Annotated in this window: 45 protein-coding genes and 2 rRNA genes (1 of these 47 cut by a window edge); 29 read left to right on the top strand and 18 right to left on the bottom strand. The window is 52.1% G+C overall.

What is annotated here, in order from left to right; translation table 11 throughout:
• Positions 1 to 247, top strand: a 23S ribosomal RNA gene (locus D467_RS0112345); the annotation flags it as partial.
• A gap of 123 nt (positions 248 to 370) precedes the next feature.
• Positions 371 to 486: ribosomal RNA gene (gene rrf / locus D467_RS0112340) — 5S ribosomal RNA — on the top strand.
• Between the two features lie 70 nt (positions 487 to 556).
• On the opposite strand, the gene D467_RS0112335 is transcribed toward rrf, so the two are convergent.
• From D467_RS0112335 to flgA, 4 genes are all read right to left on the bottom strand, one after another.
• On the bottom strand, positions 557 to 1,297 hold the full coding sequence (locus D467_RS0112335; protein ID WP_018917829.1) for an SDR family NAD(P)-dependent oxidoreductase: 741 nt from the start codon (positions 1,295 to 1,297) through the stop codon (positions 557 to 559).
• Between the two features lie 99 nt (positions 1,298 to 1,396).
• Positions 1,397 to 1,846 carry a flagella synthesis protein FlgN gene (locus D467_RS0112330; RefSeq protein ID WP_018917828.1) on the bottom strand — a complete coding sequence of 150 codons (450 nt, stop codon included), beginning with the start codon at positions 1,844 to 1,846 and terminating at the stop codon, positions 1,397 to 1,399.
• Positions 1,847 to 1,857: 11 nt separating this feature from the next.
• Positions 1,858 to 2,124: a flagellar biosynthesis anti-sigma factor FlgM gene (flgM, locus tag D467_RS0112325; protein WP_018917827.1), complete on the bottom strand. Its 267-nt coding sequence runs from the start codon at positions 2,122 to 2,124 to the stop codon at positions 1,858 to 1,860.
• Positions 2,125 to 2,211: 87 nt separating this feature from the next.
• Positions 2,212 to 2,850, bottom strand: a complete 639-nt coding sequence (flgA, locus tag D467_RS0112320) for a flagellar basal body P-ring formation chaperone FlgA (RefSeq protein WP_018917826.1) — start codon at positions 2,848 to 2,850, stop codon at positions 2,212 to 2,214.
• A 264-nt stretch (positions 2,851 to 3,114) separates the two neighbouring features.
• Between flgA and flgB the strand changes: the two genes are divergently transcribed.
• The 11 genes from flgB to flgL all read left to right on the top strand — a co-directional run bounded on the left by flgB (position 3,115) and on the right by flgL (position 13,726).
• Complete coding sequence (gene flgB / locus D467_RS0112315; RefSeq protein WP_018917825.1) at positions 3,115 to 3,546, top strand: flagellar basal body rod protein FlgB; 432 nt, start codon at positions 3,115 to 3,117, stop codon at positions 3,544 to 3,546.
• Between the two features lie 27 nt (positions 3,547 to 3,573).
• On the top strand, positions 3,574 to 3,984 hold the full coding sequence (gene flgC, locus D467_RS0112310) for a flagellar basal body rod protein FlgC (protein ID WP_018917824.1): 411 nt from the start codon (positions 3,574 to 3,576) through the stop codon (positions 3,982 to 3,984).
• A 2-nt stretch (positions 3,985 to 3,986) separates the two neighbouring features.
• Positions 3,987 to 4,679, top strand: a complete 693-nt coding sequence (locus D467_RS0112305) for a flagellar hook assembly protein FlgD (RefSeq protein WP_018917823.1) — start codon at positions 3,987 to 3,989, stop codon at positions 4,677 to 4,679.
• A 36-nt stretch (positions 4,680 to 4,715) separates the two neighbouring features.
• Positions 4,716 to 5,933: a flagellar hook protein FlgE gene (gene flgE, locus D467_RS0112300; RefSeq protein ID WP_018917822.1), complete on the top strand. Its 1,218-nt coding sequence runs from the start codon at positions 4,716 to 4,718 to the stop codon at positions 5,931 to 5,933.
• A 31-nt stretch (positions 5,934 to 5,964) separates the two neighbouring features.
• Complete coding sequence (locus D467_RS0112295; protein ID WP_018917821.1) at positions 5,965 to 6,723, top strand: flagellar basal body rod protein FlgF; 759 nt, start codon at positions 5,965 to 5,967, stop codon at positions 6,721 to 6,723.
• A gap of 35 nt (positions 6,724 to 6,758) precedes the next feature.
• Positions 6,759 to 7,541: a flagellar basal-body rod protein FlgG gene (flgG, locus tag D467_RS0112290; RefSeq protein ID WP_018917820.1), complete on the top strand. Its 783-nt coding sequence runs from the start codon at positions 6,759 to 6,761 to the stop codon at positions 7,539 to 7,541.
• A 24-nt stretch (positions 7,542 to 7,565) separates the two neighbouring features.
• Complete coding sequence (locus D467_RS0112285; RefSeq protein ID WP_018917819.1) at positions 7,566 to 8,255, top strand: flagellar basal body L-ring protein FlgH; 690 nt, start codon at positions 7,566 to 7,568, stop codon at positions 8,253 to 8,255.
• A 46-nt stretch (positions 8,256 to 8,301) separates the two neighbouring features.
• A complete protein-coding gene (locus D467_RS0112280; RefSeq protein WP_018917818.1) occupies positions 8,302 to 9,432 on the top strand; it encodes a flagellar basal body P-ring protein FlgI in 1,131 nt (376 codons plus the stop codon).
• Complete coding sequence (flgJ, locus tag D467_RS0112275) at positions 9,432 to 10,454, top strand: flagellar assembly peptidoglycan hydrolase FlgJ (protein WP_018917817.1); 1,023 nt, start codon at positions 9,432 to 9,434, stop codon at positions 10,452 to 10,454. The genes D467_RS0112280 and flgJ overlap by 1 nt, the downstream gene beginning before the upstream one ends.
• Positions 10,455 to 10,515: 61 nt before the next feature.
• Positions 10,516 to 12,447: a flagellar hook-associated protein FlgK gene (flgK, locus tag D467_RS0112270; RefSeq protein WP_018917816.1), complete on the top strand. Its 1,932-nt coding sequence runs from the start codon at positions 10,516 to 10,518 to the stop codon at positions 12,445 to 12,447.
• Between the two features lie 16 nt (positions 12,448 to 12,463).
• On the top strand, positions 12,464 to 13,726 hold the full coding sequence (flgL, locus tag D467_RS0112265; protein ID WP_018917815.1) for a flagellar hook-associated protein FlgL: 1,263 nt from the start codon (positions 12,464 to 12,466) through the stop codon (positions 13,724 to 13,726).
• Positions 13,727 to 13,800: 74 nt separating this feature from the next.
• On the opposite strand, the gene fliR is transcribed toward flgL, so the two are convergent.
• From fliR to fliF, 13 genes are all read right to left on the bottom strand, one after another.
• On the bottom strand, positions 13,801 to 14,592 hold the full coding sequence (fliR, locus tag D467_RS0112260) for a flagellar biosynthetic protein FliR (protein ID WP_018917814.1): 792 nt from the start codon (positions 14,590 to 14,592) through the stop codon (positions 13,801 to 13,803).
• A 4-nt stretch (positions 14,593 to 14,596) separates the two neighbouring features.
• The gene (gene fliQ / locus D467_RS0112255) at positions 14,597 to 14,866 is read right to left on the bottom strand and encodes a flagellar biosynthesis protein FliQ (protein ID WP_018917813.1); all 270 of its coding nucleotides are present in this window, start codon (positions 14,864 to 14,866) and stop codon (positions 14,597 to 14,599) included.
• Positions 14,867 to 14,896: 30 nt separating this feature from the next.
• Entirely contained in the window at positions 14,897 to 15,664 is a 768-nt protein-coding gene (gene fliP, locus D467_RS0112250) for a flagellar type III secretion system pore protein FliP (protein ID WP_018917812.1), read from the bottom strand.
• 8 nt (positions 15,665 to 15,672) lie between these two features.
• Positions 15,673 to 16,113 carry a flagellar biosynthetic protein FliO gene (gene fliO / locus D467_RS0112245; RefSeq protein ID WP_018917811.1) on the bottom strand — a complete coding sequence of 147 codons (441 nt, stop codon included), beginning with the start codon at positions 16,111 to 16,113 and terminating at the stop codon, positions 15,673 to 15,675.
• Complete coding sequence (gene fliN / locus D467_RS0112240) at positions 16,110 to 16,625, bottom strand: flagellar motor switch protein FliN (RefSeq protein WP_018917810.1); 516 nt, start codon at positions 16,623 to 16,625, stop codon at positions 16,110 to 16,112. The genes fliO and fliN overlap by 4 nt, the downstream gene beginning before the upstream one ends.
• Positions 16,622 to 17,677: a flagellar motor switch protein FliM gene (fliM, locus tag D467_RS0112235; protein WP_018917809.1), complete on the bottom strand. Its 1,056-nt coding sequence runs from the start codon at positions 17,675 to 17,677 to the stop codon at positions 16,622 to 16,624. The genes fliN and fliM overlap by 4 nt, the downstream gene beginning before the upstream one ends.
• Positions 17,678 to 17,697: 20 nt before the next feature.
• Complete coding sequence (gene fliL, locus D467_RS0112230; protein ID WP_018917808.1) at positions 17,698 to 18,174, bottom strand: flagellar basal body-associated protein FliL; 477 nt, start codon at positions 18,172 to 18,174, stop codon at positions 17,698 to 17,700.
• A 162-nt stretch (positions 18,175 to 18,336) separates the two neighbouring features.
• Complete coding sequence (locus D467_RS19570) at positions 18,337 to 19,689, bottom strand: flagellar hook-length control protein FliK (RefSeq protein ID WP_018917807.1); 1,353 nt, start codon at positions 19,687 to 19,689, stop codon at positions 18,337 to 18,339.
• 19 nt (positions 19,690 to 19,708) lie between these two features.
• Positions 19,709 to 20,161, bottom strand: a complete 453-nt coding sequence (fliJ, locus tag D467_RS0112220; RefSeq protein ID WP_018917806.1) for a flagellar export protein FliJ — start codon at positions 20,159 to 20,161, stop codon at positions 19,709 to 19,711.
• Entirely contained in the window at positions 20,158 to 21,552 is a 1,395-nt protein-coding gene (gene fliI, locus D467_RS0112215; RefSeq protein WP_018917805.1) for a flagellar protein export ATPase FliI, read from the bottom strand. Before fliI ends, fliJ begins: the two co-directional genes overlap by 4 nt.
• 14 nt (positions 21,553 to 21,566) lie before the next feature.
• On the bottom strand, positions 21,567 to 22,319 hold the full coding sequence (locus tag D467_RS0112210) for a flagellar assembly protein FliH (RefSeq protein ID WP_018917804.1): 753 nt from the start codon (positions 22,317 to 22,319) through the stop codon (positions 21,567 to 21,569).
• Positions 22,312 to 23,319, bottom strand: coding sequence for a flagellar motor switch protein FliG (gene fliG, locus D467_RS0112205; protein WP_018917803.1), 1,008 nt, complete (start codon positions 23,317 to 23,319; stop codon positions 22,312 to 22,314). Before fliG ends, D467_RS0112210 begins: the two co-directional genes overlap by 8 nt.
• Complete coding sequence (gene fliF / locus D467_RS0112200) at positions 23,312 to 25,072, bottom strand: flagellar basal-body MS-ring/collar protein FliF (protein ID WP_018917802.1); 1,761 nt, start codon at positions 25,070 to 25,072, stop codon at positions 23,312 to 23,314. The genes fliG and fliF overlap by 8 nt, the downstream gene beginning before the upstream one ends.
• 255 nt (positions 25,073 to 25,327) lie before the next feature.
• On the opposite strand from fliF, the gene fliE reads away from it, so the two are divergent.
• A complete protein-coding gene (fliE, locus tag D467_RS0112195) occupies positions 25,328 to 25,657 on the top strand; it encodes a flagellar hook-basal body complex protein FliE (protein WP_018917801.1) in 330 nt (109 codons plus the stop codon).
• A gap of 94 nt (positions 25,658 to 25,751) precedes the next feature.
• Here the strand turns inward: fliE and D467_RS0112190 are convergent, their stop codons facing one another.
• Positions 25,752 to 26,117: a flagellar protein FlaG gene (locus tag D467_RS0112190; RefSeq protein WP_018917800.1), complete on the bottom strand. Its 366-nt coding sequence runs from the start codon at positions 26,115 to 26,117 to the stop codon at positions 25,752 to 25,754.
• Between the two features lie 282 nt (positions 26,118 to 26,399).
• On the opposite strand from D467_RS0112190, the gene D467_RS0112185 reads away from it, so the two are divergent.
• From D467_RS0112185 to D467_RS0112115, 15 genes are all read left to right on the top strand, one after another.
• Positions 26,400 to 28,088, top strand: a complete 1,689-nt coding sequence (locus D467_RS0112185; RefSeq protein WP_018917799.1) for an HD domain-containing phosphohydrolase — start codon at positions 26,400 to 26,402, stop codon at positions 28,086 to 28,088.
• 185 nt (positions 28,089 to 28,273) lie between these two features.
• Positions 28,274 to 28,690, top strand: coding sequence for a flagellar export chaperone FliS (gene fliS / locus D467_RS0112180; RefSeq protein ID WP_018917798.1), 417 nt, complete (start codon positions 28,274 to 28,276; stop codon positions 28,688 to 28,690).
• A gap of 7 nt (positions 28,691 to 28,697) precedes the next feature.
• Positions 28,698 to 29,099: a flagellar protein FliT gene (gene fliT / locus D467_RS19195; protein ID WP_018917797.1), complete on the top strand. Its 402-nt coding sequence runs from the start codon at positions 28,698 to 28,700 to the stop codon at positions 29,097 to 29,099.
• On the top strand, positions 29,096 to 30,310 hold the full coding sequence (locus tag D467_RS0112170; protein WP_018917796.1) for a hypothetical protein: 1,215 nt from the start codon (positions 29,096 to 29,098) through the stop codon (positions 30,308 to 30,310). Before fliT ends, D467_RS0112170 begins: the two co-directional genes overlap by 4 nt.
• Positions 30,294 to 30,578, top strand: a complete 285-nt coding sequence (locus tag D467_RS0112165; protein WP_018917795.1) for an EscU/YscU/HrcU family type III secretion system export apparatus switch protein — start codon at positions 30,294 to 30,296, stop codon at positions 30,576 to 30,578. Before D467_RS0112170 ends, D467_RS0112165 begins: the two co-directional genes overlap by 17 nt.
• Before the next feature lie 114 nt (positions 30,579 to 30,692).
• Positions 30,693 to 31,025 (top strand): flagellar transcriptional regulator FlhD, encoded by a 333-nt coding sequence (gene flhD, locus D467_RS0112160; protein WP_018917794.1) that lies wholly within the window; start codon positions 30,693 to 30,695, stop codon positions 31,023 to 31,025.
• The gene (gene flhC / locus D467_RS0112155; RefSeq protein ID WP_018917793.1) at positions 31,022 to 31,579 is read left to right on the top strand and encodes a flagellar transcriptional regulator FlhC; all 558 of its coding nucleotides are present in this window, start codon (positions 31,022 to 31,024) and stop codon (positions 31,577 to 31,579) included. Before flhD ends, flhC begins: the two co-directional genes overlap by 4 nt.
• Positions 31,580 to 31,775: 196 nt before the next feature.
• Positions 31,776 to 32,645, top strand: coding sequence for a flagellar motor stator protein MotA (gene motA / locus D467_RS0112150; RefSeq protein WP_018917792.1), 870 nt, complete (start codon positions 31,776 to 31,778; stop codon positions 32,643 to 32,645).
• Entirely contained in the window at positions 32,642 to 33,565 is a 924-nt protein-coding gene (gene motB, locus D467_RS0112145) for a flagellar motor protein MotB (RefSeq protein ID WP_018917791.1), read from the top strand. The genes motA and motB overlap by 4 nt, the downstream gene beginning before the upstream one ends.
• A 43-nt stretch (positions 33,566 to 33,608) precedes the next feature.
• Entirely contained in the window at positions 33,609 to 35,675 is a 2,067-nt protein-coding gene (gene cheA, locus D467_RS0112140) for a chemotaxis protein CheA (RefSeq protein ID WP_018917790.1), read from the top strand.
• Positions 35,672 to 36,169, top strand: a complete 498-nt coding sequence (cheW, locus tag D467_RS0112135; RefSeq protein WP_018917789.1) for a chemotaxis protein CheW — start codon at positions 35,672 to 35,674, stop codon at positions 36,167 to 36,169. Before cheA ends, cheW begins: the two co-directional genes overlap by 4 nt.
• A gap of 149 nt (positions 36,170 to 36,318) precedes the next feature.
• The gene (locus tag D467_RS0112130; protein ID WP_018917788.1) at positions 36,319 to 37,590 is read left to right on the top strand and encodes a methyl-accepting chemotaxis protein; all 1,272 of its coding nucleotides are present in this window, start codon (positions 36,319 to 36,321) and stop codon (positions 37,588 to 37,590) included.
• A gap of 56 nt (positions 37,591 to 37,646) precedes the next feature.
• Complete coding sequence (locus D467_RS0112125; RefSeq protein ID WP_018917787.1) at positions 37,647 to 39,815, top strand: methyl-accepting chemotaxis protein; 2,169 nt, start codon at positions 37,647 to 37,649, stop codon at positions 39,813 to 39,815.
• A complete protein-coding gene (locus tag D467_RS0112120; protein ID WP_018917786.1) occupies positions 39,812 to 40,678 on the top strand; it encodes a CheR family methyltransferase in 867 nt (288 codons plus the stop codon). Before D467_RS0112125 ends, D467_RS0112120 begins: the two co-directional genes overlap by 4 nt.
• A gap of 95 nt (positions 40,679 to 40,773) precedes the next feature.
• On the top strand, positions 40,774 to 41,283 hold the start of the coding sequence (locus tag D467_RS0112115; protein WP_018917785.1) for a protein-glutamate methylesterase/protein-glutamine glutaminase. Its footprint extends 552 nt past the window's final position; 510 of the gene's 1,062 nt are visible here — the first part of the coding sequence; its start codon is at positions 40,774 to 40,776; the stop codon falls past the right edge of the window.

Below are 41,283 nucleotides of genomic sequence, written 5' to 3'. Positions count from 1 at the left end.
CGAGAGGACCGGAGTGGACGACCCTCTGGTGTTCCGGTTGTCACGCCAGTGGCATTGCCGGGTAGCTATGGTCGGACGGGATAACCGCTGAAAGCATCTAAGCGGGAAGCCCCCTTCAAGATGAGACATCCCTGAGGCCTAGAGCCTCCTGAAGGGCCCAGCGAGACCAGCTGGTTGATAGGCACGGTGTGGACGCACTGCAAGGTGTTGAGCTAACGTGTACTAATGGCCCGTGAGGCTTGACCCTATAACACCCAAGGGGTCTGGTCGCAGTGATAACGATGAAAGATACCGGATACGCGCCGCAAGCCACGCTTGCGACGAGAGACGCTAACAGAACACGTCAGCATGATAGACATTGACAGTTACGCCTGACGACCATAGCGAGCGTGAACCACCTGATCCCTTGCCGAACTCAGTAGTGAAACCGCTTAGCGCCGATGGTAGTGTGGGGTCTCCCCATGCGAGAGTAGGTCATCGTCAGGCACTTATTATGAAAAATCCCCCCGGGCTTAGCCTCGGGGGATTTTTTTTGCTTATAATTTACCACTCACAATCACCATTCAATAGGTTTGCCAGCCCAGTCCCAAAAGCTACCGCTTTCTTCTGGAGTGCGCTTGTTAATGACGCCCAGTAGCTGACTGGCAACGAAGTCGGGAGTAAACAGCTTCTCGTTAGGCACCCGGGACTGAAACGGCTCTGAGAGAGGTGTGCTGGTTGTGCCTGGATGTAGGCATAAGACTATTGACGCCTTGTTAAGCCTTTTTAATTCAATCGCCGCCGTTTTGAGCAGCATATTGTGCGCAGCTTTGCTGGCTCGATAGCTATACCAGCCCCCGAGCTGATTATCCGTAATAGAGCCAACTCTGGCGGATAGGCTGGCCACAATACAAGGGTGTGTCCCTTTAAAAGACGCTGATAATGCAGCGATCAGTAAAGCCGGCGTAAAGGCATTAACGTGCATGAGCGCCTGCAAGTTACCAGCAGTCAATTGATCAAGCCGCTTTTCGGGTTGAAGTTGCTTGGCATCATCATGCAGCAAACCGATGGCATTAAAAAACAGATGTACTGGCTGCCCGTCTAGCTTTTCCCGCAGTGCAAAGCGGCCTTCCTCAGTAGTCACATCCAATGGAAGAGAAGTAACACGCTCATCGGCGATATCAAGTGGTTGACGACTAACGGCAATAATAAGGCCCACTTGAGAAGAAGACAAAAGGTGCTGTAATACGGCACGACCAATGCCACCAGAGGCCCCGGTAATTAAAACCGTGTAGCGGTCAGGAAGGTAATCCAGCATAAATAAGCCTAGTAGAGAAAGTAGGCTTTCATTGAAGTTGCACGCTGGATATTTGTCTAGAAGGAGTTTAAAGAAGATTATCTGTCTTGAAGAAGATAGTTACGCTGATGCGTTGATTCTTCCCGACTGAGCGTTATTACGGCCATCAGGTTTATAGAGTGTTTTCTCTGCGATTTGGCGAATGTAGTTCAACATGTCCTGATTATGCTTCATGCGTACTGAAAGCATTTGCCCAGTCAGTTCGTTCATGCGCGCAACCCGTTCACTCTTTTCAAGTAACGTTGCCCAGGCCGTTTGGCAGCCTGCATCCTGAGCGGCCGCACTGGCTCCCTTGGCACTATCTTCATAGCCAAGACGTGTCTGAACACTGCGACGCAGCATTTCAATACGCTCAATCTCAGTCAGGAGTACTTGCTTGTCTTCTGCTATATTGGCGAGTGCTTCACCATCAATATCACCCGGCGTTAGAAGCGTCTGCTCACGCGATAGAAGAGCTACTAGCTCATCAAGGCGTTTCTGTTGATCGGAAAGCAAACGGGCAAGACTCATAATAATTTACCTTATGATTCTGAGAGATTGGCAATTAAGCCGTCAGCAATACGGGCAGCGTTCATTTCAAGACGGCCTTCACGGATGGCGTCACGAATTTCCTGCACTTTGGCCATGTCAACGTCATATGTTTCGTCAACTTGTGAGTGGCTAAGCTGAGTCGATTCACGCGCTAAGCTGCTCGCTTCAACCGGTTTGGATCCACTCGTTTTCTGTGTTTCATCACGCTGCTGCGCTTGATTGGAGCGAAGCAGTGAATTGAGGTTATCAATTTTCACGTTGTGTGCCTTTATGGTCAACGTCTGTGTATTCGGCGCCTGTGATATTAACTATCGGCCTTAGTGGTTAAAACTTTAGACACAGAATTAAAAATCCACCACTAAAATGCCTGGCTCGGTAACACGGGCAGTCACCAGTTCGCGTGTATCAAAGCGTACACGAACTCGGTCTCCCTGGGCGCCACTCTCCAATGCTTCACCCTCGCGTGAAACACGAAATGAGCTGCCTTGCGCTATGACCGTAACGCGCTGGCCGCGTTCCACAAGCGAAGGTGCCTGCAGGAAATGATTTTGAAAAGCACTGCCGCTTCGAATTTGGCGCTGTGCAACTTTGCCGACGATGTCCGCTTTATCAATGAGTGCTTGAGAAGAAAGGTCGCTCAAATTGCCACTCTGCTGCACAAGCATGTCCGGCGTAATTAACGTGCCTCGTTCTATATCATGCTGCGCTACCCAGTAGCTGCCAATAACATCTATTTGCGCCTGCAGGTAGCGCACTTGCTGGTGTGTTTCACCACACCTGATGCCTACCGAAACGCGGCCAAGAGGGGATTGACCCGCATTAGGCAGGAATGGTTCCGGCCGAACACACGGGGGGAGATGCGGTGAGGGCGGGCGTAAGTCAATTACGACCTCTTCCCCTAGTGATTGGGTCTGCTGATACAAAAACTGATGTACCTGCTGAAGAAGAGCATCATCGGCATGCGCATTAGAAAAGCAAATCAAACAAGCGCCTATTAGAAAGTAACGCTTGAATACTGCCGAGCAGCGACGTGTAGCGCGCAGCGGATATGACATGGTGGAAGGGGCTCAGAAAGAGAAAATAACGGAATTTAGCTGATGAGTGTAGCGAAAAAGGCTTAAACGAAACAGGCGAAATACTGGTGTAAATACTAGCTGTTCCATGCTTTGAGCTGACAGTCAGGCGCGTATTCTCCACCCTCAATAAATTTCATTTTATTTTTGCCTCCCAGCTAGCGAGGGCTTGGCATGATTGATCAATTAGAATCTGCCTTTAACTACCATCAGCAGGCATTAGGCTTGCGGCAAGCAAGGCATGAAGTATTGGCTGCCAACATCGCAAACGCTGATACGCCTAACTATAAGGCCCGCGATATTGATTTCGCCAGCGAATTGAAAAAAGCCGTGGAAGGCGGTGTATCGCAGTCAGGCAATAATGGCGGTTTAACACTATCGCGCACTTCTGAACAGCATATGGCTGGCACCGGCCCCGCCTGGCGCGGCGCTGGCAGCACGGAATTGCTGTATCGGATTCCCGACCAGCCTAGCCTAGATGGCAATACGGTGGATATGGATCGTGAGCGCACTCAGTTTGCTGACAATGCCGTACGTTACCAAGCGGCGCTAACGATTATGAATCGCCGTATCCAGGGTCTGAAAAACGCCATGCAGCCTGAATAAACCGGCTGATAGCGTAGGAGATAAATGATGTCGATGTTTTCAGCGTTTGATGTTGCCGGTTCTGCCATGAGCGCTCAGTCCCAACGCATGAACGTAACCGCCAGCAATATGGCCAATGCCGATAGTATTGCCGGGCCAGATGGTGAAACGTATCGCGCAAAGCAGGTTATGTTCGAAGCGCAGGCGCAAAACACCCGCTACGGTGTGGGGGGCGTGAGAGTGTCCGAAATCATTGAAGACGATTCCCCCTTGCGTCTTGAATATATGCCCAACCATCCTGCCGCCGACGAAGACGGCTACGTGGCGAAACCCAACGTAGAGCCGGTACATGAAATGGTCAATATGATTTCTGCCTCTCGTTCCTACCAAGCGAATGTCGAGGTCTTCAATACGACAAAGCAAATGATGATTCAGACGCTTTCGCTGGGTGAGGGATAAGCATGAATAATATCGATACGAGCGTTGTTAGTAGCATTAACAGCGGTGGTTCCAGTGGCCTATCGGCTCGGCAGTCGGATGAGCTTAGAAATAGCTTTATGACGCTGCTGATTACCCAGCTGCAAAACCAGGACCCGTTAAAGCCGATGGAAAATTCGGAAATGACGTCGCAACTGGCTCAAATTAATACCGTAAGCGGGATCGAAGAGCTTAACTCCACGCTTGAAGGTATCACGCAGCAGATGGATGCAGCGAAAGCCTTACAGGCAGCTGGGTTGATCGATAAGGCCGTATTGGTGCCTGGCAATAATGTGATGGTCAGCGTCGATGAAGAGAACGGCTCTTACGCAACGCCTTTTGGTATTGAGCTGGATTCAGCCGCTGAAAAAGTTGTCGTTACAGTTACCAGCAAGGCAGGCGAGGTGCTTTATACCAAGGATTTGGGCGCGGTGGCTGCCGGCGTTGAATCCTTTAGCTGGGGTGGATTGACGAACGATGGCGCAGCAGTGCCGGCAGGCGCCTATAACGTCAACTTCAAGGCCACAAATGCACAAGGTGAGCTGATGGAGTCTCGAGCGCTTAACTATGCGCTAGTGCAGGGAGTATCGCCTGGAACGGGTGGTAATGATGTTCGTCTGGATCTGGGAGCTATTTATGGTCAGGTCGCTCTCGATCAAATTAAACAAATTCTTTGATTATTCGCTAAATAACACTTTTTTCAGGGGAACATCATGAGTTTTTCACAAGCACTCAGTGGCTTAAGCGCACAACAGCAAAAATTAGGCGCTATTGGTAACAATATCGCCAATTCTCAAACGGTCGGTTTTAAAAGCTCTAACGTACAATTTGCTGATGTATATGCGGATTCTCGTATCGGCCTGGGTGTACGCACGTCTGCAGTATTGCAGAACTTTAGCCAGGGTAACGTAGAGTCGACGTCACGTAATATGGATTTGGCGATTTCCGGCGAAGGTTTCTTTCGGTTTCAACAGACTAGTGGTGAAGCAGCTTATTCACGCAATGGACAGTTAACCATGACGGCGGATGGTCGCTTAATTAATGCCCAGGGTGCACAGCTTATGGGGTATCCGGCGGATGCAGAAGGCAACGTTCAAGTGGGCGGCAATGTTGTCCCCTTGAATATTCCACCGGGCGATCTTCCTGCCAATGCATCGACAGCACTGAATGTTTCTCTGAACCTGAATTCAGGTCAACCTGTCATTGATGCTGATTTCGATGCCGGAAATGCCAACACGTATAACTACTCCACAAATGCTACCGTTTTTGACTCTCAGGGTAATGCCCGAAATCTCGCGTTGTATTTTACTAAAACAGCTGACAACCAGTGGTCTGTAAATGGACGCCTCTCTGGTGGGCCTGCGGGAAGTGGAACGTACGACGTTGCGCTAGGGGGGCTTACCTTTAATCAAAATGGTGTCTTGCAAGAGGATAATACTAATAACGCCCTATTTGACGATACTGAGTTTGGTGAAGGCAACGCGCTCGCTAACTTAGATATAGATCTTAGTTTTGAAGGTAGTACGCAGTTTGCCAATAATTCGACCGTCAATGACGTTATCCAGGATGGGTATACGTCTGGTTCATTAGTGGGTATTACTTTTGAGAATGACGGCACCGTCATGCGTAACTATTCCAATGAGCAGTCTCGTGCCGCTGGGCAAGTTGCTTTGGTAACGTTCCGTAATCCAGAAGGATTGCGACCTGAAGGTAATAATCTTTGGACCGCAACAGGTTCTTCAGGACAAGAGCTGGTCGGTGCGCCAGGCGAAGGTTTACGTGGCATGATCCAGCCCAGTGCAACGGAGACCTCTAACGTCGACATGGCGCGTGAGCTGGTTGATATGATCGTCGCGCAGCGCTCTTACCAAGCTAACTCACAGACTATCAGCACCCAGGATGAGCTCCTGCAAACCATTATTAACCTTTAATAGTGGGTCATTTCTGTAAGGAGTAAGTGGTATGGATCGGATGCTTTATACCGCCATGAGTGGCGCTAAACACGCCATGGATCAGCAGTCCGTGGTGACCAATAACCTGTCGAATGTGACGACTACCGGGTTTCGTGCCCAGCTGCAGGCCGCACGCTCTGTGCCTGTGCAGGGAGAAGCGTTATTGGCAACGCGTACGTCAGTAGTAACCACGACGCCGGGCAGCGATTTTTCCCAGGGGCAGGTCGAGTTTACGGGCCGTGCGCTGGATGTAGCCATGCAGGGCAACGCCTGGATGGCGGTATTGGCAGACGATGGCACTGAAACCTACACCAAGCGCGGTGACCTCCAGCTAGACAGCGATGGCGTGCTGCTTAACGTCGGTCGGCCGGTTATGGGCGATGGTGGCCCGATCGCGGTGCCTCAGGGTGCCCAGGTTTCCATTGGCGCCGATGGCACAATCAGTGCCATTCCTGCAGGCGAAGGCCCCGAAGCGTTGGTTGAAGTTGGCCGTATCAAGCTGGTAACGCCGGATGAGCAGGCGCTGACGCGTGGCGATGATGGTCTGTTTCGCGGCCCGCTCAATGAAGAGGGAGCTCCGGGTGCCTTGCCGGGCGACGAGAACGCTCGCCTGGTCAGTGGTGCACTTGAGGGCAGCAACGTCAGCGCCGTGGATGCCATGGTATCGATGATCGATGTTGCCCGGCGCTACGACATGCAAATGAAAATGCTCAGCACCGCTGATGAAAATGCTCAGCGCGCCAACAGTATTCTCTCTATTCAGGGCTAAACCCTAGCCGCTTACCCAAGGGAACACGAATTCTCATGATTACTTCTTTGTGGACCGCCAAGACGGGGCTGGAGTCTCAGCAGACGAAGCTGGACGTTATCTCCAATAACTTGGCCAACGTCAGCACCAATGGATTCAAGCGCTCACGTCCGGTTTTTGAAGATCTGCTGTATCAGAACATGCGCCAGCCTGGCGCGCAGAATAATATTCAGGACCGTCTGCCTTCAGGTATGCAGGTAGGCACGGGAGTGCGTGCTGTCGCCACGGAGCGACTACATACCCAAGGCGGCCTGGAAGAAACCGGCAATTCGCGTGATATTGCCATTAACGGTGAAGGTTTCTTCCAGGTATTACTACCTGATGGGACTAACGGCTACACCCGAGATGGTAGCTTCCAGCTCAATGAAAATGGCCAGATGGTGACGGCAAACGGTTATCCGTTAGAGCCTGCTATTTTTATTCCTGAAAATGCGCTGTCGGTGTCTATTGGCGAAGATGGTACGGTCAGCGTTCGTCAGCCAGGAATAGCCCAGGATGCTAATATTGGCCAAATCAACGTCGCGTCGTTTATTAATCCGGCCGGCTTAGAAAGCGTGGGCGGCAACTTATATCTGGAAACCGGCGCATCGGGAGCCCCTAACCAAAATGCACCCGGTAATAATGGCGCTGGACGCCTGTTTCAAGGCTATGTTGAAACCTCAAACGTGAATGTCGTAGAAGAAATGGTCAGCATGATTCAGACACAGCGTGCGTATGAGATTAACAGTAAAGCGGTATCTACCAGCGATGAAATGCTGGCACGCTTAAGCCAGTTATAAGTGCGCGTTGAGGTTTATTGAGCCATGCGGGAATTTCACTACGTTAGCCGTCGGCTAGGCGTCATCGCTTTGCTGTTTTTTATATTGCTGGCCGCTGGCTGCGCGCAGATACCCCGCGCCTCAGTTGTGGGCGAGCAGGAGCAGATTGATATCGTGGATCGTCCGCCGCCTGTTGCCAATGGGTCCATCTACCAGTCGCGGCGTGGCTATCAGCCATTGTTTGAAGACCGCCGACCTAGAGCCATGGGCGATATCCTCACCATCGTGCTGGATGAGCAGGTAAGTGCAAGCAAAAATGCTAGTACCAACGCGGCCCGAGCAGGTAGCTCTTCGCTGACACTGGCGCAATTACCGGATGTACTGGATACCCTGGCCGAATATGGTTTTGATGTTTCGGGTGCCAGTGATTTTACCGGTGGCGGCGGGGCGCAAGCGACGAACTCTTTCACCGGCACCATCACGGTGTCCGTACTGGAAGTCATGAATAACGGCAACTTGCGAGTCAGAGGGGAGAAGCAGATAGCCATCAACCAGGGAACCGAATTTATTCGTTTCTCGGGCGTGGTTAACCCCCGAACGATAACGACACAGAATACGGTGCCATCAACACAAGTCGCGGATGCCCGCATCGAATATGTTGGCGATGGCTATATCAATGAAGCGCAGCATATGGGTTGGCTGCAGCGCTTTTTCCTAAATGTTTCGCCTTTCTAGCGATGTCTGGAAAAACCAAACAGCAGAGTAATCTAGAGTGATGGCAATGCGGCTAAACGGTGTTAAATCCATTAAAAGACAGCTAGCGCAGCTAGGTAGCGTTCTGCTTGTGTGCCTGCTTGCCTTTCCGGCCCATGCTGAACGCATCCGCGAGCTGGCCACCTTTGCCGGCGTGCGCGATAACCAACTAGTGGGTTACGGGCTGGTCGTGGGCCTGGACAGCACCGGTGACCAAACGACTCAGGCACCGTTTACCGGCCAGAGCTTGACGAACATGCTGTCACAGCTGGGCGTGACTATCCCGCCGGGTACCAATATGCAGCTGCGTAACGTAGCGGCCGTCATGATAACCGCTGATCTTCCCCCCTTTTCGCGCCCCGGCCAGCGTCTAGATATTGTCGTTTCGTCGATTGCCAACGCGCGTAGCCTGCGCGGCGGTACACTCTTGATGTCGCCGCTGAAGGGGGCTGATGGTGATACCTATGCGATTGCCCAAGGCAATATGCTGGTAGGTGGTGCGGGTGCCCAGGCCGGTGGAAGTAGCGTGCAGATCAACCAGCAGGCCTCAGGGCGTATCCCCGGCGGAGCGCTGGTTGAACGTGAGGTGCCGTTGAACCTGGGGGGCAATGGCGGCTTACTGGAGCTGCAGCTGAACGATGCTGACTTTGGTACCGTGCAGCGCATGGTAACGGCCATTAATAGCGAGTTTGGCCAGTCGGTTGCCTATGCTCGCGATGGCCGTGTGATCGCTTTGGATGGCCCACTTGACCCTAACGCGCGGGTCAATTTCATGGCGCGGGTCGAGAATGTCCAGGTCACGCCCACAGAAGCCCCGGCGCGAGTGGTACTGAATTCGCGCACGGGCTCTGTGGTGATGAATAGCTCCGTGACACTGCGCCAGGCCGCGGTTGCCCATGGCAGCCTGTCGATCATGATTGATACGCGCTTTGGTGTGAGTCAGCCAGCGCCCTTAGGGCAGGGGCAAACCGTGGTGGTGCCGGATGCCGATATTAATATCGAGCAGCAGGAGGCCTATCTTCAGATTGTTGAAGGGGCGCAGCTTAATGAAGTAGTGAACGCCTTGAATGCGCTGGGTGCCACGCCGCAGGATCTGATGTCGATTCTGGAAGCGCTGAAAGCGTCCGGCTCGCTTCGCGCTGAGCTGGAGGTCATCTGATGAGTATTTCCAATGACATGACCAGCCAGTTTGCACTCGATGTGCAGGGCTTTCAGCGCTTGCAGCATACCGCTCGAATGGACCCTGAAGCCGGTGTGCATTCGGCCGCCCAGCAGTTTGAAGCGCTTTTCGTACAAATGATGATGAAGAGTATGCGTGACGCCATCCCCACCTCCGGTTTACTGAGCAGTAACACGACCGATACCTACCAACAGATGTTGGACCAACAGTGGTCACAGGTAATTGCGTCTAAAGGTATGGGGTTAGCCGATGTGTTGGTAGACCAGCTAAAGCGCCAAGGCGTTGTAGGTAACGCTAATAACGCTGACCAAGAGCTACAAACGCTAATTGCGGGCATCCCTCGTGGTACGCCTCGCGTGCTGGATGGGGCGCTACAGCCTCAAGATGAGCGTGCTGTAGGCGCTCAAGCCACTAGCCGATTCTTGAGCGAGCTTGAAGCAATACGTCAGGGCACCATCGTCGAAGAAAGCCAGCCGATCACTATTAATGCTCCGGTAACAACAGTCAATGCGCCTGATCACGTGCAGCGATTTATGGAAAAACTAGCGGTACCCGCTCAAGCTGCCAGTGCGGCCAGCGGAGTGCCTGCTGAGCTTATTCTAGCTCAGGCGGCGCTTGAAACCGGCTGGGGTCGGCATGAAATACCGACTCATCGGGGAGGTAATAGCCATAACCTGTTTGGAATCAAGGCAGGTAGCCACTGGCAGGGTGAGACAACGGATATCGTGACTCACGAATACATTAACGGTCGGCGTACCCAGGTCGTTGATACGTTCCGGGTATATGATTCGTTTGAACATTCGCTTACCGACTATGCCAACCTGATCGGCAATAATCCCCGCTATGCTGGTGTTGTGCAGGCTGCTAATGCCGAGCAGGCAGCCCATGCCCTGCAGCAGGGCGGTTACGCCACTGATCCACGCTATGCACAAAAACTGGTCGCCGTCATGAACACCATGGGGCCACTAACTCAGGGTACCTTCTTAGCGGATTCGCGCTAACGGGGCTCAAGTTTTTCAGGGCGCTGCCGATAAATTGTCTATCGGCCCAAGGATATGAACCATGAGCATGTTTTCTGTTGGCTTAAGCGGCCTTAATGCCGCCCAGAATGCCCTTAACACCACCAGTAACAATATTAGTAATATTTTTACGCCTGGCTATAACCGTGAACTTACCCAGTTGGGTGAGGGGCGTGTTGGTGGCGGTGTGCAGGTTAATGCCATTGAGCGGCAGTTTAATACCTATGTCGCCAATCAGCTTAACAGTGCGAAAACCCAATCGAGTGCGCTTGAAACCTATAACAATCAGGTTTCGCAAATCGATAACCTGCTGGCCGACCGAGCAGCGGGCTTATCGCCACTGATGCAGGGTTTCTTCTCTTCGCTGGAGGATCTTGCCAGCTCGCCATCTGACCCCGCCGCTCGACAAGGCGTGTTAGGCACAGCGAATACATTGAGTGCTCAATTCCGTTCCTTTGATGGCTATCTGCAGGATATGCAGAGCAATATCAATAGCCAAATCAAAGACGAAGTTACCCAGATCAATAATACGACAGAACAGATTGCTGGCTTAAATAAAGAGATAGCCTTGGCCCGTGCGCGAACAGGTGAAGCGCCTAATAGTCTGCTGAACCAGCGCGATAAAATGGTTTCCGACCTTAACGAGCGCATGGATCTGCGTCTGAATGTTCAAGATGGTAAAACCTACAATATCAGTTTACCCAATGGTCAGCCGCTGGTGACGGGGACAAACTCGTTTAAGCTTGAAGCCGTGCCAGCTGATTCAGACCCGCAGCGTACGGTAGTCGGTTATCGTGATGGCGGTAATAATTTAACAAAGCTAGACGAATCAACGATCAAAGGCGGTGCGTTAGGTGGGTTAATGACCTTCCGCTCAGAAACGCTGGACAAGACCCAAAATCAGATTGGTCAACTGGCAGTCTCGCTATCCGTTGCATTCAATGAGCAGCATAAAAAAGGTGTAGATCTGGATGGTGAGCAGGGAGGTGACTTTTTCTCCGTACGTGCGCCACAAGGCTACGCCAATGAAAAAAATATCGGCAATGCTGATGTGACGGTGACATTTGACGCCGACAATATCGATCAGCTTAAGGCAACCGATTACACCGTTCGTTTTGAGGATAATGCCCCTGTCGTTACGCGTAATGATACTGGGCAGGTTGTAGAGTTCGATCAAGAGGCTTGGGATAACGGTAATGAGCTGAAGTTTGGCGGTATTAGCGTTGAGTTTAATGGTAATACGCAAGCAGGTGACCGCTTCGAAATCCAACCTGTACGTCGTGCCGGTAACGGTATGGAAGTGAACATTGCTGATGTGGACAAAATAGCCGCTGGTGATGCGGGGCTTGATGACGAAGGCGGTAGCCCGCTTAACTCATTTAAAAGCACGGGCAATTTAGATGTTAGCGGGTTAAGCACCGCCTCAGGGGCTTTCTCCGAGAATAAGAAATATCAACTAAGGGTGGATGAAGAAGGCACGCTGACACTGACGCCTGATGCAAGAATCACCGTTGACGGTGCAGTCTTTGATGCGGCTGAAGATAAGTTATCAGCTGGAGATACTGTTGTTATTGATGGCATCAGCTTTACGCTTGATGAACTCCCAGGCGAGGATGCAACGGCAACGTTAACCGTCAGCCAAAACATTATTGCAGCCACTGGCGATAACCGTAACGCATTGGCCCTGCAAGAACTGCAGAGCAAGTCCGTGGTGGGTGGCTCTGCTTCTGTGAGCGGTGCTTATGCATCGATTGTCAGCGATGTCGGCAACCGCACTAATATTACTCAGGTCAACCTGGATGCGCGCCAAGGCCTAACCGATCAGCTGCGTGCTGTTCAGCAGTCTGAGTCGGGCGTTAACCTGGATGAAGAGGCCGCCAACCTGATTCGTTATCAGCAGTACTATATGGCTAACGCTCGTGTCATTGATACGGCGGGCACCATTATGGATACCATCTTGAACCTGCGCGGCTAATTCTGGAGCTTAAATTATGCGTATTAGTACTGTTACCATGTTTGAGCAAAGCACGGCGTCCATGAACCGCCAGCAGAGCGATTTCTTAAAGGTGAGCCAACAGATCGCCAGCGGTCGCCGGGTGGTGAATCCTTCAGATGATCCGCAGGCGGCATCACGTGCCGTTGGTGTTGATCAGTCGATCGCCATCACAGAGCAGTATGCGGACTCGCGCGTTTCCGCCCGAAATTCGCTTTCTCAAACAGAAAGCATCTTAAACAGCGTGAGTGATGCGGTCACTAGTGCCAAAACACTGTTAATCCAGGCCTCCAGCGACACCCTTAGCGACGCTGACCGTGAGTCGATAGCCAGCGAGCTAAAAGGGGTTTATGAAACGCTGATTGGTCAAGCTAATGCTACCGATGGCAATGGACGCTATCTGTTTGGTGGCTATAAAGATAATGCGCCGCCTTTTGTTAAAACGGCTGAAGGTAATGTTGAATATAGTGGCGATGTCAATGGTCGTCAGCAGCAGGTTGACGCCTCCCGCTTAATGCCTGTTACCGAAAATGGTAAAACTATTTTCCAAAGTGTGCCCAGTGGTGCTGGCTATATTGCAGAAGCTGTCAAAGAAGATGGCACACGCAACACGGGTAGCGTGACCTTTAGTGGCCCCCAGGTCACCGACGTTAGCGATGACAATTATGGGGATGACTACCGTGTCGCCTTCGGCGGAACGGAGGATGCGCCCACCTATACAGTACAGCGTTTTGACGAAGCCACAAATGCCTGGTCTAACGTCGAGGAGCATGTTGATCAGCCCTATACTGGCGGCACGGATACGCAGCAGCTCGCGTTCGGCGGAGTAAAAGTCTCACTAGAAGGTCAACCGCAGCCAGGCGATCAAATTTTAGTCGCCCAGGCAGGCAGTGATCAGCGCGAACCAGATCTGTTTAAAACGTTAGAGTCGGCTATTCGCGTATTGGAAACCCCTGCCGAAAGTACTAGTGAGAGAGCGGAACTGCGCAATACCCTGAATACCTCAATGCGTGATTTGGATAACGCACTGGATAATGTATTAACAGTTCGTGCCTCTGCCGGTGCAAGGCTTAATGAGCTGGATGTTATTGATGCAGTCGGCAGCAACCGGATGATGAACTATACGCAGACGCTGTCAGATTTAGTCGATCTTGATTACGCTGAGGCAATTTCTGAGTACAGTTTGCGTCAGGTTGGCTTGCAGGCATCGCAAAAGGCATTTGTCGATATTAAAGGCATGTCGCTGTTCGACTATATGTAATCGTTAGTCGCGAGTGGACGTCGATACGTAAAGCCCCTATGTCTTTTAGACATAGGGGCTTTCATATAGGAGCTTTAGTTTAAGGGTGCCATTGTTTCTATCAAGGTTTGCATCATTCCCAGTGCCTGGCTAAAGAGCGATTGCAGAAAACGTCCGATATCGTTCATTAATACCATCATAAGCGTAATTCCCACGGTTAATGAGGTGGGAAAGCCTATGTTGAAAACCGTAAGTTGGGGGGCTGAGCGGTTAAGAATCCCAAGCGCCAGATTAATAATCAGTAGCGCACCCACCAGTGGCAGTGCCAGTAACATGCCGGAGGCAAAAATAGTGCCTGCGTAACGGGCTAGAAGCTCAAAGGCGCCAGGATTTAAGCCTCCGATACCAATAGGTAAGGTCACAAAGCTCATGATCAGCGTTTCAAGCACCATTAAATGGCCATTAAACGCCAAAAACATCAGCAGCGTAATCATATATAAAATACGCGAAAGAACCATGATATTGGTGCCGCTTGAGGTATCAAAAAAGGTCGCAAACGCTAAACCCATCTGTAAGCCAATGTACTCTCCGGCCGCTTGAACAACAGCAAACACAATATGCATTACCAGTCCCATGGCCAGCCCGATAAGCATCTGCTCCACCATGATACCTACCCCTGCCCACGACATAATGGCAACATTCGGCATGGCAGGAAGAATAGGGGCAATGACAATGGTAACTAATGCCGCGAGTCCAACTTTTGCCTGGTTCGGGATGCTGGAATGCCCCCAAAGCGGAGAAGCGGCCATAAATGCCGTAATGCGCGCAAAGGGCCATATAAAGGCAATTAACCAGCCCTGCAACTGAGCAAAGGTGATATCCACCATGGCACTACATCACCATGTTGGGAATGTTGCTAAACAGCCGGGTAGTAAAATCAGTAATCAAACTAATTAGCCATGGGCCTGCGAGTACCAAGACAGCAAACACCGCCAGAATTTTAGGAATAAATGTCAGCGTCATTTCGTTAATTTGCGTGGCCGCTTGAAAGAGGCTGACGATCAAACCGGTAAAGAGTGCTGCCAGCAGTATGGGGCCCGCAAGAAATAGCGTTACACGCATGCCCTGGTAAGCCATGCTCATCACCATCTCAGGCGTCATTGAATTGCTCCTTGCCGCTTAATGCGACACCTAAGTAACATAAAAACTTTGGGCCAGTGAGCCAATAATTAACTGCCAACCGTCAACCAGTATAAAAAGCATCAATTTGAACGGTAACGAAATCGTCACAGGGGGCACCATCATCATCCCCAGCGCCATAAGGGTGCTGGCAACCACCAGGTCGATAATCAAAAAGGGAATAAAAACCGTAAACCCGATTTGAAAGGCGGTTTTAAGCTCGCTGGTAACAAAGGCCGGCAGAAGGACACGGAAGGGGAGCTCTTCAGGGCCTTGCAGAGGGCCTACATCCGCTAAGCGCACGAACAGGGCCAAGTCGGGTTCTCGCGTCTGAGCAAGCATAAACTCGCGAAACGGCAGCTGAGCGCGTAATAAAAATTCTTCAAAATTAATAGTCTCATTCGATAAAGGCTGCCAGGCCGTGTCGTACACCTGTGCCAGAACGGGTGACATGATAAAAAAGGTCAAAAACAGCGCGATACCCAGCAATACCTGATTAGGCGGCGTTGCTTGGGTGCCCATCGCTGTTCGGAGAAGGCTAAGGACAATGATAATCCGGGTAAAGCTGGTCATCATCAGTAACATCGCTGGCAAGAAGGCCAGCGAGCTTAAAAACAGCAGTGTTTGAAGCGATAGCGACCACTGCTGACCACCGTCCTCAAGCGGTTGCGAGATAATGCCTGGCAATTGCTGAGCGTGTGCGGGACTAACCAGCATACAAAAAGCAATAGCAATGCCAAACAGCAGCCAGGGCTGCCAGTAGGGCCGAGAGGAGTCCATCCTATGCCTCATGGTGTTTGATGTGGATCATCGCCTGCACTTTTGCGCCGGTTTTTTGCCAGCGCCTGAGAAAGCCGTTGTGCAAAGCGTGGAGCATCATCGCGGGGAGAGTCATCGCTTGGGCGTTCTTCTGGTGCTGGGCGCTCGTGTAGCTTGGTAATTCGCCCACCGCTCACGCCAAGGACCAGCCAGGTATCTTCGATTTCCACGACGACTACGCGCTCACGACTTCCAACCGGTGTGCTTGTAATGACGCGTAGCCGGGCGCCCTGTTGAGGGCGCACGTTTTGCCAGCGTTTCAAAAGCGCTGTGCAAAGCAGGATCATGGCAATAACGAATGCAAGCGCCGCGGCAGTCTTGCCTAGCATGGCCATACCGATAAACGCATCACCACTATCGCTAAGCGACTCTAGCGCGCCGTTTTGGAGTGAAGTTGCTTCAACACTCATCGGTTAAGCTTGTGAATGCGCTCGGAAGGGGTAATGATTTCCGTAATACGAATACCGTACTTATCTTCAATAACGACGACTTCACCCTGTGCGATCAAATAGCCGTTAATCAAAATATCCATGGGTTCACCCGCCAGTCCATCAAGCTCGATAACAGACCCTTGAGCAAGTTCAAGTAGCTGCTTGATCGTTAATTTTGTACGGCCAAGCTCTACGGTAAGCTTAACCGGAATATCCATGACCATTTCGAGATCACGCGCCTGCGCGCTTTCGCCTATGGCGTTGAGAGGGCGAAAAATATCGTCGCTGGCCGCTTTGGCAGCTGAGGTGTCAGGTGCTGCGTTGCTAGGTGCGGGTTGTTCTTCCGCCGCTTCCTGTTCAGCCATCGCCGCCGCCCATGGATCTTCCTCATCGGCCGCACCGGTAGTGGCGGGGCTCTCTGCTTGTTCAGACATGGCGTCCGCCCAATCGTCATCGGAGACATTTTGATTGGGTTTGTTGGGATCAGTCATGCTTTGGATTCCTTGGCTTTCTGTCGCGTCGAACCTTTAATAAAGTCCTTTGACGATACGTTATTCATAGCGGCATGGTCGATCATGTGAAGCACGCGCAGCGCATGCTGCTGACGCTGGCTGCCATACTCGCATTCCATGACGGGGACTCCATCAACACGGGCGGTAATCGTATCGGGGATGTCCAACGGTAATACATCGCCTTGCTTTAGCCCCATCACATGCGCAATACGGCTAGGTATTTGGGCAAACTCCGCTACAAGCTCTACTTCGGATTGACGTAATTCGCTGGCCATGCGGCGGGACCAAGTGCCGTCATGGTCGTGATTACTATCATTGATAGGGTTGGCCAGAAGATCCCGCAAAGGCTCAATCATGGCGTACGGCATGCAAATCTGGAAATTGCTTGAGAGATTGCCAACCTCAATGTTGAACTTGGTATTGACGACAATTTCGTTTGGCGAATTGGTGATGTTGGCAAACTTAGACTGCACCTCGGAGCGCATAAAGTTAACATCAAGCGGGTACACAACTTTCCACGCTTCCTGATAGGCATCAATCGCCAGGTTCAGTAGGCGGTGAATAATACGCTGCTCTGTATTGGTAAACTCCCGGCCGTCTGACTTGGTGACAAAGCGCCCATCGCCGCCAAATAAGTTATCCACTACCATAAAGACAAGATTGGGTGGAAACACTACGAGTGCAGAACCGCGCAAGGGCTTCATTGACACAAGGTTCAGGTTGGTCGGCACCGGAACATTGCGTGAAAACTCGCTAAAACTTTGATAGCGAACGGATTCAACCGTGATATCGGCGCTGCGCCGAATCAAGTTAAATAAACCGTTTCGGAAGTAGCGGGCAAAGCGCTCATTGATAAAGTCGAGCGCATGCAGCCGCTCACGAATGACCCGATGTTGCGTTGAGGGATCATAAGGGCGAATGCGCGCCTCATCCTGCGACGACGATGCTGAAGGCGATGGTTCATCATCACCACTGACGCCTTTTAATAAGGCATCAATTTCTTCCTGGGACAGTAGATCGTCCTGCGACATGAACGGCTCCAGTTCCCGGCTTATTGCACAATAAATTCGGTAAACAGCACTTCACGTAAATCAAGCGGCGGCTGGTTTTCCGTTAAAGGAACGCCGAGACGGCTGATAATGGCCTGTGCGAGCTGCTCTTTGCCTTCAACCGAGGTGAGTTCGCTTGCCTGTTTACCCGAGAGTAAAATCAGTAACCGGCTACGCACCTGAGGCATGTGTTCTTCGATAATCGCTTTGCTCTCATCATTACCCACACGCAGCGTGATGCCCGTATATAGGAGGCGAGAACCATAGCTGTCATCGGCAAGATTGACCGTAAAGGGGTCAATACGCGTAAAGACAGGTGATTCGCGCTCTGCTGTTGGCTGGACTCCTTCGCCAGCGCTATGGCCATCTCGCTGGTCGAGTACCATATAAATGGCGGCAGCCGCGCCCGCAGAGGAGAGAAGCACTAGAATAATCATTATCCAGAGCAGTTTTTTGGAGCCACCGCTTTTTTCAGCCATTTCTCGTTCCGTTCCCATAATCGCTACACATGCCACTGATTAAGCATTATGCCTAATATGGCTGTGAGTGATGAAATGAACAGGCTCGCTTGGCGAGCCTATCTTTTGGTTTAGCTGTTTTTCACGTATCTAAATCGTACGCCGCTATCCATTTCGTTGATGCTAAGCGTAAAGATCAACTCGGCCATCAAGCGTTACAGAGTGATTTTCTACCGCAGGCGTCACTGCGCCACTATCGGTTCCTGAAACGCTATCGCCACTATTTGATCCTGTCGCACTGCCGTTTTGGGCAAAGGCTTGCTCGTTGGAGCTATGCTGTTCGCCAACGGACGTTTCCCCTAATGAAATGCCCTGCTCGGCAAGTGCTTCACGAAGCTGAGGTATGGCCTGCTCAATTACCTGGCGGACCTGCATATGAGACGATAAGAAATGTGCCTGCGTACCCTGCTCGCTTACCTTTAGGGTAATTGAAAGAGGACCAAACTCCGCCGGATGCAGCTGCATTTTCACCTGTTGTTCTCCGCCACGTTGCGCAAACTGAACCAGCTGCTGACCAAGCTGTGCAGGCCAGGCGGGGCTGTTAACAGGCGTGCCCATTGAAGCGTTTACCGTTGAAGTCCCAGGTGCTGCTGTAGGGGAATTGCCAAGTGCTGTATGCCCTGACAATGCCGTAGCTATTTGGCTAGCGCGTAACGCTGGCTCCCCATCATCTAGCGCAGACAACATGGTTCGACTATCTGCCTGGGCTGAGGGCGTCAGCGTTTCAAGCTGCGCCAGAAAATCTTGACTGCTTACAGGAAGAGCATTGACCTGGCTTATCGAGGCGGCTGGAGATCTATGAAGAGAGTTTGATGACTCCTGGCTAGGAGCGCCTTGACCATTAAGCAATTGAACAGGTAATACACTCACTTGGCGAGGGGTGTCGCCATTAAGCGGTAATGCTCCTCCGCTATTTTGAGGGGAGGCGAGCAAGACGTTTAATGCGCTAATAAGTTGACCAGCTTGCTCTTCGGTAAGACTCATTAGTGATTCAGCAAGTCCCAATGCTTGATCAGCTTGATGACGTATACCGAGTTCACTAAGAAGCTCTGCGACTTGATCCTCGCCCATGTTGAGCTGTTGCATGAGCGTTTCCAGCGTAGGGATGGTTTCAAGTTGTGTGTCAGCAGCCGGGGCGTCAGCGAACAAGGCAACCAAGTCCATTCGGGCTGCAATTTCATCAAGCGGAGTCAACGCTTGGCCCTCTACTGAATAGCTTTCCCCCGACAAGAGTGAGGAAATCGACTGTTCGCTGAGCTCAAAGCCAAGAGCCTGTAACGGTTGAGCTGCTATAGCAGCAGCTGAATCGCTAGAAGTTGAATGCGCTTGAGACGAGCGTGACGGCGCGTTGGCAGCTTGAGAGAGCGCCTGACGAAAAACGCCCTGTGACGATTCCAAGGTGCTGGATAACGTCTGCTTGGTGACCGAGGAAGCGCCTTGGCTTTGAGCCCCCGAAAGCAATAGTTGTATATTCATATACTGTCCCTCGGTGCCGCTAATGCGGTTTCTCGTTACGCTGGCGAGCCAAGCGGCCTGTCACCAGATCATCGTTAGTTTTTTGCTCATGACGCTCAAGACGGCGGTGCTCTTCTGATAGCCGGCGCGTCGCCAGTGTATCGTAGGAGGAGAGTTTACGCTGCTCTTGCTGCCAGTGTTGCTGGCTCTGCTGGACACGCTGCTGTTGAGCAATTAATGCTTGGCGGGCACGGCTTAATGCCGCATCAAGCGAGGCTAAAAACTGCTGGTAATTGTACATGGTGGCAGGGTCGATACCTTCGCTCATCGCCTTTTGCAAACGCTCAGCATATTCGGCGCGATACTGGCTAAGCGATTGCAGCTGGGCGGCGGTCTGCTGCTCAGTCTGTCGTTCATGAGCAAGCAGTTTACCTGCCTGGTCGCGGGCATCTTTGGCTAATCCCGTTAACATCTCGAGTTGCGAATGGCTCATGTGCGGCCTCCCACCACGGCATGCAGTGCTTGGTGTGAGTCTTCAAGCGTTGCACACTCATTAATGTTCTGCTGAAGAAAACGCTCCAGCGCGGGGAAAAGATTCACCGCCTCGTCAAGCCTTGGATCGTGTCCTGGGCTATAAGCACCTACGCTAATCAGGTCGCGATTGCGCTGATAGCGGGAAAACATCTGCTTGAAAACGCGGGCTTCTTGTAGTTGCTCTTGCGTAGTAATCGCCGTCATGGCACGACTGATCGAGGCTTCAATATCAATCGCTGGGTAATGACCGGCTTCGGCTAAACCGCGTGATAACACAATATGGCCATCCAGAATTGCCCGAGCCGAATCGGCAATCGGATCCTGCTGGTCATCGCCCTCGGTAAGAACGGTATAAAAAGCCGTAATCGAGCCGCCGCCGCGCTCAGCATTGCCTGCCCGTTCAACAAGGCCTGGCAGTTTGGCAAAAACGGAGGGCGGATAGCCCTTTGTCGCGGGGGGCTCGCCAATGGCGAGGGCAATTTCGCGCTGGGCCATGGCGTAACGTGTCAATGAGTCCATAATTAGCAGCACATTGCGACCGGCATCACGAAAGCCTTCGGCAAGACGCGTTGCATAAGCCGCACCCTGTAGCCGTTGAAGCGGCGAGGTATCTGCTGGCGCGGCTACCACGACCGAGCGACGACGGCCTTCAGGCCCTAAAATATGGTCAATAAAATCCTGTACTTCCCGGCCACGCTCGCCAATTAGTCCGACAACAATCACATCGGCCTTGGTATACCGTGCCATCATGCCTAACAGTACCGATTTACCTACCCCTGAGCCTGCAAATAGCCCCATCCGCTGGCCTCGGCCGACGCTTAAAAGCGCATTGATTGCGCGGATGCCCACATCGATCTGATCCTCAATCGGTGCTCGCGAAAGAGGATTAAGCGGTGCTGAGCTAAGTGTGGCATGGGGCACGTCTTCGAGGCCCTCACGGTCATCCAGCGGGTTGCCATTACCGTCTAATACCCGGCCCAACAGTTCATCGCCAATGGGAAAACGGCGTGCGCTATGGCCACTTCCATCACCCAGCGGAGAGACGCGGGCACCGGGCATTAACCCCGAAATTTCTTCGAGTGGCATCAAAAAAAGCTTATCGCCTGCGAACCCGACGACTTCAGCTTCGGCATGTTTATGGCTATCCGTCAGGCGCCCGTCCGGCCCAGGGAGCTCGATACGGCAAGCACTTCCGACGGCCACACGTAACCCGACTACCTCAATGACCATGCCGGTGGCTCGCGTTACGCGGCCGCTGCTGCGATAGCATGGCAAATGGCTTATCCGCTGTGTGGTACGGCGGATGGCTTTATGCCAGCGATGCTGGTGAGGGCAGGTGGAGTCACTCATTACGCGTTCGCCTATTAAGACGCAGTACTTGGTGAATGGCGCTTGCGGGCTTGCGATTGGATGGCATGCCAGCGACTTTCAAAGGTTGCATCCAGTTCGCCTTGAGCGCTGGTAATTCGGCAGCCACCCCGAGCTAACTGATCGTCAGGCTGTAATTTCCAGCCTGCCGCGCTGAGCTCTGTACCCAGATGGTCTTCTACCAGGACATGGTCGTCAGGGTTTAGCCATAAACGCTGCTGGCCCACCAGGGGCGGCTCGGTGTGTAAAAGCTCACGAACGATGTTGAGTATCTGCTCCGGTGTTTCCTGTAAGGCTTCGCCTGCCAGCTGTTTACCTGTGGCCAGCGCAAGCTCAACAAGGTCGTGGGCGATGGTTTCATCAATGCGTTCCAGCGCGTCTGAAAACTGCTTTGCTAGCGTGTCTAAAGGCGCTATCGCTAAACGTGATTGCTCTTGTAATTCATCCCGAGCCTGAAGCCGGCCCTCTTCCAGGCCTTTTGCTGTACCTTCTTCGAGACCTTGTTGGAACCCCGCCTGATAGCCCGCTTCTTCAGCCTCTTGGCGTAGACGCTCATAAAGTGCTTGACGCTCTTGCTGTTCGCGTTGGTGCGCCTGTTCAGCCGCCTTTTGAGCGGCCAGCACTTTGCGTTGATGCGCGGTAGGGCTGCTGACCGCTTGGTCGCTGCTTTTGCTTGGTGAGGCAAGTTCGTCCATTTGCCAACGTTGCCAGCTGCTATGGCGGTCAAACTCAGGCGATGAATTAGACATACTCGTCATCTCCTCCCGCTAAGACAATTTCCCCAGAGTCAGCTAAACGGCGCACCACCTGCAAGATGGCTTTTTGTTCCGTTTCGACCTGCGATACGCGTATCGGGCCGCGTGCTTCCATATCTTCGCGAACCAGGTCGGCAGCACGTTGTGACATATTGCGCAGGAACTTGTCGACCAAGGCTTCCTGAGCGCCTTTGAGTGCCACCACCAGAGAGTTGGTTTCGACTTCTTGCAGCACCATCTGAATAGCACGATTGTCCAGGTCGAGCAGATTCTCGAAAAGGAACATTTCGTCGATAATCTTTTGAGCCAGGTCTTCGCTGTGGGCACGAACGGTTTCGATAGCCGTCTCTTCTTGAGACGAGTTCATCAGGTTGAGAATCTCAGCCGCCGTTCTTACGCCGCCCATTTTGCTGCGTTTAAGGTTTTGTCCATCCAGCATGCTAGTCAGAACCTCGGTTAGCTCCTGCAAGGCTGCCGGCTGAACACCGCTAAACGTCGCAATACGTAGCACCACATCGTTACGCAGCTTCTCTTCAAAGAATTCAAGAATATCGGCTGCTTGATGGCGGTCCAAATGGATCAAAATAGTGGCAATGATCTGGGGATGCTCATCACGAATAAGCTCAGCCACCATGGAGGCTTCCATCAGGTTGAGCGCATCAATGCCTGAGTTGCCGCCCGCGGTTTCTAATATATCTTCAATCAGGCTAGAGGCACGCTCGCTGCCCAGTGCCTTGGTAAGTACAGAGCGAATGTGTTCGCTGGAATTAAGGTTGAGCGCCACGAACTCTTCGGTTTCCCGGTGGAATGCTTCAAGCACGGCCTTCATATCCTCATGGGATACTTGATTCAGGCGCGCCATTTCCATACTGATATCTTGTACTTCGCTAGCATTTAGGTATTTGAAGACCTCTGCTGCACTGTCTTCGTCCAGAGCTAGGAGAAGGATGGCGCTCTTGCGAGCGCCAGTCATGTTGGCCGTTGCGCTACTCATTATTATTCATCCAGCTACGAATGATCATGGCGACCATACGAGGATCTTCCTGAGCCATTTCGCGTAGGTCATTGAGATTATGTTCATACAGCGATGTTTTACGGCGACGCTTGGGCTTGTCGCTATAGGTATCGTCATCAATACCTTCACCTTCCGCTTCGTCATCGCTCTCATCATCCACGCCGCCCACGCTGGTGGTAAGCGTCCGTCCAGGTACGGCTGTTGGCGCCGTTACTGGTGTTTGTGTGTAACGCTTGATCAAGGGGCGCAGAATAAGCAGGTAAATCAACAGCGCCGCCAAGGCAACTAGCAAGTAACGCCCTATCGTACCTGCCATTGCGAGTGTCTCAGGCTGCTTCCACCATACAGATTCAGCCATTTCCTCACGAGTGTCGGCGAAGGGTGAGTTCACCACTTCAATCTGGTCGCCACGTAGTTGAGAAAACCCCATGGCCTGGCGTACCAGCCGCTCGATCTGAGCGACTTCAACATCAGTCAGAGCAACGCGTTCAAGCTCACCTTCGTCATTGATGACATCACGGTAATTGACCACAACTGCCGCTGAAAGCCGCTCAATTTGGCCGAGACGTTGCTGCACATGCTCAACGCTGCGATCAACCTCATAGTTGACCACGTCTTCCTGGCGCAGACTGCGCAGTGCTTCCGGCGGCACATCTTCATCGCCTTCTTCACCATCAGGTTGATTGATGGGGGAAGGGGCTGTGCCAGGCGGAGAGTTGCTTAATGCACCCGGAATTCCACTCGCTAAGGGATCATCACCATCGAAAGAGAGGCTAAGCTGGCGGCTACGTACGGCAGCTTCATTCGGGGGCTGGTTAGGGCCGTAGCGTTCCGACGTTTGCTCGCGACGTGAAAAATCAATTTGCGCAGCTACCTGAGCGCGGACATTCGTACTGCCTAAAATGGGGGTAAGAATATGCTCGATGCGTCGCTGATAGGAGCGTTCGACTTCCGCGATATATTCAAGCTGAGTCCCATCAAGGTCGCTACCACGTGTGGTGTCAGCAGACAGCAAGCGACCGTTTTGATCGACGATCGTGACGTCTTGTGCGGCCAGTTCAGGCACGCTGCTGGAAACCATGTGAACAATGGCGCTTACTTGGCCTTCGCCCAGCACTCGGCCGGGTAGCAAGGTGAGTATGACCGAGGCTTTGGCTGGCTCGCGGTCACGAATAAACACCGATGGTTTGGCTAAAGAAAGATGCACGCGAACGCGCTCGACAGGGCCGAGCGATTCCATCGAGCGGGCAAGCTCGCCTTCCAGGCCACGCTGGTAATTTACCTGCTCGGCAAACTGGCTAATACCAAACGCCTGGGTATCCATTAACTCAAGGCCGACGTTGCCGCCCCGGGGCAAGCCTTGCTCGGCAAGCTGTAGTCTTAGTGTATGAATCTGATCGCTAGGCACCAGCAGCGCCTGGCCGCCTGCGCTAAACTGATAAGGTATGGCGCGGCTATCGAGTTCGGCAATAATCCGTCCGCCATCGGCTTCATTAAGATTGCTGTAGAGAACGCGGTATTCTGGGCTACTTGCCCACATGAACAGTGCTGCCACCACGGCAATTGAAGCAGCCCCTGCGATCAGTAGAATGACTAATGGGTTACCGCGTAACTGTTTTAGCAAGCGCTCAGTCGGTGAAGAACTTTTTGAGTCGCTGTCTGTTGAGTTACTACGGGAGGCACTTTGTGTCGTGTTACTTTGACGGCCTGCCGTTGCACCAATTTCACTCATGCATCCCTCCATAGGGGTAAGCAAAACAGGTGTCGGCCCAGGCGCATCACCAAAGAAGGCATAGGCTATATCCGTCAATCGCGGTTATCCGCCAAGAAGATGGGGCGGAATTGTGATGGGCGCCATTATCCTGAGGTGTGTCGAGCATAAATGAACGAAAAGCTTGGCTTTTAGGGCGTATTTGTTCGTATGAGCGAGTGGCCGGTAGTGGTAGGCTTTGCCCATTATTTCATTTGAAGCCGATGAGGCATGCCAATGAGTACACCTGCTATCCAGGCAGCACTTCAGCAAATGCAGGGACTGGCCACACAGGCGGCAGCACAGCCGTTGAAGGGTGAGCACGTCTCGACTGCCGTGGGGCAGGGAGGGTTTGGCAGTGAGTTACAAGCCTCGATTCAGCGTATCAACCGTCTTCAAAAAGCTGCAGATGCAAAAGCCATGGCCTTTCAGGCGGGCGAGCCGAATGTTGCGTTAAACGACGTGATGGTGGATATGCAAAAAGCGAGCGTTGCCTTTCAAATGGGGCTTCAGGTGCGTAATCGCTTGGTAACTGCCTATCGCGATGTTATGAATATGCAAGTGTAACAACCTGTTGCTCTGGAACCCTTTAGCTCTCTTAAAACAGGGCGCCATTGTATAAGCTCCTCATGGCGCTTATGTAACGCTCGCTTTTTTGTTCTTAAACTTCTAGCGAAATAAGACGACCCTGCATTTCTTCCAGGCGTTCGGCAATAGCTAATACTTCCTCGGCAGGAATCTGACGAATAACTTCTCCGGACTCGCGATCAATCACGCGGGTAATAACTCGTGATGACTCCTCGCTAACATCAAACTCTAATCCATGTGCTCGCATGGCCGTGTTGATGCGCTGAATTGGCTCAACCAGTTCACCCGTTTTGACGTTCACATTTTCTAAATCTGTTAAAGGTGATGAGTTGGGCACCGTAGATAACTGATTTAGCGTACTGTCCAGACGCTGCTGCGGTGTTAAACGATGTGGTGTTATTGATAGTGTTGCTGTCGTATCGATTGGTGATGGTGTCATGACGGCTATTCCCCATAAAGGTAAGCGCTACTGTTAGCTACCGGCCGGTAGGTTTTATTCGTTTGATGTAATGTCAGCCCGGCATCTTTATTGGACTTCATTAATACCATCGGCCGGTTTGCCGTAAACTTTATATACGTCGAACTATGCTGAGAGGCTGGTGTGTAACGGCATAGTTACAATGTCTGCGTTTAATAGAAAGCTTCTGCTATGCTGCGCCACGGTGCAGTAGGCTTTTGAACAATAAGTTTCGATTAACGCGGTCGTAAAAACGAGGCGAACATGCTAGCGCAGCAAGATGAGTATGAAACAGTTGCCAGCTCAATGGTGATTGAATCTCTGCTAAATACAATGATTGAAAATGGCGGTGTATCGCTTTGCATGGCGTCGCCTGAAGCGCGCGCTGAGCCTATTGTGCTGATGGAGCAGCATGTCGATAAAGCGCTTGTAATGGATTTGTCCTCGGTTAATTACCTGCTTGGGCGGCTGCAAAGTGGCGAGGCATTTTATCTTCAGGGCCAGGCTCAGGGGAAAGTGGCTCGTACGCCGTTACTGACGTTGACGGAAACGCGCCATTCGGGAGGGCGTTTTTTATGTTGCAGCGACTACCCAGCGACTATAGATGTTCTACAGCGTCGTGAATCCTTTCGGGCCGAGCTGCGCATGGGAATGACGGTAACCGCTACCGTATTTGGTGTGTTGAGTGAGGTGGCGGTTGGCGAGCTGCGCGATATTTCTCAGGAAGGTTGTCAGTTGGAGCTGCCGATGACCGCCAGCGGTATATTGGCGGAAGCAGATGCTCCCCTTAAGCTTGCGCTTAGCTTTCCAGACGGCACTTATTTTGAAGGACATGGCGTTGCCCGCCATCAGAAGGTCGATTCAGAAAAGCATCTGCTGCGCGTTGGGTTCAAATTTACGAACTTTACTGCCGAGCAAGAGCGTCAGATTTGGTATTTCGTATGCGAAATAGAGCGTGAAGCCGCCCGCTATAAAAAAGAAGTACAGGATGACCGGCAGCCATCACCGCTCTTCGAGCAGCCTAATAGGCGTATAGACAGTGAGCGTGTTGGGCGACGGGATATAAAACATTATGCAACGCCGATGGCGCGTCGCCTAGTGAAAGTGGCCGCCTATCTTAATGCTCAACTTTTGCATTTGCAGCAGGGAAGTGGGATTGATGGCCAGCGATTATCGCGCAATGCGGATCGCGTGCTGGCGCTTCATGAAGAGGACCGTGAGGCGCTGTTGTTTGCCTCGCGCTGTATGTCACTTGAGCCATTGCTGGTGCGCCATGGGATCGCCGTTGCGGTACATCTGCTCGACTTGGTTGGGGCCAATATGCCTCGCGAAGCACGTAAGGCGATTGTCGCCAGTGGCTTGATCCACGATTTGGGCAAAGTGTTGGTGCCTCAGGTTGTGTTTAGAGCGCCAAGTTTTGAGGCCACGCACCGGCAGGCCATGAGCGAGCATGTCTCCTTGTTGATAGATCGCCTTCAGCATTGTCAGTGGCTATCGGCGAGTATCGTTCAGGCAGTTATTGGCGGAATTAATGAGCGCCTGGATGGTAGTGGCTATCCCGATGGCCTAAGTGGACAGGATCTTAATGAGCTTGCAAAGGCCAGCGCGGTTGTTGATGTCATTGAAGCAATGCGCCGAGACCGTGCTGATCGCCCCGCTAAAACCACCCAGCAGATTTATCGGCACCTTTTACGCCATCCGCACCAATTCGACTTGCACTGGGTAAAACGCTACATCGAACATTTTAAAGCGTTACCGGTCGGAACACTGGTACGTTTTTCCAGTGAGCAGATAGCGTGGGTGCTGCGCTTGGATGAGGCAGGGGCGCCGTTGGAAGTAGTGTTAACGCAGCAGGCGGTTCCTCCCATGCGTGATTCGTTAGGTGGTTCGGTGCGCGGCGACGTGCGCGAACGACTCGGAAAGCCGACTCAGGAAGTAGCGGTCTCGACGTAAAGGAATTTTCTACCGACATTGGTCATCATTCAGCGAAAAAGAATGCTTAACCATTAAAGTATGACCTGATAGCGCCGATACTATTTATAGCCGAGCATAGCGCGCTCGTATCACATGATGAAAGGCAGGTGGCAGTCTTATATCGGTTATATCAATTGACTGCCACCCATAAGGAGTTCCAGCTAATGACATACTCTCGCGGCAGCGCTGCCTACGGAAGAGGGGCCAAGGCTTACGCACGTGTAGGAGTTGAAAGCGGCGTAATGTCAGCGGATCCACATAGGCTTATCGTACTGCTTTTTGAAGGGGCGCAGACGGCTATTCGTGCTGCGCGTATTCATATGCAAAGCGGCAACATTGGCGAGAAAGGTAAATCTATATCCAAAGCGCTAGATATTATTAATAACGGGCTTGCTGCTGCGCTTGATCAAGATAAAGGCGGCGAGATCGCTGAGCGGCTGGCCTCTCTTTACGACTACATTGCACGTTTGTTGCTTGCCGCTAATCTACGCAACGATGAAGAGAGCTTAAATCAAGCCGAGCAGTTGCTTGAAAACATCGCCTCCGCATGGCGGGACATTGGTCAACAGCAAAGCGCATGAGGCCTCTATGGCAGCTTCCATAAATACCCACAACAGCACGCCTCAGACATTGATAGAGGCGTATGAAGGGTTACTAGTTCATGTTACTCAAATGCACGAACTAGCTAGCGCTGAACAGTGGGTAGAGCTGATTGAGCAGCGCACATATTACGTCAAGCGAGTAGAAACGTTGCGTGAGCTCGACAGCACAGTGATATTAGATGGGCCCGCTAAGCTACGTAAGGCGGAGCTGCTTGAGCGTATTTTGGGATTTGATGTGGAAATTCGGCGCAGGCTAGTGGCAAGGCGCGATGAGCTAGGCAAACTCATTGGCGTATCCCAGCGTCAGCGTGATTTGCATCGTGCCTATGCTCCTCAACAGGGTGTTGCTGAAGCACATCACTCTGATGATCAAGAGGAAGCCACGTGAGTGGTATTACGCCGCTGATCGATACCCTGATGCATCAGGTCTTGGGGCGCCAAGGTGAAGTGTCGCTGCAGCGTGCGCTGAGCGAGCAGGTGAAACCTGTTTCGCACGGCGAGGGGCCGCGCCCTATACAGCGGGATGCGAGTCTGGATGGTCGTGCTGCACCGGGGGCGTTAAATGATTTAAGACGAATGCCCGCCTCCTTGGGTGGGGAGCATCGATTTACCTCGGGTGAGCCGCAGGGAACGGCGCCTGGGTCAACGCAAACTCACTTCAGTCCGGCCGCCCGAAGCATTGCGGATGTGTTGTTGCGTTTTCCGGCACCCCCTGCCGTTATACGGCCGCCAGTACCTTTGTTAACACGACAAGACCCGCCGGTAGCCGACGTAGTGGCAGGCCGTCTGGAAGCCAGCGTACGCGATAGTGGACTGTTTTATGAATCCCATTTAAAACGCTGGTTTCAGGGGGAGATGTCCCGACAGCAGTTGATGCGTGAGCCGCAGATGCAGCCCGGACCACGTCCTTTGATGGTGCCGCTGGCCACTCAATCGTTACTATCTGGTGTGCCGTTTTTGACCAACGCTGAATCCTCTGCGTCACGTGCCAATGCGCTGATAACGCCGGGTAGTGTTTTGGTGTATGCACCCAACGATAAAGTTGTGGTTGAGCGTGCGGCGTTGCCCAACGCAACAGCTACACCCAGTAGCTTACTACCTGCAACAGGCACCAGTGACAGTCCGGCTCGTGAAATAATCGCTTATGAGCGTGAAGTAGAACATATAAAAAATCGCGGGCATCGCGATATTGTTCATGAGAGTTTACAAAGCCTGGTGCGCCAGCAGTTAGATATGTTGGTAATGCCTGCGGTGCGTTGGGAGGGTGACGTGTGGGCCGGTATTTTTATGGCATTGGTCATTCATCTGCCAACCCACGATAAAACGCAGGAAGATCAACAGGAAAATAGCGATCCTGATGAGGGTTGGCGTTCCGAAATGCAGTTAGAAGTGCCTAATGTGGGAGCATTTAGTGTCTCTTTGTGGTTTTATCGGGCGGTGCTAAGCATTGACTTAACAACGGCCGATAAAGCCACCCACCATCATCTTGAAAAAGATATACCCGCTTTAGAGCGGCGTTTGGGCGCTTTGGATTTGGAAAAGGTTCAAGTGCGTGCGCGGTACATGCCGCTGGAGAGCAGCCATGACCGTGCCGGATGAGCGTCGGCGTCAAGCCGTGGCACTTGCCTATCAGGAAAATGAGCGTGCGCCGCGGGTGGTGGCAAAAGGCTATGGTGAGCTTGCTGAGCGTATTATGGCCGAAGCTCAACGTCAGGGGATTTACGTGCATGATGCGCCTGAAATCGTTGCGCTGTTGATGCAGCTAGATTTAGACACTGAAATACCACCTCGGCTTTACCAGGTGGTAGCAGAGCTACTGGTATGGGTATTTGAGTTATCCGAAGAGAGCTTAAAACGCCGCGATTAAGCCAAGTAGCCAATCCAGATAGAGTGTGCAACCATGATGTTGAGTAAGGAAAAAGTCATCAAGGCGCCCGTATAATGGTTACAAGATAGCGCCTGCGCCGTTCGATGGAACACTATGAGCCACACTAATTTTCTCGACGAAATTCAAGAAATAAACTTAGCCTATTTGCTTCTCGCGCAGCGTTTGATCAGTGAAGATCGTGAGGCTGCACTGTTTCGTTTGAAGATAGATAGTGATGTTGCTGACCTGCTGTCTTCACTAAGCGCGCGCCAACTAACAAAATTGGCACGCACCAATCAGTTGGTGTGTCGGTTTAGCCAGACGAGTGCAAAGCGGCTGCGGCAAGTTACAGAGAATCCGCGTGATCAAGGGCTCGCAGGCTTACATGCGTCACTGCTATTGGCCTGCGATACGTTTGAATCATTGCCAGCAGGAGATGAGGAGTGAGTCAGAAGAGCTTGGTCGATGAAATGCACCAAGTGCAGCTGGCAATAGAGCTGATTGAACTGGGTGCACGTCTGCAGGTGCTGGAAACGGAAACTGAATTAAGCCGTACACGCTTGATTAAACTTTATAAAGAAGTATGCGGGATGTCGCCACCCAAGGGCATGCTGCCTTTTTCGACAGACTGGTTTATTACATGGTTACCCAACGTCCATTCTTCGCTTTTTTATAATATCTACGCAAGCCTGCTTAGGGATACCAGTTGCGAAAGGATCGACGCATTTGTAAAAGCCTACCGACTTTATGATGAACAAATGATATTGGAAGGGGCCGAGCCTGTGTTGGGGCTGACGCGTGCCTGGACGTTAGTGCGCTTTTTTGAAAGTGATTTGCTGCAGCTAAATACGTGTACGCGGTGTAGCGGTCGTTTCGTTGCGCATGCTCATAGCCCAGCACATGACTATATCTGTGGTATTTGTCAGCCGCCTTCCAGGGCGGGGAAAACGCGTAAATCGCAGCTTGCTCAGAGGGAAAAGAATAATCCTACAAATGTCTGATAGAGCGTTTGTCGAGCAGACCCTTAATGCATAGATAGCGGTGAAATGCGGCGGTACTTTTTAATTAAACTGCACGTTAGCCCTAGTATGATGAGACCAATTTTGCGCTTGAGCTGGAACAATACCTAACCATCGGAACAGGTGGATGAATTTTAGTTCCCTTACTTAATACTGACACACCGCAAGGACCCTGCTTGTGCTTATACTTCTAGGCTATGTAGTCGTTTTGTTATGCGTATTTGGTGGCTATGTGCTGGCAGGTGGCAGCCTTGGCCCTTTATATCAACCACTTGAACTAGTCATTATTGGCGGGGCAGGGGTTGGTGCATTTATTGCGGCTAACAACATCAAGGCCATTAAAGCGACATTCAAACTGTTGCCCAGGCTCAAGGGAGCAAAAAAATATAACAAAGCGTTCTACATGGAAGTGATGGCAATGCAATACAAGCTATTGTCAAAAATCCGCCGTGAAGGAATGCTGGGTATAGAACGAGATATTGATAATCCTCAAGAAAGCCCTCTGTTTCAAGAGCATCCTACTGTATTAGCTGATCCCCATGTCATGACGTTCTTGACGGACTATCTGCGCTTGATGGTGAGTGGCGGCATGGAGCCTATGGAAATTGATGAGCTGATGCTGCATGAAATCGAAGTGTTCGAGCAAGAAGCACATATTCCTATCGATGCGATTGCAAAAGTAGGCGACGCCATGCCCGCCTTTGGCATTGTGGCGGCTGTCATGGGGGTCATTAAGGCGCTGACCTATGCGGATGCCAGTGCGCAACAAATGGGTGAAATGATTGCTCATGCACTGGTTGGAACCTTCCTGGGTATTTTGTTGGGCTACGGCTTTATTAGCCCCATTGCCAGCTTTGCTGGTCGGCAAGCCCAGGAAGCAGAAAAAATGATGCAATGCATCCGCATAACATTATTAGCGAGTCTGCACGGCTATGCACCACAGCTGGCCGTTGAGTTTGGTCGTAAAGCGCTATATACCGCTGAGCGTCCAAGCTTTATCGAACTTGAAGATTATGTAAAAGATGCCAAAAAGGCCGGTAGTGCATGAGTAAGGGAAGCGATAAGCGCCCAATCATTATCCGGCGTAAAAAAGTGGTGCATGCGCACCATGGCGGAGCCTGGAAAATTGCCCTGGCAGATTTCATGACCGCCTTAATGGCGCTTTTCCTGGTGATGTGGATTCTTAGTGTTTCCAGTGAGGAAACCCGTCGCAGCGTGGCCGAATACTTTAGCACGCCACTGGTGACGGCGATTACCGGAGGCGATCAGTCGGGTAGCACCCGCGTTATCCCCGGCGGTGGTCCAGACCCCACTCACAGTGATGGCGAACGAGCACGTATTGATACCCTGCAGCGTACTCGGCCAAGTATGCAGGAGCGACGCTTTTTTACGGATCTTCAACAGCGTATTGAGCGGGCCATTGAGCAGGACCCTGAGCTTCGCCAGCTGCGCAATCAGATGCGTTTTGATCTAACCCGTGAAGGGCTGCGCATTCAGCTGCTCGATACCGAACAGCGGCCAATGTTTGCGCTAGGCCGTGATCAAGTGGCGCCTTATATGCGCAATTTGCTACGCACGATTGCCCCCTTACTCAATGAATTGCCCAATGATCTGAGTATTAGCGGCCATACCGACAGCGTGCCTTACGCCGGTGGTTATCGTGGGTATAGCAACTGGGAACTTTCGAATGATCGAGCCAATGCATCACGGCGGGAGCTGGTTGCTGGTGGGCTTGATCCGGATCAGCTATTGCGTGTTTCGGGCTTTGCTGATCGCGTATTGCTGCCTAATACCGGTCCGACGGATCCGGTTAACCGCCGCATTGAGCTTGTCGTTTTGTTACCCGAAATCGCAGAGGCGATTCGTAACCCGGTAATTATGGGAACTGATATCACAACGCCTACCTCTGCTAACGAACTGTTAGAAGACTTACCGCAAGATATATCACAGGACGATGCGTCAGAATGAGCAAGGCTTGTGACAAAAATATGACGTTAGAGTGGAGTGGTGCATGGATATAGCGGATTTTTTTGACACCTTTTTTGAAGAGGCGGAAGAGCTGCTTGCGGATATGGAGCAGCACCTGCTGGAGCTTGATGTTGATAATCCAGACGGCGAGCAGCTAAACGCTATTTTCCGCGCGGCACACTCAATCAAAGGAGGGGCAGGTACCTTCGGTTTTAGCGTGCTGCAAAAGACCACGCATATCCTCGAAAATCTGCTAGATCACGCACGTAAAGGCGAGCTTGTGTTGCGTGCCGACCTCGTTGATACCTTTTTAGAGGCGAAAGACATCATGCATGAGCAACTCGATGCCTACCGTAACGAGGAAGCGCCCGACCAGGAGGCGTACGAAAGAATCTGCCACACCTTACAGCAGATAGCCCTGGACGAGATTGGCCAGACACTCGAAGCGCCTGTCGCTGCGCCTGAGCCGGTTGCCAAGCCTGAAGAACTACCCAGCAATGAGGCTGATCATAGCCAACTGATCGTTGCATTACTTAACGTCAGTGAAAAAGATCGCGTGTTGCTGGTTGAAGAACTTGAGCAGCTAGGCGACGTTCAAGCGCAATCCGGTGACGAAAAGCGTTATGAAGTAATACTCAACGGTGACGTCAGTGCCGATGATATTGAAGCCGTCATGTGCTTTATCATCGAACCCGAGCAAATTGAGATTACCTCTGCGGGTGATGGGCATTCGGCCGCTGCCAGTGATGTTGAGCAAAACAGCGCTAAAAATGCTCCTGTACCCACCCCTTCAGCGCCTGAGCCGGTGAAAAATCCGCCTGTGGACGCTAAACAGGCGGCTGCCAGCAGTGCCAAGCCCAAAAAGGCAGCAGCTGAATCCTCATCCATCCGTGTGTCGGTTGATAAGGTCGACCAGATCATCAATCTGGTGGGTGAGTTAATTATTACCCAGTCAATGCTGGATCAGACCGTCAGCGACTTGGACGATCAGTCAGTGAGTAACAGCTCGCTGCAAAACGGCATGAGCCTGTTACAGAGAAATGCTCGTGATCTGCAAGAAGCGGTCATGTCTATCCGCATGATCCCCATGGAATTTGTGTTTAGCCGGTTCCCGCGTGTTGTGCGAGATACCGCAGGCAAACTGGGTAAAGAGATTGAGCTGGTGACCGAAGGCAAGTCCACCGAGCTGGATAAAAGCCTGGTTGAGCGCATCACCGATCCGTTAACCCATCTGGTACGTAATAGCCTTGATCACGGTATAGAAATGCCGGACAAGCGTGAGGCATTAGGCAAGCCGCGAACCGGCAAGCTCATCCTGTCCGCGCGGCACCAGGGCGGCAATATCTTGATCGAAGTGCGCGATGACGGCGCAGGTATGGATCGCGAGCGCCTGTTAGCCAAAGCTCGGGAAAATGGTCTTAACGTCTCTGACGCCATGACCGATGAAGAAGTCTATCAGCTGATTTTTGCGCCAGGCTTTTCGACTGCCGAGGCCGTGACCGATGTCTCCGGGCGAGGCGTGGGCATGGATGTAGTCAAGCGTAATATTCAGGGGATGGGCGGGCGTGTTGAGATCCAATCCAAAAAAGGCGAAGGCACCAATACGCGAATCGTGCTTCCGCTGACGCTTGCGATACTCGACGGCATGTCGATCAAGGTTGGCGGCGAGACCTTTATCCTTCCGCTCTCTACCGTGCTTGAATCGCTGCAACCGACCAAAAACGATATGTACGCCATGGCCGGGGATGATGTTGTCTTGAAGGTTCGCGACGAATACCTCCCCGTTATTGCCATCCATGAAGTCCTGGATGTGGAAAATGCGATTACCGATCCTACCCAAAGCATTGCAGTCATCGTGCAGGGAGAAGGGCGGCGTTACGCCATGCTGGTCGATGAGCTGATTGGTCAACAGCAAGTGGTCGTTAAAAATCTTGAAGATAATTATCGCAAAGTGCCGGGCATATCGGCGGCAACCATCCTTGGGGATGGCAGCGTGGCGTTAATTTTAGATATTACAGGGCTGCATCGCTTGAGCAGGGTCAAGAAAGAAGCGGGCAAAGTAGTTAACAATCAACCTATCTCTTTTTACAAGGAGGCTGAGCCGTCATGAGTCAGGTAACTAATGGGGCGGTAATGGCCGCCGAAGCCGAAAGCCGTGAATTTCTGGTGTTTTCATTGGGCGAAGAAGAGTACGCCATTGATATTTTGAAGGTTCAGGAGATCCGCGGGTACGAAAATGTGACGCGTATCGCCAACGCGCCTGACTTTATTAAAGGAGTTACCAATCTACGTGGCGTGATTGTGCCGATTGTTGACCTGCGTATTAAGTTTCACCTGGAAAGCGTCGAATACGGTGGCCAGACCGTTGTCATCGTGGTCAATGTTGCTGATCGCGTGGTAGGTATCGTGGTCGATGGCGTTTCTGATGTTATGACGCTCACGCCCGAGCAAATTAAGCCTGCCCCTGAATTTGGCGTCACGCTGTCTTCAGATTTTCTAAGCGGGCTCGGCAGCTTGGACGATCGCATGCTGGTGCTCGTCGATATCGATAAGCTCTTGACCAGTGAAGAGATGGCATTAGTGGATAGCACCAGCACCCGCTAATGTTTTGCAACTGCTGGATTATGTTTGATGACTACAAGGCACATGGAGCGTGTCTGCCTGTACGAAAACACTAGCCGTGCGTTAGGAAAACGCCTTCGAGTGATGTTGTGTTGGGAGAAACCATAGTGACACAGCTAATGCGGCAGATGATGGGCAATATGACCGTGCGTCTTAGTTGGGGGTTGGTGCTTGCCTGCTTCTCATTGCTGGTTATTGCGGCATGTGGCATCGGTTTTTACGCCCTTCATCATGGTTCGGTGCTTATGCAGGTCACCAACGATGGTTTGGCGCAGCAGGCTGTGTTTACGGACTTTGCCGCACGTGTTCAGTGGTTTTTAATCGCTATTGTGCTAATCACGGTAACCGTGGCAGTAGTGGTCATTTGGGGCGTGACCGTCAATGTTCTGCGCCCTTTGGATCGCTTGGTGGGTTACTTTGAAAAAATGGCTCAGGGTGATTTAAGCCAACAAATTACTGCGCCAGGCAATAATGAAATTGGACGCCTATACGCGGCGATGGCTCATATGCAGTCATCCTTATCGGAAACGGTCGGCGTAGTACGCAGCAGCGGTGCGTCCATTCATGAACGTTCCCAGCAGATTGCCAATGGTAATAATGACCTCTCCTCGCGTACAGAGCAGCAGGCCTCTTCGCTTGAAGAAACCGCATCAAGCATGGAGCAGCTCGCCTCGACGGTTGAACATAATGCCGATAATGCTCGACAAGCCAGCCAACTGGCGCAAAACGCTACCCTAACCGCCCGGCGTAGTGGTGAAGAGGTGGGGGGAATCGTAGACACGATGCAGGATATCAACGCCAGCTCCCATCAGGTGGCGGATATCATTACGGTGATCGACAATATAGCGTTTCAAACCAATATCCTGGCGCTGAACGCCTCGGTAGAAGCCGCCCGTGCCGGTGAGCATGGCAAGGGGTTTGCCGTGGTGGCACAAGAGGTGCGCAGTCTGGCAAGCCGGAGCGCCAACGCTGCAAAAGAGATCCGCACGCTGATTGATCGGTCATTGGGCACGGTAGATGCCGGTACGCAGCGCGTCAATCAGGCCGGTAAAACCATGCAGGCGCTAGTCGATGCCGTGCAGCGGGTAAGCGATATCATGGATGAAATTGCTGCAGCGTCGGAAGAGCAGAGCAACGGTATCGGTCAGGTCAATCAAGCTATTGCACAGATGGATCAGGTGATTCAACAAAATGCTCAGCTTGTCCAACACGCCGCGCATAGCGCTAATGAACTTGAGAGCGAAGCCGCCCGGTTAAGAAATGCCGTCGAGCGTTTTCAGGTGGCGTATAGCGCAGCTCCTTCGATCGCGTCCAGCGTGAGTTTAATCTCCCCTTTAGCCTCCCGGCCTCCCGCCATTACCTCCGCGAAAACAGCAGAGTCACAAGCCTGGGAAGCATTTTAATGGCGTATGTCTGTTGAGCGACATACTGCTTACGAACTGAACAATAAGGCAAATCAATGCGCAATAATCAGCCCATTTCTCAACGCGAAGTTGAGTTGAAGGAAAACGATTTCCTAGTCTCTCGCACCGATTTAAAAGGGCGTATTACCTACACGAATCCTGCCTTTATTGAGATGAGTGGCTTCACGCATGACGAATTGATTGGCGCACCACATAACATAATCCGCCACCCAGATATGCCATCCGCCGCCTTCGAGAATTTATGGAAAACCGTGCAGGCTGGTGACACCTGGCGTGGTCTGGTTAAAAACCGCTGTAAAAACGGTGATCACTATTGGGTCGATGCCAGCGTTACTCCCATTGTTGAGAACGAGCAGGTTATCGGCTATGCCTCGGTGCGCGTTCAAGCGTCGCGCGAGGCCATTAAACAGGCCGAGCAGGTTTACGCTGAAATACGTGAAGGGCGCAATAAGCGTCTTTATTTAGATAAGGGACGCATTCGGCAGCGAGGTCTGGGGCAGCGCCTGAAAAGAATTCAATTCAATACCGTGCGCGCCAAGCTGGTGGGCATGATCCTTGTCGCGGTTGCTTTACTGTTAGTAAGTGGTGGTCTGGGCCTTTACGGGCTAAATGCCTCCAGCGAGCGTTTAGACCAGCTCAACAACGATGGCTTACGCGATGTCATCAGGTTGCAGCAGATTGATCAAACTATCGCCAATACGCGCCAGGAGATGATTGAGCCTGAGCGTATGCAGTTGATCAATGAGCGCTTTGAAATAGGTGAAACGATAGAGCAGCGTGTGGAAGACGTGGCAACGGTATGGCAGGCGTATTACTCACGCACCGTCAATAACACACCGCTGGCCCGCGAATTTAACGAGCAGCTACAAACCTTCCTCGATGAGGGGATGGGGCAGGCTGCCAGCGTTTTGCAAGCTGAAGAGACCTACCAAGCCTTTACCGGGTTGGACGCTGTTATCCAAGTTATGTCCGAAGAAGGGCAGGCGCTATCGGAAAGCGTGAACCAGTTGATTGCTCAGAAGCAGCAAGCGGCCGAAGTAATGGCGGCCGAAGCGGGAGAGGCCCAAAACAGTATTATTATTGCTCAGGCAGTGGTGCTGAGTATTGGACTGGTGCTGCTGGTCTTGATCGGTTTTTTAACCTTGCGCGCGATTGTGCGACCTCTCAAAAGTGCCTCGAGCTTTACGCTGCAAATTGCCGGAGGCAACTTGGCGGCAGTCGCACCCAAGCAGCGGCGCGATGAAGTGGGCCAGTTAATAGACTCACTCAATGCGATGCGCAAAAGCCTGAGTAGCATTATTGGCGACGTAAAAGGCGGTATTACGATCGTGACGCCGGCTGCTCAGGATATTGCCACTGGTAATGAGGCGCTCTCTTCTCGCACCGAACAGCAGGCAGCCTCACTACAGCAAACGGCGTCCAGCATGGAAGAGATGACCGCGACAGTAAGACAAAATAGTGAGAACGCTCAAGAAGCACGCCGCCTGGCCGATAATAATGCTACGCGGGTTTCACAAACGGGCGAGCTGATGACGCAACTGGTAGATAACATGCAGCGCATTACGCAAAGCTCGCAAAAGATGACCGACATCATCAACGTTATCGACTCCATTGCCTTTCAAACCAATATCCTGGCGCTTAATGCCTCGGTAGAAGCCGCACGGGCCGGCGAGCACGGCCGAGGTTTTGCCGTGGTGGCTGAAGAAGTTCGCAAACTAGCCGGGCGTAGCGCTGGCGCCGCTCAAGAAATCCGCGGGTTGATCGATGGCTCGAATCAACAGGTAAGTATCGGTGCCGGGTTGGTTGAAAAAGCGGAAGCTGCGATCAGTGACGTTGCCGAAGCGGCACGCAGCGTGACGCATATTATGTATGAAATTTCGGCAGCCTCTGAAGAACAAAGCAGTGGTATTGCCGAGGTGAATCAGGCGGTGGCTGAAATGGATCAGGCAACGCAACAAAATGCCGTACGTGTTCAGGAAACCGCACGCGCCGCCGTTGCGTTAGAGCAGCAAGCCAGCCTGCTCGCGCTATCGGTTGAAGCATTCCGGCTTAATCAACAAGGCCCTGGGCGAACCCTGACCTTGGCGAATGAGCCATCAGCTAAACAAGCACCAATGCTTGCTAAACCTGTAGAGCGCACCTCAACGCCCGCGCCTCCTGTAAAACGGCAAGCGACACCTGTAGAGGAATGGGAAGAATTTTGACCGAGCCACGTGAACGCGGTGTCGATGCCAGCCAATGGGCGTCCAGCAATCAGATCGAGCGCGATCTAGTACTCACTGATGCTGATTTTTCACGCATTCGAGAGCTCATTTATCAGCGTGCTGGCATTGTGCTGGCTGAGCATAAGCGAGAAATGGTTTATAGCCGGCTGGCTAAGCGGCTAAGGCATCACGGCATGACGCGCTTTACGGATTACCTGCTGCGTTTGGAGCGTCAGCCGGATGCCAAAGAGTGGGAGGCATTTACCAATGCGCTCACCACGAACCTGACCGCGTTTTTCCGAGAGGCTCATCATTTCCCGCTGCTGGCGGAGCACCTTCGCCAGAAGCAAGGGCCCGTGACGATCTGGTGCTCGGCCGCCTCAACGGGCGAGGAGCCTTACTCACTTGCCATGACGCTGCTAGAAACATTAGGGCCGAAGGCTGCTCAAGCGAAAGTGATTGCCACCGATATTGATACAGACGCACTTAGCCGCGCGCGGGCTGGTATTTATCCGCAAGAGCAGGTGCGCAAATTAGATGAAGCGCGCGTAAAACGTTTTTTTCAGAAAGGCACCGGGCAGCACCAAGGGCTTGCCCGTGTGCGCCCTGAAGTTTCTGAGCTGGTTGAGTTTTTACCGCTTAATCTGCTGGCGCCTCAGTGGCCTGTCAAAGGCCCGTTTGATGCGATTTTTTGTCGCAATATCATGATTTATTTCGATAAAGAGACGCAGGCTAAAATTCTCAAACGTTTTGCGCCATTGATGAAACCGGATGGTTTGCTATTTGCGGGGCATTCCGAAAACTTTTCGTATATTAGCGACGCTTTCAAGCTGCGTGGGCAGACCGTATATAACTTGGCCTAACTCAGCTATTCACGTGCTTTTTATACCCCTTAATACGCGGTAGTCCGCGCCGCTGAAGCTTCATATCAGGCTTTACTAGCAAGAGGAGGCGTGCTTTGAGCGCTGCCAAGATAAAAGTGTTGTGTGTCGATGACTCGGCGCTTATTCGTGACTTGTTAACTGAAATTATTAACTCGCAGCCTGATATGGAAGTGGTTGCCGTGGCACCCGATCCGATTGTTGCCCGGGATTTAATTAAACAACACAACCCTGATGTGCTAACCCTCGATGTTGAAATGCCGCGCATGGACGGTCTGGATTTTCTTGAGCGATTGATGCGCCTAAGGCCTATGCCTGTATTGATGGTGTCATCGCTAACCCAAAGCGGCTCGGAAATCACCCTACGCGCACTTGAGCTGGGCGCACTGGATTTTGTGGCCAAGCCAAGCTTGGGTATTCGTCATGGGATGATGGAATACGCAAGCGAAATCGCTGAAAAGCTCAGAGCGGCTGCCCGCTCACGCCCACGCCAGGCGCGGCATAAAAACACGCCGCCACCAGCGCAATTAAAAGCACCGCTGGTGTCTAGCGAGAAGCTGATTATTATCGGCGCATCGACAGGCGGT

It is taken from the genome of Vreelandella zhanjiangensis DSM 21076, assembly GCF_000377665.1.
In the GTDB taxonomy this organism is placed as follows: domain Bacteria; phylum Pseudomonadota; class Gammaproteobacteria; order Pseudomonadales; family Halomonadaceae; genus Vreelandella; species Vreelandella zhanjiangensis.
This window is presented reverse-complemented; position numbering and strand designations above follow the sequence as displayed.

Excerpts from the sequence above, each read along its gene's own strand:
- D467_RS0112335 (WP_018917829.1), bottom strand. The coding sequence starts at position 1,297 with ATGCTGGATTACCTTCCTGACCGCTACACGGTTTTAATTACCGGGGCC.
- D467_RS0112330 (WP_018917828.1), bottom strand. The coding sequence starts at position 1,846 with ATGAGTCTTGCCCGTTTGCTTTCCGATCAACAGAAACGCCTTGATGAG.
- flgB (WP_018917825.1), top strand. The coding sequence starts at position 3,115 with ATGATTGATCAATTAGAATCTGCCTTTAACTACCATCAGCAGGCATTA.
- flgC (WP_018917824.1), top strand. The coding sequence starts at position 3,574 with ATGTCGATGTTTTCAGCGTTTGATGTTGCCGGTTCTGCCATGAGCGCT.
- D467_RS0112305 (WP_018917823.1), top strand. The coding sequence starts at position 3,987 with ATGAATAATATCGATACGAGCGTTGTTAGTAGCATTAACAGCGGTGGT.
- flgE (WP_018917822.1), top strand. The coding sequence starts at position 4,716 with ATGAGTTTTTCACAAGCACTCAGTGGCTTAAGCGCACAACAGCAAAAA.
- D467_RS0112295 (WP_018917821.1), top strand. The coding sequence starts at position 5,965 with ATGGATCGGATGCTTTATACCGCCATGAGTGGCGCTAAACACGCCATG.
- flgG (WP_018917820.1), top strand. The coding sequence starts at position 6,759 with ATGATTACTTCTTTGTGGACCGCCAAGACGGGGCTGGAGTCTCAGCAG.
- D467_RS0112285 (WP_018917819.1), top strand. The coding sequence starts at position 7,566 with ATGCGGGAATTTCACTACGTTAGCCGTCGGCTAGGCGTCATCGCTTTG.
- D467_RS0112280 (WP_018917818.1), top strand. The coding sequence starts at position 8,302 with ATGCGGCTAAACGGTGTTAAATCCATTAAAAGACAGCTAGCGCAGCTA.
- flgJ (WP_018917817.1), top strand. The coding sequence starts at position 9,432 with ATGAGTATTTCCAATGACATGACCAGCCAGTTTGCACTCGATGTGCAG.
- flgK (WP_018917816.1), top strand. The coding sequence starts at position 10,516 with ATGAGCATGTTTTCTGTTGGCTTAAGCGGCCTTAATGCCGCCCAGAAT.
- flgL (WP_018917815.1), top strand. The coding sequence starts at position 12,464 with ATGCGTATTAGTACTGTTACCATGTTTGAGCAAAGCACGGCGTCCATG.
- fliR (WP_018917814.1), bottom strand. The coding sequence starts at position 14,592 with ATGGTGGATATCACCTTTGCTCAGTTGCAGGGCTGGTTAATTGCCTTT.
- fliQ (WP_018917813.1), bottom strand. The coding sequence starts at position 14,866 with ATGACGCCTGAGATGGTGATGAGCATGGCTTACCAGGGCATGCGTGTA.
- fliP (WP_018917812.1), bottom strand. The coding sequence starts at position 15,664 with ATGGACTCCTCTCGGCCCTACTGGCAGCCCTGGCTGCTGTTTGGCATT.
- fliO (WP_018917811.1), bottom strand. The coding sequence starts at position 16,113 with ATGAGTGTTGAAGCAACTTCACTCCAAAACGGCGCGCTAGAGTCGCTT.
- fliN (WP_018917810.1), bottom strand. The coding sequence starts at position 16,625 with ATGACTGATCCCAACAAACCCAATCAAAATGTCTCCGATGACGATTGG.
- fliM (WP_018917809.1), bottom strand. The coding sequence starts at position 17,677 with ATGTCGCAGGACGATCTACTGTCCCAGGAAGAAATTGATGCCTTATTA.
- fliL (WP_018917808.1), bottom strand. The coding sequence starts at position 18,174 with ATGGCTGAAAAAAGCGGTGGCTCCAAAAAACTGCTCTGGATAATGATT.
- D467_RS19570 (WP_018917807.1), bottom strand. The coding sequence starts at position 19,689 with ATGAATATACAACTATTGCTTTCGGGGGCTCAAAGCCAAGGCGCTTCC.
- fliJ (WP_018917806.1), bottom strand. The coding sequence starts at position 20,161 with ATGAGCCATTCGCAACTCGAGATGTTAACGGGATTAGCCAAAGATGCC.
- fliI (WP_018917805.1), bottom strand. The coding sequence starts at position 21,552 with ATGAGTGACTCCACCTGCCCTCACCAGCATCGCTGGCATAAAGCCATC.
- D467_RS0112210 (WP_018917804.1), bottom strand. The coding sequence starts at position 22,319 with ATGTCTAATTCATCGCCTGAGTTTGACCGCCATAGCAGCTGGCAACGT.
- fliG (WP_018917803.1), bottom strand. The coding sequence starts at position 23,319 with ATGAGTAGCGCAACGGCCAACATGACTGGCGCTCGCAAGAGCGCCATC.
- fliF (WP_018917802.1), bottom strand. The coding sequence starts at position 25,072 with ATGAGTGAAATTGGTGCAACGGCAGGCCGTCAAAGTAACACGACACAA.
- fliE (WP_018917801.1), top strand. The coding sequence starts at position 25,328 with ATGAGTACACCTGCTATCCAGGCAGCACTTCAGCAAATGCAGGGACTG.
- D467_RS0112190 (WP_018917800.1), bottom strand. The coding sequence starts at position 26,117 with ATGACACCATCACCAATCGATACGACAGCAACACTATCAATAACACCA.
- D467_RS0112185 (WP_018917799.1), top strand. The coding sequence starts at position 26,400 with ATGCTAGCGCAGCAAGATGAGTATGAAACAGTTGCCAGCTCAATGGTG.
- fliS (WP_018917798.1), top strand. The coding sequence starts at position 28,274 with ATGACATACTCTCGCGGCAGCGCTGCCTACGGAAGAGGGGCCAAGGCT.
- fliT (WP_018917797.1), top strand. The coding sequence starts at position 28,698 with ATGGCAGCTTCCATAAATACCCACAACAGCACGCCTCAGACATTGATA.
- D467_RS0112165 (WP_018917795.1), top strand. The coding sequence starts at position 30,294 with ATGACCGTGCCGGATGAGCGTCGGCGTCAAGCCGTGGCACTTGCCTAT.
- flhD (WP_018917794.1), top strand. The coding sequence starts at position 30,693 with ATGAGCCACACTAATTTTCTCGACGAAATTCAAGAAATAAACTTAGCC.
- motB (WP_018917791.1), top strand. The coding sequence starts at position 32,642 with ATGAGTAAGGGAAGCGATAAGCGCCCAATCATTATCCGGCGTAAAAAA.
- cheA (WP_018917790.1), top strand. The coding sequence starts at position 33,609 with ATGGATATAGCGGATTTTTTTGACACCTTTTTTGAAGAGGCGGAAGAG.
- cheW (WP_018917789.1), top strand. The coding sequence starts at position 35,672 with ATGAGTCAGGTAACTAATGGGGCGGTAATGGCCGCCGAAGCCGAAAGC.
- D467_RS0112130 (WP_018917788.1), top strand. The coding sequence starts at position 36,319 with ATGGGCAATATGACCGTGCGTCTTAGTTGGGGGTTGGTGCTTGCCTGC.
- D467_RS0112125 (WP_018917787.1), top strand. The coding sequence starts at position 37,647 with ATGCGCAATAATCAGCCCATTTCTCAACGCGAAGTTGAGTTGAAGGAA.